The 55,417-nt window shown below is 63.2% G+C and carries 63 protein-coding genes (2 of these 63 running past the window's edge); 17 read left to right on the top strand and 46 right to left on the bottom strand.

The features are described 5' to 3' along the window. The 3 genes in view from P7228_RS11905 to P7228_RS11895 are tightly spaced (each overlapping or abutting the next) and all read right to left on the bottom strand, a layout consistent with a single transcriptional unit that may run on beyond the window. Positions 1–461, bottom strand: partial view of an ABC transporter ATP-binding protein gene (locus P7228_RS11905; protein ID WP_278015458.1) — the 5' portion only. It extends 280 nt beyond the left edge of the window; the window shows 461 of its 741 coding nt (coding positions 1–461); it begins with the start codon at positions 459–461; the stop codon falls past the left edge of the window. Then, a complete protein-coding gene (locus P7228_RS11900; RefSeq protein ID WP_278017760.1) occupies positions 458–1,411 on the bottom strand; it encodes a FecCD family ABC transporter permease in 954 nt (317 codons plus the stop codon). The genes P7228_RS11905 and P7228_RS11900 overlap by 4 nt, the downstream gene beginning before the upstream one ends. Beyond that, on the bottom strand, positions 1,408–2,202 hold the full coding sequence (locus P7228_RS11895; RefSeq protein ID WP_278015457.1) for an ABC transporter substrate-binding protein: 795 nt from the start codon (positions 2,200–2,202) through the stop codon (positions 1,408–1,410). The genes P7228_RS11900 and P7228_RS11895 overlap by 4 nt, the downstream gene beginning before the upstream one ends. A 229-nt stretch (positions 2,203–2,431) precedes the next feature. Here P7228_RS11895 and P7228_RS11890 point away from each other — a divergent pair, with 229 nt between their 5' ends. The 11 genes from P7228_RS11890 (at position 2,432) to P7228_RS11840 (ending at position 16,244) form a co-directional block, all read left to right on the top strand. After that, positions 2,432–3,496 (top strand): cell wall hydrolase, encoded by a 1,065-nt coding sequence (locus tag P7228_RS11890; RefSeq protein WP_278015456.1) that lies wholly within the window; start codon positions 2,432–2,434, stop codon positions 3,494–3,496. A 135-nt stretch (positions 3,497–3,631) separates the two neighbouring features. Then, on the top strand, positions 3,632–3,931 hold the full coding sequence (locus tag P7228_RS11885) for a hypothetical protein (RefSeq protein WP_278015455.1): 300 nt from the start codon (positions 3,632–3,634) through the stop codon (positions 3,929–3,931). A 115-nt stretch (positions 3,932–4,046) separates the two neighbouring features. Beyond that, entirely contained in the window at positions 4,047–6,011 is a 1,965-nt protein-coding gene (locus P7228_RS11880) for a putative bifunctional diguanylate cyclase/phosphodiesterase (RefSeq protein WP_278015454.1), read from the top strand. A gap of 365 nt (positions 6,012–6,376) precedes the next feature. Then, entirely contained in the window at positions 6,377–7,339 is a 963-nt protein-coding gene (gene mdh / locus P7228_RS11875) for a malate dehydrogenase (protein ID WP_278015453.1), read from the top strand. Continuing rightward, positions 7,332–7,979, top strand: coding sequence for a hypothetical protein (locus P7228_RS11870; protein ID WP_278015452.1), 648 nt, complete (start codon positions 7,332–7,334; stop codon positions 7,977–7,979). The genes mdh and P7228_RS11870 overlap by 8 nt, the downstream gene beginning before the upstream one ends. Beyond that, entirely contained in the window at positions 7,976–8,866 is an 891-nt protein-coding gene (gene sucD, locus P7228_RS11865) for a succinate--CoA ligase subunit alpha (RefSeq protein ID WP_278015451.1), read from the top strand. The genes P7228_RS11870 and sucD overlap by 4 nt, the downstream gene beginning before the upstream one ends. A 77-nt stretch (positions 8,867–8,943) precedes the next feature. Continuing rightward, positions 8,944–11,793: a 2-oxoglutarate dehydrogenase E1 component gene (locus P7228_RS11860; protein WP_278015450.1), complete on the top strand. Its 2,850-nt coding sequence runs from the start codon at positions 8,944–8,946 to the stop codon at positions 11,791–11,793. Positions 11,794–11,805: 12 nt separating this feature from the next. Continuing rightward, positions 11,806–13,026, top strand: coding sequence for a 2-oxoglutarate dehydrogenase complex dihydrolipoyllysine-residue succinyltransferase (gene odhB / locus P7228_RS11855; RefSeq protein ID WP_278015449.1), 1,221 nt, complete (start codon positions 11,806–11,808; stop codon positions 13,024–13,026). Positions 13,027–13,037: 11 nt separating this feature from the next. Next, positions 13,038–13,955, top strand: coding sequence for a class I SAM-dependent methyltransferase (locus P7228_RS11850; protein ID WP_278015448.1), 918 nt, complete (start codon positions 13,038–13,040; stop codon positions 13,953–13,955). A 5-nt stretch (positions 13,956–13,960) separates the two neighbouring features. Next, positions 13,961–15,370: a dihydrolipoyl dehydrogenase gene (gene lpdA, locus P7228_RS11845; protein WP_278015447.1), complete on the top strand. Its 1,410-nt coding sequence runs from the start codon at positions 13,961–13,963 to the stop codon at positions 15,368–15,370. 73 nt (positions 15,371–15,443) lie between these two features. Beyond that, positions 15,444–16,244, top strand: a complete 801-nt coding sequence (locus P7228_RS11840; protein ID WP_278015446.1) for a hypothetical protein — start codon at positions 15,444–15,446, stop codon at positions 16,242–16,244. On the opposite strand, the gene P7228_RS11835 is transcribed toward P7228_RS11840, so the two are convergent. Beyond that, positions 16,226–17,896 carry a dipeptidyl-peptidase 3 family protein gene (locus P7228_RS11835; RefSeq protein WP_278015445.1) on the bottom strand — a complete coding sequence of 557 codons (1,671 nt, stop codon included), beginning with the start codon at positions 17,894–17,896 and terminating at the stop codon, positions 16,226–16,228. The genes P7228_RS11840 and P7228_RS11835 overlap by 19 nt on opposite strands. A 134-nt stretch (positions 17,897–18,030) precedes the next feature. On the opposite strand from P7228_RS11835, the gene P7228_RS11830 reads away from it, so the two are divergent. From P7228_RS11830 to P7228_RS11820, 3 genes are read left to right on the top strand one after another with little or no spacing between them, the layout of a single operon-like run. After that, positions 18,031–19,374 (top strand): amidase family protein, encoded by a 1,344-nt coding sequence (locus tag P7228_RS11830; protein WP_278015444.1) that lies wholly within the window; start codon positions 18,031–18,033, stop codon positions 19,372–19,374. Positions 19,375–19,378: 4 nt separating this feature from the next. Continuing rightward, positions 19,379–20,080 carry a PepSY domain-containing protein gene (locus tag P7228_RS11825; protein WP_278015443.1) on the top strand — a complete coding sequence of 234 codons (702 nt, stop codon included), beginning with the start codon at positions 19,379–19,381 and terminating at the stop codon, positions 20,078–20,080. After that, positions 20,080–20,715, top strand: a complete 636-nt coding sequence (locus P7228_RS11820; RefSeq protein WP_278015442.1) for a trimeric intracellular cation channel family protein — start codon at positions 20,080–20,082, stop codon at positions 20,713–20,715. The genes P7228_RS11825 and P7228_RS11820 overlap by 1 nt, the downstream gene beginning before the upstream one ends. Here the strand turns inward: P7228_RS11820 and P7228_RS11815 are convergent, their stop codons facing one another. From P7228_RS11815 to P7228_RS11635, 37 genes are all read right to left on the bottom strand, one after another. Continuing rightward, positions 20,716–21,498 carry a hypothetical protein gene (locus P7228_RS11815; RefSeq protein WP_278015441.1) on the bottom strand — a complete coding sequence of 261 codons (783 nt, stop codon included), beginning with the start codon at positions 21,496–21,498 and terminating at the stop codon, positions 20,716–20,718. Between the two features lie 141 nt (positions 21,499–21,639). Continuing rightward, the gene (locus tag P7228_RS11810; protein WP_278015440.1) at positions 21,640–22,245 is read right to left on the bottom strand and encodes a hypothetical protein; all 606 of its coding nucleotides are present in this window, start codon (positions 22,243–22,245) and stop codon (positions 21,640–21,642) included. Positions 22,246–22,399: 154 nt separating this feature from the next. Continuing rightward, a complete protein-coding gene (locus P7228_RS11805; RefSeq protein ID WP_278015439.1) occupies positions 22,400–24,535 on the bottom strand; it encodes a penicillin acylase family protein in 2,136 nt (711 codons plus the stop codon). A 125-nt stretch (positions 24,536–24,660) separates the two neighbouring features. Continuing rightward, positions 24,661–25,086 (bottom strand): 50S ribosomal protein L17, encoded by a 426-nt coding sequence (rplQ, locus tag P7228_RS11800; protein WP_278015438.1) that lies wholly within the window; start codon positions 25,084–25,086, stop codon positions 24,661–24,663. Positions 25,087–25,176: 90 nt separating this feature from the next. Beyond that, entirely contained in the window at positions 25,177–26,232 is a 1,056-nt protein-coding gene (locus P7228_RS11795; RefSeq protein WP_278015437.1) for a DNA-directed RNA polymerase subunit alpha, read from the bottom strand. A 106-nt stretch (positions 26,233–26,338) separates the two neighbouring features. Continuing rightward, entirely contained in the window at positions 26,339–26,728 is a 390-nt protein-coding gene (rpsK, locus tag P7228_RS11790) for a 30S ribosomal protein S11 (protein WP_118054252.1), read from the bottom strand. A 59-nt stretch (positions 26,729–26,787) separates the two neighbouring features. Further along, positions 26,788–27,156, bottom strand: a complete 369-nt coding sequence (gene rpsM / locus P7228_RS11785) for a 30S ribosomal protein S13 (RefSeq protein ID WP_278015436.1) — start codon at positions 27,154–27,156, stop codon at positions 26,788–26,790. Positions 27,157–27,483: 327 nt separating this feature from the next. Next, positions 27,484–28,161: an SRPBCC family protein gene (locus P7228_RS11780; RefSeq protein WP_278015435.1), complete on the bottom strand. Its 678-nt coding sequence runs from the start codon at positions 28,159–28,161 to the stop codon at positions 27,484–27,486. 95 nt (positions 28,162–28,256) lie between these two features. After that, on the bottom strand, positions 28,257–28,901 hold the full coding sequence (locus P7228_RS11775; protein ID WP_278015434.1) for an adenylate kinase: 645 nt from the start codon (positions 28,899–28,901) through the stop codon (positions 28,257–28,259). Positions 28,902–28,934: 33 nt separating this feature from the next. Beyond that, positions 28,935–30,299 carry a preprotein translocase subunit SecY gene (gene secY, locus P7228_RS11770; protein WP_278015433.1) on the bottom strand — a complete coding sequence of 455 codons (1,365 nt, stop codon included), beginning with the start codon at positions 30,297–30,299 and terminating at the stop codon, positions 28,935–28,937. 104 nt (positions 30,300–30,403) lie between these two features. After that, the gene (gene rplO / locus P7228_RS11765) at positions 30,404–30,928 is read right to left on the bottom strand and encodes a 50S ribosomal protein L15 (protein WP_278015432.1); all 525 of its coding nucleotides are present in this window, start codon (positions 30,926–30,928) and stop codon (positions 30,404–30,406) included. Between the two features lie 36 nt (positions 30,929–30,964). Beyond that, complete coding sequence (locus tag P7228_RS11760) at positions 30,965–31,198, bottom strand: hypothetical protein (RefSeq protein WP_278015431.1); 234 nt, start codon at positions 31,196–31,198, stop codon at positions 30,965–30,967. After that, a complete protein-coding gene (gene rpmD / locus P7228_RS11755) occupies positions 31,199–31,384 on the bottom strand; it encodes a 50S ribosomal protein L30 (protein WP_278015430.1) in 186 nt (61 codons plus the stop codon). It lies immediately after the preceding gene. A 5-nt stretch (positions 31,385–31,389) separates the two neighbouring features. Then, a complete protein-coding gene (gene rpsE, locus P7228_RS11750; protein WP_278015429.1) occupies positions 31,390–32,262 on the bottom strand; it encodes a 30S ribosomal protein S5 in 873 nt (290 codons plus the stop codon). Beyond that, the gene (gene rplR / locus P7228_RS11745; RefSeq protein ID WP_278015428.1) at positions 32,262–32,606 is read right to left on the bottom strand and encodes a 50S ribosomal protein L18; all 345 of its coding nucleotides are present in this window, start codon (positions 32,604–32,606) and stop codon (positions 32,262–32,264) included. The genes rpsE and rplR overlap by 1 nt, the downstream gene beginning before the upstream one ends. A gap of 1 nt (position 32,607) precedes the next feature. After that, positions 32,608–33,141, bottom strand: a complete 534-nt coding sequence (rplF, locus tag P7228_RS11740; protein ID WP_278015427.1) for a 50S ribosomal protein L6 — start codon at positions 33,139–33,141, stop codon at positions 32,608–32,610. Then, a complete protein-coding gene (rpsH, locus tag P7228_RS11735; RefSeq protein ID WP_278015426.1) occupies positions 33,141–33,536 on the bottom strand; it encodes a 30S ribosomal protein S8 in 396 nt (131 codons plus the stop codon). Before rpsH ends, rplF begins: the two co-directional genes overlap by 1 nt. An 11-nt stretch (positions 33,537–33,547) precedes the next feature. Further along, positions 33,548–33,853, bottom strand: coding sequence for a 30S ribosomal protein S14 (gene rpsN / locus P7228_RS11730; RefSeq protein WP_278015425.1), 306 nt, complete (start codon positions 33,851–33,853; stop codon positions 33,548–33,550). A 26-nt stretch (positions 33,854–33,879) separates the two neighbouring features. Beyond that, complete coding sequence (gene rplE / locus P7228_RS11725) at positions 33,880–34,461, bottom strand: 50S ribosomal protein L5 (RefSeq protein WP_278015424.1); 582 nt, start codon at positions 34,459–34,461, stop codon at positions 33,880–33,882. Beyond that, positions 34,454–34,777 (bottom strand): 50S ribosomal protein L24, encoded by a 324-nt coding sequence (rplX, locus tag P7228_RS11720; protein WP_278015423.1) that lies wholly within the window; start codon positions 34,775–34,777, stop codon positions 34,454–34,456. The genes rplE and rplX overlap by 8 nt, the downstream gene beginning before the upstream one ends. Before the next feature lies 1 nt (position 34,778). Further along, complete coding sequence (gene rplN, locus P7228_RS11715) at positions 34,779–35,147, bottom strand: 50S ribosomal protein L14 (protein ID WP_061924894.1); 369 nt, start codon at positions 35,145–35,147, stop codon at positions 34,779–34,781. A gap of 59 nt (positions 35,148–35,206) precedes the next feature. Then, positions 35,207–35,497: a 30S ribosomal protein S17 gene (gene rpsQ, locus P7228_RS11710; protein ID WP_278015422.1), complete on the bottom strand. Its 291-nt coding sequence runs from the start codon at positions 35,495–35,497 to the stop codon at positions 35,207–35,209. A gap of 11 nt (positions 35,498–35,508) precedes the next feature. Then, on the bottom strand, positions 35,509–35,727 hold the full coding sequence (gene rpmC / locus P7228_RS11705) for a 50S ribosomal protein L29 (protein ID WP_278015421.1): 219 nt from the start codon (positions 35,725–35,727) through the stop codon (positions 35,509–35,511). Continuing rightward, positions 35,727–36,161: a 50S ribosomal protein L16 gene (gene rplP / locus P7228_RS11700; protein WP_278015420.1), complete on the bottom strand. Its 435-nt coding sequence runs from the start codon at positions 36,159–36,161 to the stop codon at positions 35,727–35,729. Before rplP ends, rpmC begins: the two co-directional genes overlap by 1 nt. A gap of 21 nt (positions 36,162–36,182) precedes the next feature. Then, on the bottom strand, positions 36,183–36,878 hold the full coding sequence (gene rpsC, locus P7228_RS11695; protein WP_278015419.1) for a 30S ribosomal protein S3: 696 nt from the start codon (positions 36,876–36,878) through the stop codon (positions 36,183–36,185). Position 36,879: 1 nt separating this feature from the next. After that, positions 36,880–37,257, bottom strand: coding sequence for a 50S ribosomal protein L22 (gene rplV, locus P7228_RS11690; protein WP_278015418.1), 378 nt, complete (start codon positions 37,255–37,257; stop codon positions 36,880–36,882). After that, the gene (rpsS, locus tag P7228_RS11685; RefSeq protein WP_278015417.1) at positions 37,257–37,532 is read right to left on the bottom strand and encodes a 30S ribosomal protein S19; all 276 of its coding nucleotides are present in this window, start codon (positions 37,530–37,532) and stop codon (positions 37,257–37,259) included. The genes rplV and rpsS overlap by 1 nt, the downstream gene beginning before the upstream one ends. A gap of 6 nt (positions 37,533–37,538) precedes the next feature. Then, complete coding sequence (gene rplB, locus P7228_RS11680; protein ID WP_278015416.1) at positions 37,539–38,375, bottom strand: 50S ribosomal protein L2; 837 nt, start codon at positions 38,373–38,375, stop codon at positions 37,539–37,541. Positions 38,376–38,399: 24 nt separating this feature from the next. After that, on the bottom strand, positions 38,400–38,708 hold the full coding sequence (locus P7228_RS11675) for a 50S ribosomal protein L23 (protein WP_278015415.1): 309 nt from the start codon (positions 38,706–38,708) through the stop codon (positions 38,400–38,402). Then, positions 38,701–39,324: a 50S ribosomal protein L4 gene (rplD, locus tag P7228_RS11670; RefSeq protein ID WP_278015414.1), complete on the bottom strand. Its 624-nt coding sequence runs from the start codon at positions 39,322–39,324 to the stop codon at positions 38,701–38,703. The genes P7228_RS11675 and rplD overlap by 8 nt, the downstream gene beginning before the upstream one ends. A gap of 2 nt (positions 39,325–39,326) precedes the next feature. Next, positions 39,327–40,202 (bottom strand): 50S ribosomal protein L3, encoded by an 876-nt coding sequence (gene rplC, locus P7228_RS11665; RefSeq protein ID WP_278015413.1) that lies wholly within the window; start codon positions 40,200–40,202, stop codon positions 39,327–39,329. A gap of 254 nt (positions 40,203–40,456) precedes the next feature. Further along, complete coding sequence (gene rpsJ / locus P7228_RS11660; RefSeq protein ID WP_006831877.1) at positions 40,457–40,768, bottom strand: 30S ribosomal protein S10; 312 nt, start codon at positions 40,766–40,768, stop codon at positions 40,457–40,459. Positions 40,769–41,098: 330 nt separating this feature from the next. Then, complete coding sequence (tuf, locus tag P7228_RS11655) at positions 41,099–42,289, bottom strand: elongation factor Tu (protein ID WP_278015412.1); 1,191 nt, start codon at positions 42,287–42,289, stop codon at positions 41,099–41,101. A 90-nt stretch (positions 42,290–42,379) separates the two neighbouring features. After that, positions 42,380–44,512 (bottom strand): elongation factor G, encoded by a 2,133-nt coding sequence (fusA, locus tag P7228_RS11650; RefSeq protein WP_278015411.1) that lies wholly within the window; start codon positions 44,510–44,512, stop codon positions 42,380–42,382. Between the two features lie 54 nt (positions 44,513–44,566). Continuing rightward, complete coding sequence (gene rpsG / locus P7228_RS11645) at positions 44,567–45,037, bottom strand: 30S ribosomal protein S7 (protein WP_278015410.1); 471 nt, start codon at positions 45,035–45,037, stop codon at positions 44,567–44,569. A 138-nt stretch (positions 45,038–45,175) separates the two neighbouring features. Continuing rightward, positions 45,176–45,547, bottom strand: a complete 372-nt coding sequence (gene rpsL, locus P7228_RS11640) for a 30S ribosomal protein S12 (RefSeq protein WP_010234651.1) — start codon at positions 45,545–45,547, stop codon at positions 45,176–45,178. A 429-nt stretch (positions 45,548–45,976) separates the two neighbouring features. Then, positions 45,977–46,252 (bottom strand): hypothetical protein, encoded by a 276-nt coding sequence (locus P7228_RS11635; protein ID WP_278015409.1) that lies wholly within the window; start codon positions 46,250–46,252, stop codon positions 45,977–45,979. Between the two features lie 340 nt (positions 46,253–46,592). Here P7228_RS11635 and P7228_RS11630 point away from each other — a divergent pair, with 340 nt between their 5' ends. Beyond that, the gene (locus P7228_RS11630) at positions 46,593–48,056 is read left to right on the top strand and encodes a tetratricopeptide repeat protein (protein ID WP_278015408.1); all 1,464 of its coding nucleotides are present in this window, start codon (positions 46,593–46,595) and stop codon (positions 48,054–48,056) included. A gap of 420 nt (positions 48,057–48,476) precedes the next feature. On the opposite strand, the gene P7228_RS11625 is transcribed toward P7228_RS11630, so the two are convergent. From P7228_RS11625 to P7228_RS11615, 3 genes are read right to left on the bottom strand one after another with little or no spacing between them, the layout of a single operon-like run. Beyond that, positions 48,477–49,121, bottom strand: a complete 645-nt coding sequence (locus tag P7228_RS11625; RefSeq protein WP_278015407.1) for a TadE/TadG family type IV pilus assembly protein — start codon at positions 49,119–49,121, stop codon at positions 48,477–48,479. Continuing rightward, entirely contained in the window at positions 49,118–49,750 is a 633-nt protein-coding gene (locus P7228_RS11620; RefSeq protein WP_278015406.1) for a TadE/TadG family type IV pilus assembly protein, read from the bottom strand. Before P7228_RS11620 ends, P7228_RS11625 begins: the two co-directional genes overlap by 4 nt. Continuing rightward, positions 49,747–51,231: a pilus assembly protein gene (locus P7228_RS11615; RefSeq protein ID WP_278015405.1), complete on the bottom strand. Its 1,485-nt coding sequence runs from the start codon at positions 51,229–51,231 to the stop codon at positions 49,747–49,749. The genes P7228_RS11620 and P7228_RS11615 overlap by 4 nt, the downstream gene beginning before the upstream one ends. A 331-nt stretch (positions 51,232–51,562) precedes the next feature. On the opposite strand from P7228_RS11615, the gene P7228_RS11610 reads away from it, so the two are divergent. Further along, on the top strand, positions 51,563–52,177 hold the full coding sequence (locus tag P7228_RS11610) for a GNAT family N-acetyltransferase (protein WP_278015404.1): 615 nt from the start codon (positions 51,563–51,565) through the stop codon (positions 52,175–52,177). A gap of 246 nt (positions 52,178–52,423) precedes the next feature. Next, positions 52,424–53,410, top strand: coding sequence for a transglutaminase-like cysteine peptidase (locus tag P7228_RS11605; RefSeq protein WP_278015403.1), 987 nt, complete (start codon positions 52,424–52,426; stop codon positions 53,408–53,410). Here the strand turns inward: P7228_RS11605 and P7228_RS11600 are convergent, their stop codons facing one another. Next, positions 53,411–54,691, bottom strand: a complete 1,281-nt coding sequence (locus P7228_RS11600) for an HlyD family type I secretion periplasmic adaptor subunit (protein ID WP_278015402.1) — start codon at positions 54,689–54,691, stop codon at positions 53,411–53,413. It abuts the gene before it with no gap. Further along, positions 54,688–55,417: the 3' portion of a cell wall hydrolase gene (locus P7228_RS11595; protein ID WP_278015401.1), read on the bottom strand. Its footprint extends 317 nt past the window's final position; 730 of the gene's 1,047 nt are visible here — the last part of the coding sequence; its start codon lies beyond the right edge, outside the window; its stop codon occupies positions 54,688–54,690. Before P7228_RS11595 ends, P7228_RS11600 begins: the two co-directional genes overlap by 4 nt.

The following is a 55,417-nucleotide window of genomic DNA, read 5'->3' as shown; positions in this document are numbered from 1 at the left end:
AGCACCCAATCGGGGTCTCCGGCGAACACCCGGGCCAGCAGCGCCCTCGCCCGCTCCCCGCCCGACAGCGTCGAAACCGGACGATCGGCGAGTTCGGTCATGTGCGTGGCTTCGAGCGCCGCCTCGATCTGGCGTTCGCCCCGGTCACGAAACGGCAGTCGGCCGAGCGCGACGAGATTGCCGACCGACAGGTCCCAGGCCACTTCGCCACTTTGCGGGAGATAGCCGACCTGCTGCGCGCGTTTCTGCGGATGGAGGGCACCAAGCGCGCTGCCGCCGAGCGTGACCGATCCCGATCCCGGCGCCAACAGGCCCGCGAGCGCCATCAGCAGGCTCGACTTGCCCGCACCGTTCGGCCCGCAGATGGCGGTGATCTGCCCGGTGGAGAGCGTTGCGCTGATGCCGTGCAGCACTTCCGCATCGGCGCGGGCAAGCGTGAGGTTTTCGCAGGCGAGCGTCATACGCGGCCCCTCCTCATCCGGACGAGCAGCCACAGGAAGAACGGCGCGCCGATCAGGCTGAGCGCAATGCCGAGCCGCAGCTCGGTCACCAGCGGCAGGACCCGGACGACGCTGTCGGCCACCAGCACCAGCAGCGCCCCGGCCAGCGCGCTCGGCAGGAGCAGGCTTGAGGGCAGGCGATCGGTCAGCGGGCGGACGAGATGCGGGACGATCAGCCCGACGAAACCGATGATCCCGGCGACCGCGACCCCCGCACCGACGGTCAGCCCCACCCCCGCGACCAGCAGCAAGAGCAGCCTGCCGGTGTCGACGCCCAGCGAACGCGCGGCATCAGCGCCCAGTGTGAGCGCGTCGAGCGGCCGCGCAGCCAGCGCCAGCAGGGCGATGCCGACGGCAACGAGCGGCGCCGCGATCGTCACTTCGCGCCAGCTACGGTCGGTCAGCGCGCCGTTGAGCCACAATACGATCTCGCTCATGGCAAAGGCGTTGGCGCTGGTGGTGATCGCCAGCGCGGTCAGCGCCCCGGCAAGGCTGGCGATCATCAATCCCGCCAGCGTGAACAGCGCGATCCCGCCGCTCCGTCCGGCGATCAAGGCGAGCAGGGCCATGCCGGCCCCGGCCCCGACCAGCGCGAAGGCAGGAAGCAGCCAGGCGCTCGCCGCATAGCCGAACCACAGGCTCGCGACTGCGCCGAGCGCCGCCATCGGGGCTATCCCGAACAGTCCAGGATCGGCCAGCGGGTTGCGCAGGAAGCCCTGCATCGCCGCGCCCGCGGCTCCCAGCCCGGCGCCCACGACGATCGCCAGGATCGCACGCGGCAGCCGCAATTCCATCAGGATAAGCGAAGCGTTGGGCGTCGTTGCCGGATCGAGCCACACGCGCCCCGCCAGCAGCGACAACGGCAGGGCCAGCGCCAGCAAGCCAGCGAAAATCAGCGCCGCGCGGTTCACGACATCGCTTGCCGGATTGCCGCGAGACGTTCCGCCGCGCGAATGATGGTCGGCCCGCCGCAATAGAGCAGCGTAGGGTCGAGCGCTGCCACCTTCGTTTCCTTCAGCCGCGCCAGCGCCGGGTGCCGCTGGCCGCGACTGGCCCCGGCGATCAGCAGCAGATCGGGCGGCATCGCCAGCAACTGCTCGAGCGAAAGATAGTCCGCCTGCCCCAGCCCCAGCGCGGCGCTATGGCTCGCAAAGCCCGCGTTGCGCATCAAATGGCTGATCAGCGCCTGTTCGCCCGGCACTATCTCGCCCGGTTGCCACAGCACGGTCGCAATCGAGCGCTCGCCCGCACCGGCGGCATTGGCGGCAAGCGCTTGCTCGATCCGCTCGATCAGCGCCTCGCCCCGTTCGGGATGCCCTGCGACAGCCGCGATCTGGCGGATTTGCTCGAAACTCGCATCGATTTCGCTCGCGATGCCGAAACGTTCGACAGAGAAGCCGAGGTCGGCCAGCGCCGCACTCGTGGCGGGAGAAATGAAGCTGCTGGCCAGGATCACGTCGGGATCGAGCGCGGAAACCTCCTCAACTGTTCCCGATATCGATCTGTATTGTTGCGCTTTCTCCAGCTCCATCGACGTCGAGTTCGGATCCTGGCTGTAATGCGAAAGCGCCAGGACCTGCTGCGGGTCAGCGACCTCGACCAGGATCGCGTCGGTGCAGGGGTTGAGGCTGACGATGCGCGGAAGCTCGCGCGACGCCTGCTCTGCCCGCGGAGCCGAGCATGCCGCGATGCCCAGCGCCAACGTCGCGACAATTGCCGCTCGCCTGCACCGCCATTTCGAAGACCTGCTTGCGTCCATCTCACCCCGTTTCGCCGCTTGCGATAGGCATGCCTCCCGAGGCCCGCAAGAGCCGCGTCGTTAACCTTTAGAAGTCCAGTGTTCGTAAACGGGACGCCGCCGAAGGGGCGCTCGCGCAAAAGACCGATCATGGCTACGCGCAGAGGCGCGATTTTTCGCACCGAAAACGACCATGAAACGAACGCTTGATCGCCTCCTTTTCGCCCTCTGGGGCAGCGCCGACAGCCAGGCCTACCGTCATCGCGGGCGCCGGGCACTGGTGCTGGCGGCGGCCATCGGCGTTCCGGCGTTCGCGGCACCGGCCGACTGGACGGCAAGCCCCGCCGATACCGAGGCGCACAGCGAACTCGTCAAGGCCGAGGCGCTCCCGTTCGACCAGCCGGGCATGAGCTTTCCGGGATCGGCCTTCTACTACCTCGAGGATTCGCCTGAAGTTGCCTTGGCACTACCTGCGCTCGACCCGAGCGAGGCCCCGGCCGCACCGGCCGAGCTGGGTAAACGGATCGAAACCGGCCCCTCGGCCCTGCCCTTCGCCAGCGCTGGCACGAGCCTCGACAAGGCGCGCGCACTCCGCTGCCTGACGCAGGCCATATACTACGAAGCGGCGAGCGAAAGTGACGCCGGCCAGCGCGCAGTGGCGCAAGTGGTGCTCAACCGCGTCGCCCATTCCGCCTGGCCGTCGAGTGTTTGCGGCGTCGTATTCGAAGGGTCGCAGCGCCGCACCGGTTGCCAGTTTACCTTTACCTGCGACGGATCGCTGCTGCGCCAGCCGAGCCGCAAGGGGTGGGACCGGGCCCAACTGGTCGCCGCACGCGCGCTCGCGGGTGATGTCTACCAGCCGATCGGGCTCGCCACCCACTATCACACCAATTGGGTCAATCCCTATTGGGCCAAGACGCTCGACCACATCGGCACGATCGGCGCGCACCGCTTCTATCGCTGGCGCGGGCGGGCGGGCCAGCCGGGCGCCTTCAACCTTGCATATCATGGCGGAGAGAGCCTGGCGCCAGCCTATTCCCCTTCGGCCCAACGCGAAGCACCTGCGATGACGCGGGCTTCGTTCGGTGGTGTCGCGCCAATTGAAATCGACTCTCCCGATCCGGTGCAGCCTGCCCCAGCGCCGGTCGCAGAAAGCGCGGCGCCCTTCGCCGGTGCCGGCCGGGTCAAGGACCGCTATGCCCGGACCGGGCAGTGGATTGCGCAGCCCGGCAAGCCGACCACCGCAGAAACGCAGTAATTTCAGCGCCTAACTGGAATGTGGACGGCGCCACGTCGTTAACGAGCGCGAAACCCTGTCGAGGAACCAAGCCTTAGCGGCAGGCGCGCTAAGTGCCTCGAACTCGCTGAAAAAAGACCTGCAAGGAACTCTGACATGCCCCTTCACTTTGCTCCCTCCAGGGCGGCAGGCCGCTCGGTGGTTGCTCGCATATTGAGCAGGTCGGCACCGGTCCGGGCGGCAAACGACAATGGCGAATTCGTGGTCGACGACCACCTGGTCGAAGCCGCACTGCGCCATTTCGCCAAGCACGGTTTGGGCGCGGCGCGCGAGGCACGCGAACAGGCCAAGATCGCTTTCTTCAACGGTGACAGGAAAGCCTACGAGTGGTGGCTTGGCGTGTGCCGCACGCTGGACCGGCGCGTGGCAGACCGGCTGGAGCAGAACGCGCGCTAGCCATCATAGGCGGGGGTCACGGCCCTCGGAACCGCCAATCCCAGCTACGACCTTGCTTTCCTTGGTAAGTGGATCGTTAACCTGACGGTGACCACTTGTGGTTATGGCGGGTTCAATGAACAGAAGCGGGACGCTCAAAGCCATGCGAGGGCTATTTTCCTCGCGTTCGCGCTCGGACAAATTGTCCGCGCGGGTTCAGCGCACGCTCGTCACCACGCTCTATACCCAGCCCGGCAGCCTTGCGATCGGTGCGATCAACGGGATCGCCTCGACCGCCATTGCCGCCTGGGTGTCCGGCCTCGATCTCCTTTATGTCGGTTGCATCATCCTGACGGTGATTGCCGTAGCGCGCGTCACCGCGGCGCTCGGCCTGTCGCCGGATCAGCAAGGCACCAGCACGCGCAAGCTCGAACTGATCTACGAGGTCGGTGCCTTCAGCTATGCCTTCGTGCTCGGCGGAATTGCCGCAGTCACGCTCTATGCGGAGGCAAGCGCCGAGGTCGAAGTGCTGATGGTGGCCAATGCAACCTGCTATGGCGTGGGCATTTGTGCGCGCAACGCGGGCCGCCCGTCCATCGCGATGGGACAACTGACGCTGGTCTGCCTGCCGATCATGGCGGTCGCGCTGTGGATCGGCACGCTCTCGTTCCTCGCGCTTTTCGCCACCATGCTGTTGCTTATTCCCGCCATGGCCTCGATCACGCTCAACGTGTTCAAGGTGCTGCGCGATTCCATCGCGGCGGCGGAGACCAGCGCCAAGCTGGCCGACAAGATGCAGATCCTCGCCCGGACCGACGTGGTGACCGGCCTCGCCAATCGCGCGGGCCTCAATCACGCGATGACCGAGATGATGATGGGGCTGGACGCGGATGCGCGCGTCGCCATGTTCTGGATCGACCTCGACCGGTTCAAGGAGGTCAACGACCTGCTTGGCCACACTATCGGCGACCGGGTGTTGACCGAGGTTGCCCGGCGGCTCCGCGAAGTGGCTCCGGAAGACGCCACCATCGCGCGCTTCGGCGGCGATGAGTTCGTGCTGTTCTGCCGCGTCACCGACCGCCGCGAGAGCGAGCGACTGGCCAGCGAGTTCCATGCCGAGATCATGCGCCCGATCCGCCTCGACGGGGATCGGCTCGAAGTGCGGGCCTCGCTAGGGGTGGCACTGCTGCCCGACGATGCCACCGATGTCGACACGCTGATGCAGAACGCCGACCAGGCGCTCTATCACGCCAAGATCGGCGGCCGCGCGCAGACCCGCTTCTTCGACGTGACCATGACGCGCGATCTCGTGCGCCGCCGTGAGATTGAAGACGAACTGCGCCAGGCGATCCAGCGCGACGAATTGTCGATCTTCTTCCAGCCGATCGTTGATCTCGAAACCGGGCGGATCCGCAGCTTCGAAGCGCTGGTGCGCTGGTTCCATCCTGAGAAGGGCGAACTGCGTCCCGACGAATTCATCCCGGTGGCCGAGGAATCGGGCGTGATCGTCACGCTCGGCAACTGGATCACCGCGCAGGCGGCGCGTACGGCGGCGCAATGGCCCGAGGACGTCACCGTCGCGGTCAACCTCTCGCCGCTCCAGATTCGCGCCCCGGGGGCAGCGCTCGGGATCCTCAACGCCTTGCGCGAAGCCGGCCTGCCCGCTTCGCGGCTCGAGCTCGAGGTGACCGAAAGCCTGTTCATCGAGGACAGCGACGCTACCGCCCTCTTCATCGAGGAACTGTCGGCCAAGGGCGTGCGCTTTGCGCTCGACGACTTCGGGACCGGCTATTCCTCGCTCGGCTATATCAACTCCTATCCGTTCAAGAAGATCAAGGTCGACCGCAGCTTCGTGTCCGGCCCCAATGTCGGCCTCAAGAGCGACGCGATCATCCGCGCTGTGGCGGAGATGGGCTCGACGCTCGAAATGGAAATCGTCGCGGAAGGCCTCGAGACCATCGAGCAGGTCCAGGCGGTGCGCGATGCCGGCTGTACGCTGGGCCAGGGGTATTACTTCAGTCGCGCCGTTCCCGACTATCTCGCGGCGATGCTGCTGTCGCGCGAGCGCGAAACCGGCATCCCTTCGCGCAAGACCGCCTGAACACCGGCCCGGGCGGTTCAAGCCCGTCGGTCGTCAGGCTTAAGACGTTCCCAAACCCAACCGATCTGCGCCCCTCGATACGGGCAGGTGGAACCTTGTCGCCAGCTGCCCGTAATTCCATCGGCGCATGACCCGATTTGCAGGCAGATTTGCCGTCGACAGCGGATTCCGACGTCATTTATTGCTATTGCGAATTGTTTGCAAATTTAACCGTCAATCTAGACTATTTGCTGGTTGCAATCCCCAGTTCCGGGGCCTAGGGCCACCGCGAGAGACCGGGTGCCTGCCCTCGCGGGACGTAGGGGCATGCGCCAATTGGTCAGGATTTTCGCGTCCCGAGCCTTAAGGGAAGGAAAAGACCGGTAATGGCCCGCAAGAAGATCGCGCTCATCGGCGCTGGAATGATCGGCGGTACGCTCGCCCACCTCGCTGCCAAGAAGGAAATGGGCGACATCGTCCTGTTCGACATTGCCGAGGGCATGCCGCAGGGCAAGGCGCTGGACCTCAGCCAGTGCGGCCCGATCGAGGGTTTCGACGCACGCATCACCGGCACCAATGACTATGCCGACATCGCGGGCGCCGACGTGGTGATCGTCACAGCCGGCGTGCCGCGCAAGCCCGGCATGAGCCGCGACGACCTGCTCGGCATCAACCTCTCGGTGATGAAGGCGGTCGGCGAAGGCATCAAGAACAACTGCCCCGACGCTTTCGTGATCTGCATTACCAACCCGCTCGACGCGATGGTCTGGGCGCTGCGCGAATTCTCAGGCCTGCCGCACAACAAGGTTGTCGGCATGGCCGGCGTGCTCGACAGCGCGCGCTTCGCCACCTTCCTCGCCTGGGAATTCGGCGTCTCGGTGAAGGACGTGAACGCCTTCGTCCTCGGCGGCCACGGCGACACCATGGTCCCGGTCACCAGCTACACCACGATCAGCGGCATCCCGGTCAACGACCTCGCCAAGATCAAGGGCATCGACGCCTCGCGCATCGACGAAATCGTGCAGCGCACCCGCTCGGGCGGCGGCGAGATCGTCGGCCTGCTCAAGACCGGCTCGGCCTATTACGCCCCCGCCACCAGCGCGATCGCGATGGCCGAAGCCTATCTCGGCGACCAGAAGCGCATCCTGCCCTGCGCTGCCTATGTCGAAGGCAAGTACGGCCTCGACGGCCTCTATGTCGGCGTGCCCGCAGTGATCGGCGCCAATGGCATCGAGGACGTGGTCGAGATCGAACTGTCAGACGAAGAACGCTCGAACCTCAAGGTCTCGACCGACGCGGTCGAGGAACTGCTGGTGGCCTGCAAGGGGCTGGATAGCAGCCTTGCGTAAGCAATCGGCAATCGTCGCCTTATGCGTTCTCTCGGCAGTGCCCTCGGTTGCGAGCGCGCAAGACGGTGCCTTGTGGCGCGACGACAAAGGGCGCCAGATGGAAGTCGGTTTTGCCGGTGGCGGTAGCCCGGCTCCCTTCTCCGCGGCATGGACCGCGCAGGAGATGGTCGCGCTGTTCGCGCAGGTCTGCGTCGAAACGGGCGGTGAAGGCGCTGCAGTGAAGGCTGCCAGCATGTCGCTGGACATGACCGACAAGTCCTACGACATGCCGGTCGGCAAGAACCAGCCGCCCTGGCCACTGGTAATCGCGCGTGGCGACGGTGTCGTCGTCTCTCAGGCTGAGCGATTCCTCAGCAACCCTCGGCGCCAGTGCAACATCACCTTCTACCTGTCGGATGCCGTCAATGCAGCCGATGTCGAAGGCGCGCTCGCGGCCAAGATGGGCCGCCCTGCCGATAACGACGCCAAGAGGTTGAAGAAGAATGGCAAGCCCAATCGCTATTTCAGCCCTGAATGGATTATCGCCGAGGGCGCGGGAAGCCCCGCGCAGGTCACGGCAAGTCCGATTTCCTCGCTCGGGCCTTCGGCCCGCAGCGGCATCCAATTGAGTTTCCTCGCAACAGCGGAAGAACGCCCATGAGCATCCTCGTAAACAAAGACACCAAGGTCATCACCCAGGGGATGACCGGCGACACCGGCACGTTCCACACCGAACAGGCGTTGGCCTATGGCACGCAGATGGTCGCGGGCGTGACCCCCGGCAAGGGCGGCACCGAGCACATCGGCCTGCCGGTCTATAACACGGTTGCCGAGGCCAAGGCTGCGACCGGCGCGACCGCATCGTGCATCTACGTGCCGCCGCCCTTCGCCGCGGATTCGATCCTCGAGGCGATCGATGCCGAAGTCGAACTGATCGTCGCAATCACCGAGGGAATCCCGGTGCTCGACATGGTCCGCGTCAAGCGCGCGCTGTCGGGCTCGAAATCGCGCCTGATCGGCCCGAACTGCCCCGGCGTCCTGACCCCGGGCGAGTGCAAGATTGGCATCATGCCCGGCTCGATCTTCCAGAAGGGCAGCGTCGGCGTGGTCTCGCGCTCGGGCACACTGACCTATGAAGCCGTCCACCAGACCACCATGGTCGGCCTCGGCCAGACCACCGCGGTCGGCATTGGCGGCGACCCGGTCAACGGCACCAATTTCATCGACGTGCTCGACCTGTTCCTCGACGACGACGCTACCAAGTCGATCATCATGATCGGCGAGATCGGCGGCAGCGCCGAGGAAGAAGCCGCCGAATTCATCGCCGAGCAGGCCAAGAAGGGCCGCAAGAAACCGATGGTCGGTTTCATTGCCGGCCGCACGGCGCCTCCGGGCCGCCGCATGGGCCACGCCGGTGCCATCGTTTCGGGCGGCCAGGGCGGCGCAGAAGACAAGATCGAGGCGATGGAAAAGGCCGGCATTCGCGTGTCGCCTTCGCCATCCGAGCTCGGCACGACGCTCGACGCGCTGTTGAAGGAGCTCGCCTGAACTGAGCCACCGCGTATCTCCTCCCCGGGAGCGCGATTGGACCTCGGTCGTTGGTGAGCCAAGAGGTGACCAGACCAATGGGTAACGAACAGCACGATTTCCTGCCCGAGCTTTCCGACCAGGAAGGCCCGCAACCCGGCCCGAGCTGGGGCAATCCGCGCTGGCTGGAATCGGCGGTCGATGCCGATGCCGACCTGACGCAGGCGATGGACCCGACCGCGATGAAGCTCGCGGTCAAGGATGCTGCGGCCAAGGCCGGCAAGCCGACCGATCCCAAGGCGATCGAGCAGGCGGCAGACAATTCGATCCGCGCGATGCTGATGGTGCGCCTCTATCGCGTGCGCGGCCACCTCGCGGCCAATCTCGACCCGCTCGGCCTGTCGCACCGCGACCAGCCCGAGGATCTCAGCCTCGAATGGCACGGATTTTCGGGGCAAGAGGATCTCGAAGTCTATGTCGGCGGCGTGTTCGGGTTCGAATGGGTCACGATCGGCCAGCTCTACCGCGTGCTGCGCGAGACCTATTGCGGCCATGTCGGCCTCGAATACATGCACATCTCGGACACCGAGGAACGGCGCTTCCTGCAGGACAAGTTCGAGAAGCCCGAGGACACGATCCAGTTCACCGCCGAAGGCAAGCATGCAATCCTGCAGGCGGTGATCCGCGGCGAGGAATACGAGAAGTTCCTCGGCAAGAAATACGTCGGCACCAAGCGGTTCGGCCTCGACGGCGGCGAATCTATGATCCCGGCGCTCGAAGCCGTGATCAAGTATGGCTCGCAGCTCGGCGTACGCGAGATCGTCTACGGCATGGCGCACCGCGGCCGGCTCAACGTGCTCGCCAATGTGATGGCCAAGCCCTACCGCGTGATCTTCCACGAATTCCAGGGCGGCTCGGCCAACCCCGAGGACGTGGGCGGTTCGGGCGACGTCAAATACCACCTCGGCACCAGCACCGACCGCGAGTTCGACGGTATCTCGGTCCACATGTCGCTGGTCCCCAACCCCTCGCACCTCGAAGCGGTCAACCCGGTCGTGCTCGGCAAGGTCCGCGCGCAGCAGGCCATGCGCGAAGACCTCGATGCACACGAGCAGGTGCTGCCGGTCCTGCTGCACGGCGACGCTGCCTTCGCCGGACAGGGCATCGTGTGGGAATGCCTCGGCTTCTCCGGGGTCAACGGCTACAACACCGGCGGCTGCATCCACTTCGTCATCAACAACCAGATCGGCTTCACGACGAGCCCGCGTTTCGCGCGCAGCTCGCCCTACCCGTCCGACGTCGCCAAGGGCGTCCAGGCACCGATCCTCCACGTCAATGGCGACGATCCGGAAGCAGTGACCTTCGCTTGCAAGCTGGCGATCGAATATCGCCAACGGTTCAAGCGCGATATCGTGATCGACATGTGGTGTTATCGCCGCTTCGGCCACAACGAGGGTGACGAGCCGAGCTTCACACAGCCGCTGATGTATGATGCGATCCGCAAGCATCCGCGCGTGAGCGAGCTCTACTCCGACAAGCTCATCGAACAGGGCGTGGTCGAGAAGGGACTGGCGCCGCAGATGCGCGAGGAGTTCAACGCGCTCCTGCAGGAAGAATTCGACGCGGCCGACAGCTACAAGGCCAATGAGGCCGACTGGTTCGGCGGTCGCTGGGCCGGCATGAACAAGCCCGCCGACCCCGAAACCGCGCGGCGCAACGTCGACAGCGCGATCGACAAGAAACTGTTCGACAGCCTCGGTCGCACGCTGACAACAGTTCCCGACGACCACACGATCCACAAGACGCTGCAGCGCGTGCTCGATGCCAAGCGCGCGATGTTCGACAACGGCGAAGGCTTCGACTGGGCAACCGCGGAGGCGCTCGCCTACGGTAGCCTCGTCACAGAGGGTTTCGGCGTCCGCTTGTCGGGCCAGGATTCGGGTCGCGGCACTTTCAGCCAGCGGCACGCGGTCTGGGTCGACCAGAACACCGAAGAGAAATACATCCCGCTGTGCCAGCTGCCGCATGGCAAGTTCGAGGTCTACGACAGCCCGCTCAGCGAATACGGCGTCCTTGGCTTCGAATACGGCTTTGCCCTCGCCGATCCCAAGACGCTGGTGATGTGGGAAGCCCAGTTCGGCGATTTCGTCAACGGTGCGCAGATCATGATCGACCAGTTCATCGCGGCTGGCGAAGTGAAGTGGCTGCGCGCCAATGGCCTCGTCCTGCTACTGCCGCACGGTTACGAAGGCCAGGGGCCGGAACACAGCTCGGCCCGGCTCGAGCGCTTCCTGCAGCTCTGCGCCAACGACAACATCCAAGTCTGCAACATCACCACCCCGGCGAACTACTTCCACGTACTGCGCCGCCAGATGCTGCGTCCGTTCCGCAAGCCGCTCGTCATCATGACTCCCAAGAGCCTGCTGCGCCATCCGCTCGCCAAGAGCAACGCGGAGGAGTTCCTCGGCAACCATCATTTCATGCGGATCAAGTCGGACCTGACCGAGATCGACGACAAGAAGATCAAGCGGCTCGTGCTCTGTTCGGGCAAGGTCGCCTACGACCTGATCCAGAAGCGCGACGAGGAAGAGGTGGACGATGTCTCGATCGTCCGGATCGAGCAGCTCTATCCCTTCCCCGGCGAACCGCTGGCGGTGCGCCTGAAGCGGATGACCAATCTCGAAGAAGTCATCTGGTGTCAGGAAGAGCCCAAGAACAACGGCGCCTGGTTCTTCGTCGAAAGCCAGATCGAGGAAGCGCTGACCGAGGCGGGGCACCAGGGCATGCGGCCGCAATATGCCGGCCGCGAGGTCGCAGCCTCGCCCGCCACCGGCTTCGCCAAGCGTCACCTGGCGCAGCAGGAAGGCCTGGTCAGCGTCGCGCTCGGCCTGTCGGAACGCGGCAAGAGCCACCGAAAAATGAATTCAACTCGCAAGAAAAAGGCTTGAGGGAACAACCACATGGCCACTGAAGTCAAAGTCCCTACCCTGGGCGAATCCGTCACCGAAGCCACTGTCGGCGAATGGCTCAAGAATCCCGGCGACGCGGTCGCCGTGGATGAACCGATCGCGAGCCTGGAGACCGACAAGGTTGCCGTGGACGTCCCCTCGCCCGTTGCAGGCGTGATGGGCGAGCACAAGGTGGCTGTGGGTGACACCGTCGAAGTCGGCGCCGTGCTGGCGACGGTCGAAGAAGGCGGCGCTCCCTCGGCCAAGCCTGCCGCGGCGAAGGAGGAAGCTCCGGCTCCGGCGGCAAAGGAGGAGGCTTCGGCTGGCACCGCGGATACCGTCACCATGTCGCCCGCAGTGCGCCGTGCAGTACTGGAGCATGGCGTCGATCCGACCACGATCAAGGGGACCGGCAAGGACGGTCGCCTGACCAAGGAAGACGTGCTCGCCGCGGCCAAGGCCAAGGACAGCACCCCCGCCGCTTCGCCAGCGCCCTCGCCTGCTCCCACTGCGTCCGCGGCCCCTGCTGGCGGCCGGAACGAAGAGCGCGTCAAGATGACGCGCATGCGCCAGACCATCGCCAAGCGGCTGAAGGGCGCGCAGGACAACGCAGCCCTGCTGACGACCTTCAACGATGTCGACATGTCGGCGGTGATCGAGGCGCGGACCAAGTACAAGGACCTGTTCGCCAAGAAGCACGACATCCGTCTTGGCTTCATGGGCTTCTTCGCCAAGGCTTCGTGCCTCGCGCTCAAGGACGTGCCCTCGGTCAACGCCTATATCGAGGGCGACGAGATCGTCTATCACGACTACGTCGACATCTCGGTCGCGGTTTCGGCCCCGAACGGCCTCGTCGTCCCGGTCGTGCGCGATGCCGACAAGAAGGGCTTTGCCCAGATCGAGAAGGACATTGCCGACTTCGGCGCGCGGGCTAAGGCCGGTACGTTGACCATGGAGGACATGAGCGGCGGCACCTTCACCATCTCCAACGGCGGGGTGTTCGGCAGCCTGATGTCGACCCCGATCATCAATCCGCCGCAGAGCGCCGTCCTCGGCCTCCACCGGATCGAGGATCGCCCGGTCGTCGTCGATGGCCAGATCGTGATCCGCCCGATGATGTACATCGCGCTGTCCTATGACCACCGCCTGATCGACGGTCGTGAAGCGGTGACCGCGCTCAAGATCATCAAGGAAGCGATCGAAGATCCGACCCGGATGCTGATCGACCTCTAGAGACTGGAGCCATGCTGACCTACCGGTTGACTGCCGCTGCCCTCAAGGCCTTCTCGCTCAACAGCGCGACGAAGCATGCCTATCGGCAGCTCGGCAATGCGATCGGCGGGCGCGGCAGAGCAGCGGGTATCAAGCCGGGCTATATCGAGCGGGCCGACGCCAATCTCGCGCTGATCGAACGGCACGGCGCCATCGCCGACGGAATGACGGTGCTCGAGCTCGGCACCGGCTGGGTCCACTGGGAAGCGCTTTTCACCCGCCTGTTCTACGACGTCGAGTTCGTGCTGTTCGACGTGTGGGACAACCGGCAGTTCGCGGCCTTCAGGACCTATGTAAACGCGCTGACCGAGGCGCTGCCCCGCCTTGCCCCGCGCGATCCGGCGCGGATTGAGCGCGCCGGGCGGCTCGCCCGGCAAGTGCTTGCATGCACGAGCTTCGAGGAGGTCTATGACCTGCTCTCGATGCGCTATCACGTCGATGAAGAGGGCTTGCTCGACGCGATTGCGGATCGCTCGATCGATCTCGCCATCAGCAGCGATGTGATGGAGCATGTCCCCGCCCATGCGCTGCCCACGCTTGCGGCCTCGCTCTCGCGGGTGCTGCGTTCGGGCGGGCATGTCGCACAGCAAATCGTCCCGGCGGATCACCTGTGCATCTATGCGCGCTCGGCGCATCCCAAGACCTATCTCCAGTTCGAGGACGCACAATGGTCGCGCTGGTTCGAGAATTCGGTCCAGTACCAGAACCGCTGGCAGCAGAGCGACTTTCGGGCACTGTTCGCTGAATATGGGTTCGAGATTGTGGCTGACGAAGTTGTCGCCACCACCGATACCGCCCGTCTGCGCATCGCATCGCGCTGGAAAGATTACGAAAAGTCCGATTTGGACGCGACAGTTACGCGCCTCCTCGCGCGCAAACCTAAGGATTGAAGATAGTGGCTGATTACGACTACGACGTTCTTGTGATTGGTGCCGGCCCCGGCGGCTATGTTGCCGCGATCCGCGCTGCGCAGCTCGGCCTCAAGACCGCCTGCGCCGAAAGCCGCGAGACGCTGGGCGGAACGTGCCTCAACGTCGGCTGCATCCCGTCGAAGGCGATGCTGCACGCATCGGAGTATTTCGACGCCGCAGCCAATGGCACCATGGCCGAGATGGGCATCGACGTCAGTCCCAAGCTCAACCTCGACAAGATGCATGCCCAGCGCCTCGACGCGGTCGGCGGTCTGACCAAGGGCATCGAATTCCTGTTCAAGAAGAACAAGGTCGACTGGAAGAAGGGCCACGCCACATTCCTGGATGCGCACACGGTCAAGGTTGGCGACGAAACGGTCACCGCCAAGAACGTTATCATTGCCACCGGCTCCTCGGTCACGCCCCTCCCCGGCGTCGAAGTCGACAATTCGAAGCATGTCGTGGTCGACAGCACCGGCGCGCTCGAATTGCCCAAGGTGCCGAAGAAGATGGTCGTCATCGGCGGCGGCGTGATCGGGCTCGAGCTTGGCAGCGTGTGGCGCCGCCTGGGTGCCGAAGTGATCGTGGTCGAATTCCTCGACCAGCTCCTGCCCGGCATGGACATGGACGTCCGCAAGGAAGCGGCCAAGATCTTCAAGAAACAGGGCATGGAATTGCGCCTTTCGACCAAGGTCACCGGCTGCTCGGTCAAGGGCAAGAAGGCCACGCTGACGCTGGAACCCAGCGCGGGCGGCGATGAGGAGAAGCTCGAGGCGGATTGCGTGCTCGTGTCGATCGGCCGCCGTCCCAATACCGATGGTCTCGGCCTCGAGAACATCGGGCTGGAACTCAACAAGCGCGGCCAGATCGAGATCAATCACGATTTCCGCACCAAGGTTGATGGCGTATGGGCGATCGGCGACGTCGTTCCCGGCCCCATGCTCGCCCACAAGGCCGAAGACGAAGGCATCGCCTGTGCCGAGAACATCGCCGGCCAGACCGGCATCGTGAACCACGACCTGATCCCCGGCGTCGTCTACACCTGGCCCGAAATCGCGGGCGTCGGCCTGACGCAGGAAGAAGCGATCGAGAAGCTGGGCGACAAGGCCAAGGTGAAGGTCGGCAAGTTCCCGATGATGGCCAACAGCCGCGCCAAGACCAATCACGAGCCCGAAGGTTTCGTGAAGGTCATCGCCGAGGCCGAAAGCGACCGCGTCTTGGGCGTGTGGTGCATTGCCAGCGTCGCCGGCACGATGATCGCGCAGGCGACGCAGGCGATGGAATTCGGCGCGACGTCGGAAGATATCGCCTACACCTGCCACGCTCACCCGACGCATTCCGAAGCGATCAAGGAAGCCGCGATGGCGGTCCAGGGCAAGCCGATCCACATGTGATCGTGGTGCCCGCGTTGATGCTGCTTCTTGAAACAGGTCAGGCGCGGGCGAACTTGCATTATCGGTCGGCAGGATGAGCCCGCGCATCACCGCGGTGGCCGCGCTTGCCGTGCCCGTGCTCGCCGGCATTGCCTATCTCTGGTTCTATGGGGCGCCCGCCAGCTATCCCGTCATCAATGCGGTTGCACTCGCGATCGGAATGGCGGCGATCCTGCTGCCGCCGCTGGCCATTGGCTCCCGCGCGCGTCGCACCATCATCGTCGTCCTGCTGCTGTTGTTGTTCGTGCCGCTCGCGACCGGTCCGCACCTCAACGGCATCGCGCGCTGGCTCCCGCTCGGCCCTTTCCAACTGCATGCCGGAACGCTGGTGCTACCCTCGCTTGCCGTCCTTGCAGCGCGCGAAACCGATTACGCTCCACCAATCCTGCTGGCGGCCCTCCTTGCAGCCTTCGCGCAACCCGATGCTGCCACCGGTTTTGCCGTCATGTTCACCGCCGTCGGCCTCTACAACGCGACGCGCGACTGGCGCCTCGTCCCGGTGGCTGGCGTGGCGTTTCTCGCCACCCTCATTGCGGGTTTTCGCGGCGAATTGCCCGCGCAACCTTTCGTAGAGCGCCTGCTGATGCGGTTAGCGCTCGAGGCACCTCTGATCGCACTCGCACTTCTCGCCGCCCTGCTCGCAGGTTTTTTCATGACGGCTCATTCATTAAGTGCGCCAAAGGCCGAACGGCACGCGCTCGCGGGTGCGCTGTTCGGCTTCTCTTTGGCGGCATTGCTGTCGAATTACCCCAGCGTCCTCATCGGCTACGGTGCCGCACCGATCATCGGTTTCGGCGCTGCTCTGGCTCTCGCGCGTCAAACCCCCTCAGGATAGACCGGTAGGATATCGACCGGGATCGCATCCATTCCAGCGATTGCAGCCTCGGCATGCTCGTCAAGGTGGCCGTACTGGGCGAAGAACGCCTTCACCCCGTCATAATCCCCGGTCGCCTGGAGCATCAGCTGCTTGGTGAGCAGGCTCTTCAGCCCCGCCTCCATCTTGACCGGATCGATCACATAGTGGCCGCCCGCCGCGTCCCAGCGAAACGCGCCCAGTTCCTTGAGGTAGCCATATTGCAGCGCTGCCCCGTTTCCGTGCGCGCTTTCGGTGCCGAAGCGCACGGCGCGGAAGATGCCGGCGAAATAGGTCGCGAAAAGCTGGTTCTTCTCGGCCGCGGGCAGTTCGCCCTTCTCCATCATGAAGAGGATGTTCCAGACGCCCATGACGTCGGCCTTGGATTCCTCCAGCCGCGAATACATGTCCTTGAGCTCGTCATTGACCGTCGTCTGGCGACCATCGACCGTGATCGTGCCCGGGCCAAGGCTGTGAGCCAGCTCGTGAAACAGCGTTTCCATCTGCATGTATTTCTTGACCACCAGCGGCGCCTGGTCGGCGCTCAGCACGACATCGCCGATCGGATCGAGGATGCGATCGTATTTCGCGCCCAGCACGTTCGAGAGGATCACCTTCTTCGCGCCCTTGGCCTCGCGCACGCGCTCGTCATTGGGCAGGTTGAAGGCGATGGTCTGGCTTCCCGGCACATTGTCGCCGCCGCCCTGGATTTGGTCCGCGACCGCGATCGGGCTGGCAAAGCCGCGCTGGAAGTTCTTGTGTTCTTCGGGGATCGGCAGGTTCGCCTCCATGTCGCGGAGGTAGCCCTTGTACTTGTCGAGCGCAGCGGAAGCTTCCGGATCCTTGAGCGTCACGAAGCTCTCGAACGCGGTCTTCTTGCCATAAAGCCGGTCGGTATAGACCTCGTAGGGGCCAATCGCGACTTCGATCGGTGTGCCTTCAAGGTCCATCCACGCGAGCTCGCTCTCGAAATAATCGTCGCTCAGGAACGACTTGGCGCGCAGCGAGAGGAACTTCTTGAGGCTGGGGTTGCTGGTGATCTGAGAAGCCTGCTCGAGCAGCATGGCGGCGGGCACCAGCCATTCCTTGTACGCCTCGGAATAAGGTACGGCGACGAGCCGGTCGCCATCCCTGCGCACCACGGTGTAATCGCTGGTCAGCGCGTCGGCCTCGTCGGGATTTGCCGCAAGATAGGCGTCGAACTCCTCGCGCGTCAGGTCGGCGGGGTAGAAGCCTGCGCCAAGCGGCATCTCCTGGGTGCCCCAGAACGGGTGCAGTTCGGCCATTTCGTCCCACGGGCCGAAGTTTCGGTCGAACATGGTGAGCAGCAAGTCGCGGTCGGCACGGCGATTGTTGGCAACTGCGGCGCGGGCGCGCCCGTAATCGACCAGCCGCTGGCGCTTGTAGATCTCGCTCATGTAGCCGGAGGCTTCGATCAGCAGGTTCACCACCTGCCGCTCTTCCGCCGTGAGATAGCTGGTGTCAGGCGACATTTCGACCACCGCCAGCTTGTCCATCTGTGCCCGCAGGTCATAGGCGGGCCCGGCTGGGGCGACCGTTTCCGGCGGCGCCTCGGCAACCCCCGTAGCGCAGGCGGCGGTGACCAGGAGAAGCGGGAGGACGGCAATACGCATCGGAAACCTCTAGAAACTTTGTGCTCTTGCGGCACTAATCGCCCAGACCGACAATGTCACCCGCTCAGCGCATTTCGACGTTTGCTTGGGCAAAGCGCTGGACCTATGAGGACAGCAGAAGGGGGAAGCATCGATTGGCCTATCCGAAACTGACTACCAAGCCGGGCGCGCTTGATACCGCGGCGGCAATTCGCGCCGGTGAGTTGAAACCGACCGAGGCAGTCGATGCCGCGATCGTGCGCATCGAGGAACTCGACGTCCATGTAAATGCGCTCGCAGTCGGAGATTTCGAGCGCGCCATCGCAACGGCGCACCAGATGGACAAACAGACCCCGCGCGCCGATCAGCCGCTGTTCGGCGTGCCGATGACGGTCAAGGAAAGCTTCGATGTGGCCGGCCTGCCGACAACATATGGCTATGCGGACTGCGCCGATCACGTCGCCACCGAGGATTCGGAAGTCGTCTCCCGGCTGAAGGCCGCAGGTGCGATCATCGTCGGCAAGACCAACGTCCCCGAGGACCTGACCGACTGGCAGAGCTTCAACCCGGTCTATGGCCGGACCAACAACCCGCATGACCACGCACGCTCGGCTGGCGGATCATCGGGCGGTTCGGCTGCCGCGGTCGCGAGCGGCATGGTGGCGTGCGAATTCGGCACCGATATCGGTAGCTCGATCCGCGTCCCGGCGCATTTCTGCGGGGTGTGGGGCCATCGCACGACCTGGGGCGTAGTAAGCAAGCGCGGCCATCAATCTCCGCGTTCCGAAGTGCTTCAGCACGACGGGGCACTATCAGTTGCCGGACCGTTCGCCCGTAATGCCGACGATCTGGCAGCGCTGCTCCGGATCACCGCCAGCCATCCTCTCGCCGAAACCGGCAAGCCGCTTTCGCAGTGCCGCGTGCTGGCGATACTTGAACATCCGATCAGCCGCCCCGACAGCAGTGTGCGAGAGCCGATGGAGGCGGCGATTGCCGCGCTCGAAAGTGCCGGTGTCGCAGTGGCTTGCACGAGCGATCTCGTTCCCGACCTGGCAGAGCAGCACGCGAACTACCTGCGGTTGATGAACACTTCGATGGCGCGCGGCGCGCCCAATCGCGAGGGCAAGCGCGCCAGCGCGACCGACTGGTTTGAAATGCTCGACCGGCAGGCGCAGAACCAGCGCGCCTGGGCAGCGCTGTTCGCCGAATTCGATTTCGTGCTTGCCCCGCCCGCGCCGGTACTCGCCATCCCGCATCTGGAGGGCTCGCTGTTCAAGGGCACATTCGAAATCGATGGCGAGCAGGTCAATGGCGCGACCGGGCTCGCCTGGTCGGGCCTCGCCACCTATCCCGATCTCCCGGCGACCGTGGTGCCGATCGGGGCAAGCGAGGTCGGCGGTTCCACCCTGCCCTGCGGCATGCAGGTGATCGGGCCGCGTTACGCCGATCTCGATTGCATCGCGGCCGCCAAGGCCATCGACGAAATCGTGAACGGCTGACCCAATGGCACAGAAACCCCTGATGCTCCGCTTCGCCAAATGGCACATCTGGCTCGGCTGGCTGGTCGGCTTCCCGATCCTGATGTGGATGGTGACCGGCCTGTTCATGGCCTCCAAACCGATCGAGGAAGTGCGCGGCAATCACTTGCGGATCGAGGCTGAGCCGCAGGCCCTGCCGCCGGGCAACCCGGTGCCGATCCCGATCCAGCTCAGCGATGCCCCGCCCATCCGCGAGTTCCGCACGGCGATGCAGCGCGGACGCGCCGTCACCTTCGTCACCTACCTCGATGGCCGGGTCAAGCGTTTCGACGCGACCGAGGGGACGTCGATCAACGCACTCGACGCGCTCGAGGCGCGCGAAGTGGCAGAGCAGGCGATCGTGGGCGGCCAGGAGGTCGAGCGCGTCACGTTCTTCGATGCCAAGGAGACGCCGTTCGATTTCCGCCGCGAAATCCCGGTGTGGCAGGTGGCGCTCAAGGATGGTGCGCGCGTCTATGTGGGCCGTGACACGGGCGAGATCGAGGCAGTCCGCACCCGCTGGTGGCGCTGGTTCGACTTCATGTGGGGCCTGCACATCATGGATCTTCAGACCCGCGAGAAAACCAGCCATCCGATCCTGATAATCTTCGCCCTGCTCGGCGTGATCGGGGCGCTGCTCGGCTGCATCCTGATGTTCCGCAGGCGCAAGGCCCGGATCGCCGGATAATGCCCGAGGTTCCGCTTACTCCGCTGCTTGATGCGCTCGACATTCTCGGGCTGGCGATTTTCGCGCTGACCGGTGCGCTGCTCGCCGCGAAGGAGCGGCAGACCTTCGTCACCATGGCATTCTTCGCTCTGGTGACGGGCGTGGGCGGAGGGACGGTTCGCGACCTGTTGATCGGTGCGCCGGTGTTCTGGATGCACGACCCGTGGGTCGCCGCGATCTGCTTCTTCGTGGCCCTGATCGCGTGGTTCACACCCACGCGGATGTGGGAGGGCAAGCTGCTCGACTATGCCGATGGCGCCGGCCTCACCGCCTATGCGGTGCTCGGCAGTGCCAAGGCGATGTCCTATGGCATCCCGCCTGTCCCGGCGGCGCTGATGGGAGTTATCACCGGCTGCGTCGGCGGGATCATCCGCGACGTGGTCGCCGGACGCCCATCGATCATCATGCGGCCCGAACTCTACGTGACCGCGGCCGCCGTGTCGGCGACCTTGGCGGTTGCAGCGAGCCTCGCTGGCCTGGGTGGATCGTTAGCCTGGGGAATCGCCTGGCTGGCAGGCTTTATGCTGCGGGGCGCCGCGATCCGCTGGCAGCTTGCACTACCGGCCTATCGCGACGCCGCTGCACGTCAGAAGTAATCAGGCCCCGAAGTCGGGAGCGTTGGCGGTGTCATAGCGACCATCGTCGCCAGTCTCGCCCTCGATCGGCCCGCCCGGATAGGCCGGTGCAGGCTGTGCCTCGTCCGCCTGTTGCGGCTCTGCGATCCGGCCATTGTTGCGGTCGTTCCACGCCGCGCGATAGCGATCATCGTCCCACTGCTTGTCCTCGCGAGCGGCAAAGCCGCCGAAATCGACGTCCTCGATCCGGCCCCGGCTATCGATTTCGCATTTGAAGCGCTCGCCATTGTAGAGCGTGCCCGAAACCCGCCAGCCCTCGCCATCGCGTTCAACTTCATCGACCGTGTCGACGCGGGCGTCGCGCTCGATGCGGGAAACGCACATTTCAACGGCGTTGTCGATGCCCCGGCCCGCGTTGTAGCGCGAGTCGCCGCGGCGTTCGCGATAGTCATAGGGACGGTCGCGATAGCGATAGTCACTGTCGCGATAATCGCGATAGCGATAGTCCCGGTCCCGATACCGCCGGTCGCGGCTGTTCTTGGATGCTGCGCTGGCGACCGCAGCGATCCCGCCGATGATCAGCACGCCGGCAAGCACATCGCCAGCGTCGACCCGATTGTGGCGACGGTGGCGGTACCAGCGATGATTGTCGGCATTGACGCCGTCGGCATCGAACACGCCGATGGCGGTACTGGTCGAACTTGGTGTCGCTTGGGGAATGTCGGCAGCCAAGGCAGGCGTGGCAGCCATCGAAATCGCAGCGGCCATGCCGGACCATGCGGCGAAGGTGTTTACTCGAGCCATCGGGCTCCCTCCTGTTCAAAAGGCGTCGACAGTAAAGGGGCGACCACCAAACCGCTCCACGACCCTTATAGCACTAGGCGGCCCAGGCTTTCCATCGCCTGAACCGCCCACGCTGTGAACTATGCCGAAGAGCTGTCCGGATCAGTGAAGACCGCGGATGCCCTTGTAGTCGATGTCCACTACCCGGCCGCGCGAGATATCGCAGCGGAACTTGCCCGAGTCGGAGCTGTACCGGCGATCGTAGCGACCATCGCGGTCGTAACGATCGTAGCGGTTGTAGCGGCTGTTGTAGCGGCCGTAGCCGCGGTTGCCATCGACCACCAGGCGGCCGCTGACACGGAAGCCGTAGCGCTTGCGGTCAACATCGCGGATCTCGGTCACGTCGGCAAAACGATAGCCTGCGCGGCGCGCATCGCGCTCGACGGCCCGGACGCAGCGCTCGACTGCCGAACGGGCGTTGCCATAGCGGCGGTTGTAGCGATCACCGTAGCGATAGTCGCGGTCACGATACCTGTCGCGATAGCGGTCGTCGTAACGATAGTCGCCGTAGCGGTCGCGATTCTTCCCAACAGCGCTGGCAACGGCGGCAATGCCACCCAGAATCACTGCACCGGCGATCACGTCGCCGGCATCGATACCGTCATTGTCATGACGGGCTTGGGCCGGAGTTGCGCCTGCCAGCGCCATTGCGCCCACGGCAGCCGTTGCGATCCCACCCTTCGCAAAAAGCTTGTTCTTGGTGCTCATCAGAGGTTCTCCTCGTCTGGCCGTGGCGGGATTGCCTCGGCGTTGAGGAACCTTCTAGATGAACGGGGCTGTGGCGAGGCTGAATTGCGGTTACAGCCGACGTTCAGAAAAATACCCCTTTTTCTGAATGCGCTATTGTGCGCCCTCGGGGATATCAGTCTCCCGAGTAGGACACCCTGTAGGTGGATTGCGCCGCCGCCGCGATCTCGCCCTCGGTCAATGGCACCTTCTGCAGGACGCCGAGCACATGATTGCCCGCCTGGTCGGAGAAATGCGGCGATTGCGGATCGCCCGAGACGCCGCCTGCGGTGACCATCCAGGCCTCCGGCCCTTGCGGGGAGAAGGCGACGACCGCGACGATGCTGTTCCCGCGGCTGTTGTAACGGCGCCGTTGCCCTGCAACCTCATCCGCATTGCTGGTTGCTAGGCTTCCGGTCCAACCGGGGGTAAACGGCACGGGCAGGCTCGGCTTGAGATCGTCGAACGCCTGCCGGACGGCGCCGTCATTGCGCTGGTATCGGTGGACCTCGCCCCATGGCACGCGCCAATCGCCCCACTGTCTCTCCAGCTTGGTCACGGCCGCCTCCAGCGCCGCGAGGAGCTGTTCGTCACTGGCCGCGCGATAGCCGGCAAAATCGGCCGCGTAGGTATAGCGTTCCGCCGATCCGTCCTTGTTGGTCTCGTGCAGCGCCTCGATCCATTCGATCGCCAGCGCCTGCACCTGGTCGGTCGCCGACCAGCGCTGGTCCCATCGGGCAAGCGCCTCGGCAGGCGCCGCCAGCCGCGTCTTGCGCTCGCCTGCGCCCATCCTTCGCTGGGCCTGCGCCAGCTTGTCGAGCAGGCCGTCAAACGCCGGCTGGTAGGTATCGTAGGCGGCATCGCGCAACCGGGCCACGGTCCAGCCATCAGCCCCGATGAGCAGCTTGAGCGCATGATCCGAGCGAGGATTCCAGCCGAACCGATCGATATCGTCGGGGTATTCTGCCGGGTCGAACGTGCCCGGCCCTGCGGCGGACCAGGGATCGTTGTTCACATTGTAGACGTAGCCCGAGGCCGGATCGATCGCGCTGGGCAGTTCATCGATGCCGCGCAGCGCGCCCCAGGCCGCCGCCGGATTATTTCCATCAACGATCGAATGATGGTCGAAACTGTCGTCTTTCGTGGGGAGGAACTGAGGCAGCAACAGCGCGATCCGTCCGTCGGCATCGGCATAGACAGTGTTGTTCGAGCTGTTCGCCCGCCGCTTGGCGACCTCAAGGTAGTCGTTCAAGCTGGTCGCCTTGGTGCGCAGGAAGCTTTGCTCGAGCGCTTCCACCGGGCGATGCATCAGCGCCGTCGAAACGAGCTTGCCGCCTTCGAGCCGGGTCACCGGGCCGTGATGTGTCGCCAGGGTCCGGAAGCTGCGGGTTTCGAAGGATCCGTCGGCCATACGGACCTTGATGTCGACCTGCCGCGGGGTGATCTCGCGAAGCTCCTCACCGAAGCGATAGGTCATCCGGCCAGTGTCGTCAGTCTCGAAGGCGACTGCAAAATGATCGACATTGTCGAGCCCGCTGGTGGTGTGCATCCAGCCCAGCCGCCGATTGAAGCCCTGGTAGACGAAGAACTGCCCCCATGTGACCGCGCCGTAAGCGTCAAGCCCCTCGCCCGAACGCATGTGCACCACGTCGCGGAAGAACAGGGTCGTGTGCGGATTGATCAGCAGGAGTGTGCGTCCATCCGCGCTCAGCTTGGGCGCGATGGCGATGCCGTTGGAACCGGCGTGTTCGGCCGGCATGGCGCGGCTGGCGACCTTGGGTGCCTCCTGCCCGTCGCCGTAGAAGGCCTTGAGCGCTGACAATGGCACCTGGGTGAAATCGGCCCCGATGCTCCCTTCCGAGAACCCTAGCGGCATCCAGGGTTCAAACTTTGTGAAGGCCTTGGGCCGGACCTCCGGATGATCGGCCAGGTACTGGTTGAGACCCGCCGCCCAGGCCCGGCACAGTTCCTGCAACCATGCTGGCGAACCGGCATAGCGGGCCCGCAAGTCGGCCTCGTCGATCCACAGGCGCTGGCGCAGGTCGGACCACAAGGCCCCTTCGCCTTCCGCTTCGGCAAGGCGCCCGAGGTTTTCGAGGTAGTTGCGTTCGATGCGGGGAAAATCGTCCTCGGCCTGGGCGTAGATCATGCCGAACACGGCATCGGCATCGGACTCGCCTTCGACATGTGCCACACCGATGGTGTCGCGCCGGATGGTCGCCTCATAGGCTGGCGTTCCGATCGCGGCTCCGGCCAGTAACGACAAGAACATAAGGCATTTCCCCTCTCACAGCGAAAACTCGTCCGGGCCCGAGGTTCTGTCAAGCAGCCATGGAAAAAGGGCGGCCGCACCGCAGTGCAACCGCCCTTCAGGAATTCCTTCGGAACTCGGTGCGCTTACGCGTCTTCGAATTCTTCCTCGTCGTCGTTCATGACCGGGCCCGAATCCTGGCCCTTGGCGTCCATGTCGCGGTCGACGAATTCGATGATCGCCATCTGCGCAGCGTCGCTCTCGCGATAGCCGGCCTTGATGATGCGGGTGTAGCCGCCGTCGCGATCACCGAAACGCTCGGCCAGAACGTCGAACAGCTTCTTGAGCTGCGTCTCGTCACCGAGGCGGCTCATGGCCAGGCGACGGTTCGAAAGGCCGCCACGCTTGGCCAGCGTGATCAGCTTCTCGACATAGGGGCGCAGTTCCTTCGCCTTGGGCAGCGTTGTCTGGATCTGCTCGTGCTTGATCAGCGCGGCAGCCATGTTGCGGAACAGGGCCTTGCGGTGGCCCGACTTGCGGCCCAGCTTGCGCTGCGAAATACCGTGACGCATTTTACTTCATCCTTCGTTCGTAGGGGGCCCGTGTGAGGTAGCCCGATCCGGGCCGGATTAAGGGGTCCGGCCCATGCCCCGTGCGAGGTGTTAGCCCAGCAGCTCCTGTTCGAGCTTCTTGGCCATTTCCTCGATGTTCTCAGGCGGCCAGCCGGGGATGTCCATGCCGAGGCGCAGACCCATGCTGGAGAGCACTTCCTTGATCTCGTTGAGCGACTTGCGGCCGAAATTCGGCGTGCGCAGCATCTCGGCCTCGGTCTTCTGGACCAGATCGCCGATGTAGATGATGTTGTCGTTCTTGAGGCAGTTGGCCGAACGGACCGACAGCTCAAGCTCGTCGACCTTCTTGAGCAGGTAACGGTTGAGCTGGTTGGCGTCGTCTTCCTGCGGGGCAGCAGCCTGACCGATCATAGCCGACTGTGGCTGCGGGATGCCGTCTTCGAAGTGGACGAACAGCGTCAGCTGGTCCTGCAGGATGCGCGCGGCATAGGCGATCGCATCTTCCGGGGTGACGGTGCCGTCGGTTTCGATGGTCAGCGAGAGCTTGTCGTAGTCGAGCTCCTGCCCGACGCGGGCGTTCTCTACCTTGTAGCTCACCTGGCGAACCGGCGAATAGAGCGAGTCGACCGGGATCAGGCCGATCGGCGCATCCACCGGACGGTTCTGCACGGCGGGAACATAGCCCTTACCGGTGTCGGCAGTGAGCTCCATGTTGAGCGTCGCGCCTTCGTCGAGGTGGCAGATCACGAGATCCTTGTTCATGACCTCGATATCGCCCGAAACGGCGATGTCGCCAGCCTTCACCTCGCCCGGGCCGGTGGCCGAGAGCTGCAGGCGCTTGGGGCCTTCGCCTTCCATCTTGAGGGCGATCTGCTTCACGTTGAGGACGATATCGGTCACGTCTTCGCGCACGCCAGCAAGCGAGGAGAATTCGTGCAGCACGTTCTCGATCTTGATCGAGGTGATGGCCCCGCCCTGAAGCGAGCTGAGGAGGACGCGGCGCAGCGCGTTGCCCAGCGTAAGGCCAAAGCCACGCTCGAGCGGCTCGGCCACGAAAGTCGCCTTGCGACCCTTGTCGCCGCCTTCCTTGATGTCGAGCGTGTTGGGTTTCTTAAGTTCCTGCCAGTTCTTCATATTGACGGACATGGATTTCCCCTAGGGTTCTAAAAACGGACGGGACCGGCGGCGCTGGAGAGCACGTCCGGTCCGAGAAACAGGCGGCAACCCGAAGGTGCCGCCCGGCAGGTTCGGATCAGACGCGACGGCGCTTGGACGGCCTCACCCCGTTATGCGGGATCGGCGTCACGTCGCGGATCGACGTGATGTTGAAGCCGACAGCGGCGAGACCGCGCAGCGCGCTCTCACGACCCGAACCCGGGCCCTTCACTTCGACTTCGAGAGTGCGCACACCGTGTTCGGCGGCCTTCTTGCCGGCGTCGTCAGCAGCAACCTGTGCTGCATACGGCGTCGACTTGCGGCTGCCCTTGAACCCCATCATGCCGGCGCTGGACCAGCTGATCGCATTGCCCTGCGCATCGGTGATGGTGATCATGGTGTTGTTGAAGCTGGCGTTGATATGCGCAACGCCGCTGCTGATGTTCTTCTTGTCACGGCGCCGTACTTTGGCGGGTTCGCGTGCCATGGTTCGTATTCCTCTTTACTATCGAGAGAAGGGAAAAGCTTTGGGGCAGGCCCCGCGGCTTACTTCTTCTTCCCGGCGATGGGCTTCGCCTTACCCTTGCGGGTACGGGCATTGGTGTGCGTGCGCTGTCCGCGAACGGGCAGGCCGTTACGATGACGCAGGCCGCGATAGGAACGAAGGTCCATCAGGCGCTTGATGTTCATCGCGGTGTTGCGACGCAGGTCACCTTCCACCGTGTAATCGGCGTCGATCGTTTCACGGATGCGCAGGACTTCCTCGTCCGACAGATCCTGAACGCGACGGCTGTGATCGATGCCCAGCTTGTTGGCGATTTCCACGGCGGTGGTACGACCGATTCCGTGAATGTAGGTCAGCGCGATGATAACGCGCTTGTTGGTGGGGATATTTACCCCGGCAATACGAGCCACTTACTTCTCCATGCTCCACAGGGGACCGACAGCGGGGCCGCCCCTATCTCATAGCGGTTTGCTCAACCCGCTCGACCGCCGACGCTTTACGCTTCAACGGCAAAAAGCCCGGTTGGCGCGCACATTGGCTGCCGCCTGCCGGACTTTGTTCGAACGTGTCGAATGAAGGCGCGCTTAGTGCGATTCTCCCCCTGCGTCAACAGGGGAAGCGCGCGTTCGACCGCGTGCGGCCGATATGGGTCGCATACGGTGGATTTCAACCTATCCTACCGCCAAGTCGCGGCGCGGTCAAAACCATGTGCATTGTCGCGCATCGGCGCGGTGCAATCAATCGTCCACGAGGGCGTCGATCGCCTCTTCCAGCGTTGGCTCCGGGCCATCGGCGGGGGCTTCCCCGGCATCGCTCTCTTCGCCCGTCGCGCCCTCTTGTTCCTCTGCAGCCACGGACGGCTTGTCGAGCCGCCCCAAGAGGGCGGCCAGCCCGTCGAGCTGCTGGGTCATAACGCCATCGACCGCCTTGGAGATCACTGCCTTCTCGTAGCGCATGGCGCCGCCGACCACATATTCCCACACGATCCGGGTGCCCTCCTCCGCTTCGGAAAGGACAATCGTGAGCACGCCGTCTGCCGGTTCGCTCTGCAGAGGGCCAAGCCCGCCACGCATGCGCAGGACCTTTTCGGGGAAGGCCTGGATTACCCGCATGTGTTCGACACTCCCTTCGAGCGTCACACGGTCGGCAGTGGGGTCTTCGGGGATCTTCTCGCAGAAGCAGCCTCCTGCCTGTGGCCTGAGCGTCATATTGGCTGCATCACCCGACCAGGTGTGCGCCGAGTTCCACCACTTGCCAGGGGAAATGAGCGCCAGCCATGTCGCCTTGGGATCGGTTGCAACAACGGCCGTGTCGCGCGTGACGAAGCTGTCATCGTCCTGCGCGACGACCTCTGCGCGTGCGTTAGAAGCGGCAAGAAGCAGCGGCACGACCAGGCCGGCAACGTAGTTTTTCATGGCGAAGATCCCTCCTTGGAAGGGAGGTCTAGGACAAAGAACCGGCGGTTGAAAGCCACCGCAACGCGCAACCCACTGCCAGCGAAATGCCGTTGCTAGCCGAGGATCTCGTCGATCGCGGCGGTTACTTCCTCGATGCTCGCCATGCCATCCACCCGGCGGACGATCCCGCGCGCTTCGTAGCCCGGGAGGATCGGCGCGGTTTTGGCGCGATACTCGACCATACGCGTGCGCACGGTCTCTTCGTTGTCATCGGGACGGCGTTTGAATTCGGTCGAGCCACACTCGTCGCACACCCCATCCTTCGCCGGCGGGTTGGCTGTATCGTGGTACAAGGCCCCGCAATCGCCGCAGGAAAAACGGCCGGTAATGCGCTCGACCAGTGCGTCGATGTCGACCTCGAGTTCGATCACGTGATCGAGCGTGCGGCCATGCTTGTTCAGCAAGCCGTCGAGCATTTCGGCCTGGACTTCGGTGCGCGGATAGCCGTCGAAGATTGCGCCAACATCAGGGCCCATCGCGGTCAGTTCGGCGTCGATCAGCTCGGACACGATTTCGTCGGAAACCAGCTCGCCGCGATCCATCACCGCCTTGGCCTTGATTCCAACCGGCGTGCCGGCCTTCACTGCGGCCCGCAGCATGTCACCGGTCGAAAGCTGGCGCATGCCATGGTGCTCGACGAGCCGCGCGCTTTGCGTTCCCTTGCCTGCGCCCGGAGGTCCGAGAAGAATGATGTTCACAGCAAACTACCCCCAACCAATTTGCGATGCCGCCTAGCGCATCCGACCCTTCAGTTTCGCCTTCTTGATCAGGTCGCCATACTGGTGCGCCAGCAGGTGCGACTGGATCTGGCTGATCGTATCGACAGTCACGTTGACCACGATCAGCAGGCTGGTTCCGCCGAGGAACAGCGGAATGCCGGTTTGGGCGATCATGTACTCCGGCACAACACAGACGATAGTCAGATAGATCGCGCCGACCACGGTGATGCGGGTCAGGACATAATCGAGATAATCCGAGGTACGCTTGCCCGGCCGGATGCCGGGAATGAAGCCGCCGTTCTTCTTCAGGTTCTCTGCGGTCTCTTCGGGGTTGAAGACGACGGCGGTGTAGAAGAAGCAGAAGAAGATGATGCCGATGGCATAGAGCGTCATGTAGAGCGGCTGACCGTGCGCGAGGTACTGGTTCAGCGTCACGATTATCGAACCGGTCGTGCTGTCCGTGTTCACCGAATTCCCGGCGAACTGCGAAATCGTCAGCGGCAACAGCAGCAAGGAGCTCGCGAAGATCGGCGGAATAACGCCGGCCGTGTTGAGCTTCAGCGGAAGGTGCGAACGATCGGCCTGCATCATGCCGCGCTGTGTGGCGCGCTTGGGATACTGGATAAGCAACCGGCGCTGGGCCCGCTCGAAGAACGAGATCAGCAGGATCAGGACAACGATCATCACGATGAAACCGATGATAATGCCGGGCGCGATCGAGCCCGTGCGACCACCCTCGAACAAGTTCGCGGTGAAGGTCGGGAACTGGGCGACGATGCCCGCCATGATGATCAGCGAAACGCCGTTGCCGATGCCGCGGCTGGTGATCTGCTCACCCAGCCAGAGGAGGAACATGGTGCCGCCGACGAGGCTGATGACCGCGCCGACGCGGAACATGTAGCCCGGCTGCACGACCGCCTGGATGCCCTGCGAATTGGCGAAGCTTTCAAGGCCCGAAGCCAGGAACCAGCCCTGGATCACGCACAGGAACACGGTGCCATAGCGGGTGTACTGGTTGAGCTTCTGCCGCCCCGAGGCGCCCTCTTTCTTGAGCGCGGCGAGCGTGGGATGCAGCGCGGCGGCCATCTGCACCACGATCGAGGCGGTGATGTAGGGCATCACGCCGAGGGCGATGAGGCTCATGCGCTCGAGGCTGCCGCCGGTGAACATGTTGAACATGTCGACGATACCGCCGCTCGTCACGTCCGCGAGATCACGCAGCGCGATCGGGTTGATGCCCGGCAGCGGAACGAAGCTCAGGAAGCGGAAGACGATCAGCGCACCGATGGTGAACCAGATGCGGTTCTTCAGCTCGGTGGCCTTGGAGAAATTGGCGAGACTGAGATTGCTCGCGATGCTGTCGGCGCGTGATGCCATGGAACTTCTAATGCCCTAACTCGTCGCCGGACCCTCCCGGCTCGGAAAGGTTAAATAGGGAGCGGGTAGCCCGATGTCGAACCCCCACTCCCCGATTTCTTCGATTACTTGGCTTTCGCGGCCTTGTTGGCTTCCGCGCGAGCAGCCTTCTTTTCGTGCTCGGGCGTGGCCGGAGCGGCTACTTCGACGCTGCCGCCGGCCTTTTCGACCACTGCAATCGCACCCTTGGTGGCGCCGGTCACGACGAACTTGGCCTTGGCCTTGAGCTCGCCCTTGCCGAGAAGACGCACGCCGTCCTTGCCGCCACGAACCAGGCCTGCTTCGCGCAGGGCTTCTTCGGTGATGTCCTTCTTGGCATCAAGCTTCTTGGCGTCGATGAACTTCTGGACCATGCCCACGTTCACTTCGGCGTAGTCCTTGCCGAACGGGTTGTTGAAGCCGCGCTTCGGCAGGCGCATGTGCAGCGGCATCTGGCCGCCTTCGAAGCCCTTGATGGCAACGCCCGAACGGCTCTTCTGGCCCTTCTGGCCGCGACCAGCGGTCTTGCCCTTGCCCGAGCCGATGCCACGGCCGACGCGGATGCGACCCTTGCGGGCGCCTTCGTTGTCACGAATATCGTTAAGTTTCATAGTTTTGCACTCGCTTTCGCTTTGTTCGCGCTTCAATTATTGCAGACCCAAGAATTTTCGAAGGTCCGCACGTTGCATGTCTCCGTAGCGATCGTCTTCTTGCCGAATATCGAAATCATCAATGTAACGATAAATTTCGGCTGGCGGATCTTCGCACTCGCCTGTTGCAACTGCCTTCGCGAGCTCAAGAGACTTACTTTCAACCGCTCCCCAATCACCCTGCTCCTCCAGACGGAGAATTTCGCGCAGGGCAATCCGAGTGCTTTGCATTTAGTCGATCACTTCAACCAGATGCGGGATCTTGGCGATCGCACCGCGCACCTCGGGGGTGTCCTGGCGTTCGACGATCTTGTGCATCTTGTTGAGCCCGAGACCAATGAGGATCTTCTTCTGGCTCTCGGGACGGCGGATCGGCGAACCGATCTGCTTGATCTTGATGGTTTTCTTGTCAGCCATCTAACTTACTCCACGATAGCAGCGGCTTCGGCTTCCGCCTCGGCTTCGCTGGCACCGCCACGACCGAGAAGGTCGGCGACCTTCTTGCCACGACGCTGGGCAACCGACTTCGGCGAAGACTGGTTGGCGAGCGCGTCAAAGGTGGCGCGGATCATGTTGTAGGGGTTCGAGGTTCCGACCGACTTGGTCACAACGTCGGCCACGCCGAGGCTCTCGAACACGGCACGCATCGGACCACCGGCGATGATGCCGGTACCCGGAGGCGCGGTGCGAACGGTGACCTTGCCGGCCCCGAAGCGGCCGCGGCCGTCGTGATGCAGCGTGCGGCCTTCCTTGAGCGGGACGCGGATCATCTTCTTGCGCGCAGCAGCGGTCGCCTTGGTGATGGCTTCCGGCACTTCGCGTGCCTTGCCATGACCAAAGCCGACGCGGCCCGAGCCGTCACCCACGACGACCAGCGCAGCGAAACCGAAGCGCTTACCGCCCTTCACCGTCTTCGAGACGCGGTTGATGTGGACGAGCTTCTCGATGATGCCGTCATCTTCTTCCTCGCGGCGACCACGACGATCGTCACGACCACGGCCACGGCCACGGCCACCGTCACGGTTGCCACCACGGCCGCCCCGGCCCTGGCGTTCCTGCGGCTGACCTTCGGCGCCCTGGGCCGGCGACTGGTTGTCGGCAGCTTCGGACGGCGTATCGGCGACCGCCGGTTCTTCCTTGGTCACGGCATGCTCGGTCTCGGCTTCAGCGACGACTTCTTCGGTCTTCGCTTCTTCGGCCGGAGCAGCTTCAGCCTGGGCTTCCTCAGCGGGAGCTTCGGTGGCTGCGGACTCTTCGACCTGAGCTTCTTCGTTTTTCTTTTCGTCTGCCATCATCAGAACTCCAGCCCGCCTTCGCGAGCGGCATCGGCCAGCGCCTTGACGCGACCATGGAACAGGAACCCGCCGCGATCGAACACGACAGTCGTCACGCCAGCCTTCTTGGCGGCTGCAGCGATGTCCTTGCCCACCTGGGCAGCGGCATCGACATTGGCGCCCGACTTCTTCCCGCCGAGGGTCGAAGCTGCAGCAAGGGTCTTGCCTGCGGCATCGTCGATGATCTGCGCGTAGATGTGACGGCCGGTGCGGTGCACCGACAGACGCGGACGGTCGCCCGCACGGCTGCGAAGAGCGGTGCGCACACGGCGGCGGCGGCGTTCAAAGAGAGAAAGCTTTGCCATCTTACTTCTTCTTCCCTTCCTTGCGGAAGACATATTCGCCGCGGTACTTGATGCCCTTGCCCTTGTACGGCTCGGGCTTGCGCCAGCGGCGGACTTCGGCGGCAAACTGGCCAACGGCCTGCTTGTCGATGCCGGAAATCTCCACGGTGGTCTGGTCCGGGGTCTTCACCTCGAGGCCTTCCGGAACGTCGAGATCGACGTCGTGCGAATAGCCGAGCTGAAGCTTGAGCTTCTTGCCCTGCGCCTGCGCACGGTAGCCGACACCCGAGATCTCGAGCACCTTGGTGAACCCGTCGGTCACGCCTTCAACCAGGTTCGACACGAGTGTGCGCTGCATGCCCCAATAGGCGCGTGCTTGCTTGGTGTCGTTAGCCGGATTGACCTGGATTTCCTCGCCCTCGACCTTGTAGTCGATGAGGTCGGAAAGACCCATCGCGAGGGTACCCTTGGGGCCCTTCACGGTCAGCGTGCCTTCTTCGATATTGGCAGTGACCCCGCTGGGGATCGCCACCGGCTTCTTGCCAATGCGGCTCATCAGAACACCTCCGCCAGCACTTCGCCGCCGACGTTCTGCGAGCGGGCTTCCGTATCGGAAAGCACGCCCTTCGGCGTCGAGACGATGGTGATGCCAAGGCCGTTGCGGACAGTCGGAAGTTCCTTCGAACCCGAATAGATCCGGCGACCCGGCTTGGAGACGCGAGCGACGTGCTTGATTGCAGGTTCGCCCTCGAAATACTTCAGTTCGATCCGCAGCGCCTTGTGCTTGCCGCTCTCGTCCTCGCTGTAGCCACGGATGTAGCCTTCGCGGGTGAGAACCTCGAGCACGTTTGCACGAAGCTTCGAAGCGGGCGACAGGACGGAGTCCTTCTTCGCCTGCTGGCCGTTGCGGATGCGGGTGAGCATATCACCCAGGGGATCGGTCATAGCCATCTTCTAGATCCTCACCAGCTCGACTTGGTCAGGCCCGGAATCAGGCCCTTGTTGCCAAGGTCGCGCAGTTCGATGCGGTTGATGCCGAACTTGCGGTAGTAGCCGCGCGGGCGGCCGGTGGTGGCGCAACGGTTGCGGACCCGGGTCGGGTTCGCGTTGCGCGGGATTTCCGCCATCTTCAGGCGCGCGATCAGACGCTCGCTCTCATCGAGCGAGTTATCGTCCGCAATCGCCTTCAGCTTGGCGTACTTGTTTGCGTACTTCTGAACGAGCTTCTTGCGACGCTCATTCTTGTTAATGGAACTCAGTTTCGCCATGGACTTAAGCTCTCCTGGTCAGCGGCTCACGCCGCTTCCTTTTCTTCGGCTGCTTCTTCAGCCGGGAACGGGAAACCGAACAGCTTGAGCAGTTCGCGTGCTTCCTCGTCGGTTTTAGCGGTAGTGGTGACGATGATATCCATGCCACGCACCTTCTCGATCTTGTCGTAGCTGATCTCGGGGAACACGATCTGTTCCTTGAGACCCATCGCGTAGTTGCCTCGGCCGTCGAACGACTTCGGGTTGAGCCCGCGGAAGTCGCGGATACGCGGCATTGCGATGGTCACGAGGCGGTCGAGAAACTCGAACATGCGGTCGCGGCGCAGGGTTACCTTGCAACCGATCGGCATGCCTTCACGCAGCTTGAACTGCGCGATCGACTTCTTGGCCTTGGTAATGACCGGCTTCTGGCCGGCGATCAGCGCCATTTCCTCGGCAGCGGTCTGGACCTTCTTCTTGTCCTGGCTCGCTTCGCCCACGCCCATGTTGAGCGTGATCTTTTCGAGCTTGGGGACTTCAAGGCGGTTCTTGTAACCGAACTTCTCGGTCATCGCCTTGACGATCTGGTCCTCGTACTTCTGCTTCATGCGGGGGGTATAATCAGCCATCGATGGTCTCCCCGGACTTGACGGCAACGCGCACCTTCTTGCCGTCCTTCTTCGTTTCGAAGCGGACGCGGGTGGGCTTGCCTGATTTCGGATCGGCCAGGGCGACCTTGCTGATGTGCATCGGCGCTTCGAAGCGGTCGATGCCACCCTGCGGGTTGGCCTGGCTCGGCTTGCGGTGACGGGTCGCGACGTTCACGCCTTCGACGACGATCTTGCCTTCCTTCGGCATGACCTTCGCGACGGTTCCGGTCTGGCCCTTGTCCTTGCCGGACAGGACGACGACGCTGTCACCCTTCTTGATCTTAGCGGATGCCATCTTAGAGCACCTCCGGAGCGAGCGAGATGATCTTCATGAACCCGCGGCCGCGCAGTTCGCGCACCACCGGGCCGAAGATACGAGTGCCGATCGGCTCTTCGTTCTTGTTGACGAGAACCGCGGCATTGCTGTCGAAGCGGATCACGCTGCCATCGGGACGACGAACGTCCTTCTTGGTGCGCACGATAACCGCACGGTGCACATCGCCCTTCTTAACGCGGGCGCGCGGCTGGGCTTCCTTGACGGAAACCACGATCACATCGCCGACCGACGCGGTGCGACGCTTCGAGCCGCCCAGTACCTTGATGCACTGGACGCGCTTGGCGCCGCTGTTGTCCGCGACGTCGAGATTGGATTGCATCTGGATCATCGATCCGGTTCCTTCTCACTGGCTTGCCGGAACACGTCCGGCAGTTCCTTACGTCTAACTCAGTTACCTGCGGCTTCGACTTCGAGGTCGGCTTCCACCGCCTGCGTGCCGCCGGCCGTGACCCGGTCCTTGACGGCCCAGGTCTTGGTTTTCGAAATCGGCTTGGTCTCTTCGATACGAACGACGTCGCCGATGGTGTATTCGTTGTTCTCGTCGTGCGCGTGATACTTCTTCGAACGACGGATGATCTTCCCGTAGAGCGGGTGTTTCACCTTGCGTTCGACCTTCACGGTCACGGTCTTGTCGGTCTTGTCGGAGGTGACAGTCCCGATCAGGATGCGCTTAGGCATTGTCTAGCTCCTCAAGCCTTGGCTGCCGCGGTGGCGGCGCGTTCGTTCTGCAGCGTCTTGATCTTGGCGATCGAGCGGCGGACTTCGCGAACCCGGGCCGGAGCCTCGAGCTGGTTGGTCGCAGCCTGGAAACGCAGGTTGAATTGCTCGCGCTTCAGTTCGACGAGGTCAGCAGCAAGCTGGTCGTCGCTCTTGGCGCGCAGGTCTTCGATCTGGTTCTTGTTGGCCATTATTCGCCTCCCAGGTGCGAGGTGTCGCCGAGACGGGCCACGACCTTGGTCTTGATCGGCAGCTTCATCGCGGCGCGGCTGAACGCTTCCGCAGCGAGCGGGCCGGCAACACCGTCGAGTTCGAACAGGATGCGGCCCGGCTTCACGCGAGCAGCCCAGTATTCGACCGAACCCTTGCCCTTACCCTGACGGACCTCGGCAGGCTTCTTCGACACCGGAACGTCGGGGAACACGCGGATCCACAGGCGTCCCTGACGCTTGATGTGGCGGGTGATCGCACGACGCGCAGCTTCGATCTGGCGCGCGGTGATACGCTCGGGCTCGAGCGCCTTCAGGCCATAGGACCCGAAGTTCAGCGTGGTGCCGCCCTTGGCGTTGCCATGGATCTTGCCCTTGAACGCCTTGCGGTACTTGGTTTTCTTCGGTTGCAGCATGGTTCTTTCCTAATCCTGCAATCAGCGCGCCGGACGGACGCCCGAGGTCTGGGCTTCCATCATGAGGCGGTCCTGCGCGGTCGGATCGTGAGCGAGGATCTCGCCCTTGAAGATCCAGACCTTGATGCCGATGATGCCGTAGGCGGTCAGCGCTTCGGCTTCGGCATAGTCGACGTTGGCGCGCAGGGTGTGCAGCGGCACACGACCTTCGCGATACCATTCGACGCGCGCGATTTCTGCGCCGCCCAGACGGCCGCCGCAGGTGATCTTGATGCCTTCCGCACCCAGACGCAGCGCCGACTGAACGGCACGCTTCATGGCACGACGGAAAGCGACGCGGCGGACGAGCTGGTCGGCAACGCCCTGGGCGACGAGCTTGGCATCGATTTCCGGCTTGCGGATTTCAACGATGTTCAGCTTCACTTCGCTTTCGGTCATCTGCGACAGCTTGGTGCGCAGCTTTTCGATGTCCGCGCCCTTCTTGCCGATGATGACACCGGGGCGGGCAGCGTAGATCGAAACGCGGCACAGCTTGGCCGGACGCTCAATCACCACCTTCGAGATTGCCGCCTGCGGCAGGCTCTCGATGATGAACTTGCGCATCTCGATGTCTTCCTTGAGCAGCTTGGCATAGTCACGCCCTTCGGCGTACCAGCGGCTGTCCCAGGTACGGTTGATCTGCAGGCGCAGACCGATCGGATTGCTCTTCTGACCCATCTTACGCCTCTTCCATTTCGCGCACGACGATCCGCAGCCGGCTGAACGGCTTGAGGATCCGGGTGGACTTGCCACGGCCGCGGGTGTGGAACCGCTTCATGGTGATCGACTTGCCGACCGAGGCTTCCGCCACGACAAGCGCATCGACGTCCAGATTGTGGTTGTTTTCCGCATTGGCGATCGCCGAAGCGAGCACCTTGCTGGCGTCACGCGCCATCGCCTTCTTCGAGAAGGCGAGGATGTTCATGGCCTCTTCGGCCTTCTTGCCGCGGATCAGCTCGGCAACGAGGTTCAACTTCTGCGCGGAACCACGGATCGTGGTACCGACAGCCAGCGCCTCATTGTCGGCGACGCGACGGGGTGCCTTTGCCTTGCTCATTAGCGCTTGCCCTTCTTGTCGGCAGCGTGGCCGGGGAAGTTGCGCGTCGGAGCGAACTCACCAAGCTTGTGGCCGACCATTTCTTCCGAAACGGAGACGGGGATGAACTTCTGCCCGTTGTAGACGTTGAACGTCAGGCCAACGAACTGCGGGAGGATGGTCGAACGGCGCGACCAGGTCTTGATCGGCTTGTTGCTGTTCGCATCCTGTGCGTCCTCCGCCTTCTTGAGAAGGCTGAGTTCGACGAACGGTCCTTTCCAGACGGAACGTGCCATCTTGTCTTACCTCTTCTTCTTGGCGTGGCGCGAACGGATGATCATCTTGTCCGTCTGCTTGTTGTTGCGAGTGCGAGCGCCCTTGGTCGGCTTGCCCCACGGCGTAACCGGATGACGGCCACCCGAGGTGCGGCCTTCACCACCACCGTGCGGGTGATCGACCGGGTTCTTGGCGACACCGCGGGTCAGCGGCTTCACGCCCATCCAGCGCTTGCGGCCGGCCTTGGCGAAGTTCTGGTTCTGGTTGTCGGGGTTCGACACCGCGCCAACCGTACCCATGCAGTCCGCCCGCAGGTAACGCTGCTCGCCCGAGTTGAGGCGCGCAATGACCATGCCGCGGTCACGACCGACGATCTGGACATAGGTGCCTGCGCTGCGAGCGATCTGGCCGCCCTTGCCCGGCTTCATCTCCACGTTGTGGCAGATGGTGCCGACCGGCATCTGGCCCAGCAGCATGGCGTTGCCCGGCTTCGTATCGCACTTCTCGGCCGCGATCACCTTGTCGCCGACAGCGAGACGCTGCGGGCAGATGATGTAGGCCAGTTCACCGTCGTCATACTTGATGAGCGCGATGAAGGCGGTGCGGTTGGGATCGTACTCGATCCGCTCGACGGTGCCTTCGACGTCCCACTTGCGACGCTTGAAGTCGATGTAGCGGTACTTCTGCTTGTGACCGCCAGCCATGCCGCGCGAGGTGACATGACCCTTGTTGTTCCGGCCACCGGTCTTGCGCTTGCCTTCCGTGAGCGACTTGACCGGCTTGCCCTTCCACAGGCCGGACTTGTCGACAAGGATGAGGCCGCGGCGTGCGGGGCTCGTCGGTTTGTAGTTCTTGAGTGCCATCTTTAGTTCCTACGTCCCTTGGCCTCAGATACCGCTCGTGATGTCGATCATTTCACCCTCGGCGAGGGTGACGATCGCCTTCTTCACGTCGGAGCGCTTGTAGGGCTTGCCCTTCCAGCGCTTGGTCTTGCCCTTCACGACGATCGTGTTCACGCCCACGACCTTCTTGTCGTAGATCGCTTCCACCGCTTCCTTGATCTGCGGTTTCGTCGCGTCGCCTGCCACCTTGAACACAACAGCGTTCTGTTCCGAAGCCAGGGTCGACTTCTCGGTGATGTGCGGGGCGAGGATCACGTCGTAGTGACGCGCATCGATTTCCTGCTTCTTAGCCATTGAAGCGCGCCTCCAGCTTTTCGACCGCGTCCTTGGTCAGGACCAGCGTGTCGTGGTTGAGGATGTCGTAGACATTGGCGCCCATCGCCGGGAGAACGTTGACACCCTTGAGGTTGCCAGCGGCCTTCTTGAAGCCGTCGTTCACGCTTTCGCCGTCGATCACCAGGACCTTGCCGTTCCAGCCGGCCTTGTCGAAGTGAACCTTGAGAGCCTTGGTCTTGGCGTCCTTGAGCTCGAGGCTGTCGACAACCACGAGGCCGTCCTTCGCCTTGCTCGAAAGCGCCATCTTGAGGCCGAGCGCACGGATCTTCTTGTTGAGCGAAGGCTCGAAGTCGCGCTTGCGCGCACCGTGGGCCTTGCCGCCGCCGATGAAGATCGGAGCTGCACGGTCGCCGTGACGGGCGGTACCGCCACCCTTCTGGCGGCCGAACTTCTTGCCGGTGCGGGCAACATCCGAACGCTCGCGCGTCGGACGGGCGGTGCCACGGCGGTTTTCCAGCTGCCAGGTGACGACGCGGTGCAGGATGTCGGCACGCGGCTCGACCCCGAACACGGCATCGTTGAGCTCAATATCGCCCGACGCCTTACCGTCGATTTTCTGGACCTTGACCTTCACGATCAGGACTCCTTGTTCTCATCCGAGGCCGCATCGGCTTCGGGGGCGTTGTTCTCGGCTGCGTCGGCTGCCGGAGCTTCCTTTTCAGCTTCAGCGGCCAGCGCTTCCTGCTGCTCGACCGAAACCTGCTCGACCACTTCGTGCTCGGCAGCGGATTCAACCAGACCGGCAGGTGCGTCGTCGGTCTTGGTTTCGTCGGCATTGCGGCGCATCGCACCCGGGAACGGCAGGTTCTCAGGGAGCGGAAGCTTCACAGCGTCACGAACCAGCAGCCAGCCGTTCTTCGAGCCAGGGACCGAACCCTTGACGAAGATCAGGCCGCGGTCGGCGTCGGTACGCACGACTTCGAGGTTCTGCTGGGTGCGCTGACGGTCGCCCATGTGGCCGGCCATCTTCTTGTTCTTGAACACGCGGCCCGGATCCTGGCGGTTACCCGTCGAACCGTGGGCACGGTGGCTGATCGAGACACCGTGGGTGGCGCGCATACCGCCGAAACCCCAACGCTTCATCGCGCCGGCGAAACCCTTACCCTGGGTGTGGCCGGTGATGTCGACCTTCTGGCCGGCAATGAAGTGGTCTGCAGTGATCGTCGCGCCGACGGGGAGGAGGCCTTCCTCGTCGTTCACGCGGAACTCCGCGACCTTCATCTTGAGGCCAACTTCAGCCTTGGCGAACTGTTCGCGCTGCGGCTTGTTGACATTCTTCTGCTTGGCTTCGCCAGCACCCAGCTGGACGGCGAAATAGCCGTCACGGTCAGCCGTGCGCTGCGAAACGACCTGGCAGTTTTCCAGCGACAGAACGGTCACGGGAACGTGACGTCCATCCTCCTGGAACAGGCGGGTCATCCCGACTTTCTTTGCGATAACGCCAGTGCGCATCGTCGTAACTCCTACACAGAGGCATACGAGGCCCATCCCCGCATGCTTGCCAGCCCAAATTGTATGCATCGCCCCGTCCGGGCTGAGTGCCTGCCGTGCCGGTTGGCTTGGCGGGCTAGACGGGGGACGCAGCCCGGATCAGATCCGGCGGTATCCCAATGTCTTGCCGATCCTGCTGGATCAGCGGGGCCGTTGGAGCCCCTGAACTCTCGGCCGGTTTAAGGTCAGGGCCGACTGACCGGAGACAAGGTGGCTTAGGCCAGCTTGATCTCGACGTTCACGCCAGCAGCAAGGTCGAGCTTCATCAGCGCGTCGACGGTCTGGGCGTTGGGCTGCACGATGTCGAGCAGCCGCTTGTAGGTGCGCACCTCGAACTGCTCGCGCGACTTCTTGTCGATATGCGGGCCGCGGTTCACGGTGAACTTCTCGATGCGCGTCGGCATGGGAATGGGGCCACGAATAAGAGCGCCCGTGCGACGCGCGGTGTCTGCGATTTCGCCAGTTGCCTGGTCGAGAACGCGATGGTCGAACGCCTTGAGGCGAATGCGGATATTCTGAGCTTCCATTACCTACACCGATGCGAAAGAGCCAATGGACCGTTTCCGATCCACAAAAAAGAAAGGCCTGCCCTAATTGGCCCGGTTTCCCGGATCGGGCGACCTTCCAAAAAATTCCTTATCGAAGGGGACGAATCCCCGTCTGTGGGCGCGCATATACGGGTGACACCCGTGTCTGGCAACCCCCGATTTCCGCCATTTTTCCGGATGGCGGATTTGGGTGCGACAGACCGTGCCGATTGGCCGATCACGCACCCTCGAAAGTCGGCCGTGAAAGCGAGAGCCCGCCCCCTTTTGCAAGGGAGCGGGCCCCTAACTTTCAGCAGTCTGAGACGAAGATTACTTGGTGATCTTCGAAACGACGCCCGAACCGACGGTGCGGCCGCCTTCGCGGATAGCGAAGCGCAGACCTTCGTCCATGGCGATCGGAGCGATCAGCTTGACCGAGATGGTCACGTTGTCGCCCGGCATCACCATTTCCGTGCCTTCGGGAAGGATCACTTCGCCGGTGACGTCGGTGGTGCGGAAGTAGAACTGCGGACGGTAGTTGGCGAAGAACGGCGTGTGACGGCCACCTTCGTCCTTCGACAGAACGTAGACTTCGGCGCTGAACTCGGTGTGCGGGTTGACCGAACCGGGCTTCGCAAGCACCTGACCACGCTCGACGTCTTCACGGCCGATGCCGCGGATGAGCGCACCGATGTTGTCGCCGGCTTCACCGCGATCAAGCAGCTTGCGGAACATTTCGACGCCGGTGACGGTGGTCTTCTGCGTGTCGCGGATACCAACGATTTCGACTTCGTCGCCGACGTTCACAACGCCGGTTTCGACGCGGCCGGTAACAACCGTACCACGGCCCGAGATCGAGAACACGTCTTCGATCGGCATCAGGAATGCCTGGTCGACCGGACGTTCCGGCTGCGGGATGTGCTCGTCGACAGCGTTCATCAGCTCGATGATCGAGTTCTTGCCGATTTCGTCGTCGCGACCTTCGAGAGCGGCCAGAGCCGAACCCTTGACGATCGGAATGTTGTCGCCGTCGAAGTCGTAGCTCGAAAGCAGTTCGCGAACTTCCAGTTCGACGAGCTCGAGGATTTCCTCGTCATCGACCTGGTCGACCTTGTTCATGTACACGACCAGAGCCGGAACGCCGACCTGACGGGCAAGCAGGATGTGCTCGCGGGTCTGCGGCATGGGGCCGTCAGCAGCGTTCACAACCAGGATAGCGCCGTCCATCTGCGCCGCACCGGTGATCATGTTCTTCACGTAGTCGGCGTGACCCGGGCAGTCGACGTGCGCATAGTGACGCGCAGAGGTTTCATACTCGACGTGTGCAGTCGAGATGGTGATGCCGCGCTCGCGCTCTTCGGGAGCCTTGTCGATGTTGGCGAAGTCGACAGCCGAACCGCCGTGGGTTTCAGCCATTACCTTCGTGATTGCCGCCGTCAGCGTGGTCTTGCCGTGGTCGACGTGACCGATGGTGCCGATGTTGCAGTGCGGCTTGTTCCGCTCAAATTTTTCCTTAGCCATTTCTCAAATAACCTCTGAGTTGAAATTGAATCCTTGCGGGAAGGACGGCACCCGCTGAATCAGGCGCCGCCCCTAGACCCTGTCGCCTGCTTACGCAAGCTTCTCCTTGACTTCCTGCGCGACATTCGCCGGCACTTCATCGTAGTGGCTGAACTGCATCGTGTACTGGGCGCGGCCCTGGGTGAACGAGCGCAGTTCGTTGACGTAACCGAACATGTTGGCGAGCGGCACATTGGCTTCGACAACCTGGGCATTGCCGCGGCTGTCGGTGCCTTGGATCTGGCCGCGACGCGAGTTGAGGTCGCCGATGACGTCGCCGAGGTAATCCTCGGGAGTCACGACTTCAACCTTCATGATCGGCTCGAGCAGCTTGATGCCTGCCTTGCTGGCAACTTCGCGCATCGCGCCGCGTCCGCAGATTTCGAACGCGATCGCCGACGAGTCGACGTCATGGTAGGCACCGTCGATCAGGCGGATGGTGAAGTCGATGATCGGGAAGCCGACGAGGTGGCCGCTTTCGGCCTGCTCGCGAAGACCCTTTTCGAGAGCCGGGATGTATTCGCGCGGAATGTTACCGCCCTTGATCTCGTCTTCGAAAATGATGCCCTGGCCACGTTCACCCGGAGTGACGACAACCTTGGCGCGACCGAACTGGCCCGAACCACCCGACTGCTTCTTGTGGGTGTAGTCGACCTCGACTTCGCGGGCGAGCGATTCACGGTAAGCCACCTGCGGCGCACCGACGTTCGCTTCGACCTTGAATTCGCGCTTCATGCGATCGACGAGAATGTCGAGGTGAAGCTCGCCCATACCCTTGATGATCGTCTGGCCCGATTCGTGATCGGTCGAAACGCGGAACGAGGGATCCTCGGCAGCCAGGCGGTTGAGCGCGACGCCCATCTTTTCCTGGTCGGCCTTGGTCTTGGGCTCCACCGACAGCTCGATCACCGGCTCGGGGAATTCCATCCGCTCGAGAATGATCGGCTTGGCTGGATCACACAGGGTGTCACCCGTGGTGGTGTCCTTCATCCCCGCCAGAGCGACGATGTCGCCGGCGAATGCTTCTTCGATGTCCTCGCGGTTGTTCGAGTGCATCAGCAGCATGCGGCCGATCTTTTCCTTCTTGTCCTTCACCGAGTTCAGGACCGAACCCTTCGAGAGCTTGCCCGAATAGATGCGCGTGAAGGTGAGCGAGCCGACGAACGGGTCGTTCATGATCTTGAACGCCAACGCGGCAAAGGGCTCATCATCGCTCGAAGGACGCGTTTCTTCGACTTCGCTGTCCGGCAGAACGCCCTTGATGGCAGGAACGTCGAGCGGCGAAGGCATGTAGTCGACCACGGCGTCGAGCAGCGGCTGAACGCCCTTGTTCTTGAAGGCCGAACCACACAGCACCGGAACGAACGCGCGCTCCATCGTGCCCTTGCGAATCAGGCGCTTAAGCGTCGCTGCGTCGGGTTCTTCGCCTTCGAGGTAGGCTTCCATCACGTCGTCGTCCTGCTCGACGGCAGTCTCGACCAGCTTTTCGCGATATTCGGCAGCCTTGTCGGCGAGGTCATCGGGGATGGCGACGAATTCGTACTTCGCGCCGAGATCCTCGGCCTGCCACACGATGCCGCGCATGTTGACGAGGTCGACGACGCCCTTGAGGTTGCTTTCCGCGCCGATCGGCAGATACAGCACCAGTGGGGTCGCGCCGAGACGATCTACAATCGACTGAACGCAGTAGTAGAAGTCTGCGCCGGTACGGTCGAGCTTGTTGATGAAGCACATCCGGGGAACGCCATACTTGTCGGCCTGGCGCCACACGGTTTCGGATTGCGGTTCAACACCGGCAACGCCGTCGAACACTGCAACCGCACCGTCGAGCACGCGCAGCGAACGTTCGACTTCAATGGTGAAGTCGACGTGGCCGGGGGTGTCGATGATGTTGATGCGGTGCTTGGGCTGGGTCGCGCGCAGCGCTTCCGGATCGGACATCGGGTCCATCGTGGAATCTTCGCCGGTCCAGAACGTAGTCGTCGCGGCCGAGGTGATGGTGATCCCGCGCTCCTGCTCCTGCTCCATCCAGTCCATGGTCGCGGCGCCGTCATGGACTTCGCCGATCTTGTAGGACTTGCCGGTGTAGTAGAGGATACGCTCGGTCGTGGTGGTCTTGCCGGCATCGATGTGAGCCATGATGCCGATGTTGCGGTACCGCTCGAGCGGATATTCGCGTGCCATGTTAAGTCTCCATGAGAGGGCCTTCCCCCCTCGAAAAAATTGCCAGCGCCAGGGTTACCAGCGGTAGTGCGAGAAGGCGCGGTTGGCGTCAGCCATGCGGTGCGTATCCTCGCGCTTCTTGACGGCGTTGCCGCGGTTGTTCGCCGCATCCATCAGCTCGCCCGAGAGACGGGCGGACATGGTGGTTTCGGGGCGACCGCGAGCGGCGCTGATCAGCCAGCGGATGGCGAGTGCCTGGGCGCGCTCGGGGCGAACCTCGACCGGCACCTGGTAGGTGGCACCACCGACGCGGCGCGAACGCACCTCGACCTGCGGCTTCACATTGTCGAGCGCTGCATGGAACAGCTCGACCGGGTTCGCCTTGGCCTTGGCTTCGACGGTGTCGAGCGCGCCATAGACGATACGCTCGGCAGTGGATTTCTTTCCGTCGAGCATGAGGTTGTTCATGAACTTCGACAGGACCTGATCACCAAACTTGGGATCGGGCAGGATGACCCGCTTCTCGGGACGACGACGACGTGACATCTTCTATAACTCCTTTGGAGTTCGGATCGGTTCCGGCCCATCTCCCCCGCCCAGTCACCCGATGATCCAACCGGTCCCGTATCGGGTGGTTGGCCAGGTGAGAGGACGCGGAGCGGGCTGGTGCCGCACCCGACCTGATTACTTCGGCCGCTTGGCGCCGTACTTCGAACGGCTCTGCTTGCGGTCCTTAACACCCTGCGTGTCGAGCACGCCGCGCAGCACGTGGTAGCGCACGCCCGGAAGGTCGCGCACACGGCCGCCGCGGATCAGCACGACGCTGTGTTCCTGCAGGTTGTGGCCTTCGCCCGGGATGTAGGAGATGACTTCGCGCTGGTTGGTCAGGCGCACCTTGGCGACCTTGCGCAGAGCGGAGTTCGGCTTCTTCGGCGTCGTGGTATAGACGCGGGTGCAAACGCCGCGCTTCTGCGGGTTCTGCTCCATCGCAGGGACCTTGGACTTGGTCTTCTGCGGGGTGCGGCCCTTGCGGACCAGCTGGTTGATAGTCGGCATAAGTACTCTTCACCGTATGATCTGGTGACACGATGCTGGATGCCGAGTGAAATGTGTGGGTTCGCGCGTCCCGCAAGCGTTGCCGTGGCACCGCATGGGGCATTGTCGCACGAGCCTGAAGCACTCCACCCACGGCCAGCACGGCCACCGGGTTACTTTGACGGCTGCCCCGAAAGCGTTTCCCGTAGGAACCGCCCCAATAGAAAAGAGCCATGCCGCAACGCGACTGGCCCCCGGGACTGACCGGCAATGTTCAGCTCTATTGACCTGAGGACGATGGCGCCACGAGTGGAATCACCTGCCTCGGTTGGGCGCGCATCTATGTCGGAATGTTGGAAAGGTCAAGGGCGGCGGAGACTTGATCCTGACCCACCTCGCAGATCAGCAAAACGGTTGCTGGATGGAATGCCGAGCGGCGTACCTACTGTTTCAGCGGAATTCGGCCATGATGGTTGTTTGGCCGTCAGGTCGACGGGATTCCCGGATTTCGTAGGCAATTGCGTCGATCGTTCCATCTGCTGCCAGTTCGAGCCCCCCAGGCTTGGTCTTAGACCACTTGACCTGCACGCCTGGGAGGACACGAACCTTGGACGTGACCAGAACCGTCTGCGGCTGGGCCCCGTCGCTGCGTTCGCTTGCTGCCGCCGCTTGTGGAAGGAAAAGCGCGAAGGCAAGAAAAACGCAAGAAAACTGGTGAGTTCTCATTCTGCGAGTTTGCGTCCAACCCGCTCAAAACGTGAGTTATTTACGGTGATTGTAACGTTACAAGTTACCAACCTACAGGAAAGCTTCAGCTTGCGGAGCCGTCCGGTTGGAATAATCCTGAAAATGTAAATTCGCTTTAATACGTTACATTCATTGGGGTGGGCCTATGTCGGCAATAGAAGGTCCGGACATTATATTTGAGCATCAGCTCCGGATCGAAGTCTCAAAGATTCTCGCCGATCCTCTTTTCAAGCGGTCGCCTACGCAATGCCGCCTCCTTCAGTTCCTGCTGGCCCGCACAATTGGAGGCAACCGAGCGCCGACCCAGCATGAGATTGCGGTGGATGCGCTTGGAAGGCCCGAGAACTTCGATCCGGCGATAGATAGCTATCCGCGCGTGCAGGTCTCACGCCTGCGCAAGAATCTCGAAAGCTATTATGCCCGAAACCTGCCCACAAATCGGTTGAAGGTGTCGATCGAGGAGGGAAGCTATCGCCTCACGTTAATCCGCGCGAAGCAAGATCAGTCCGAAAGCCGTACGCCATCGGGCCAAAGGCCGATTGCCAGTGACGCAGATCCGCCTGCACGCAGCATCACTTCGACCATTCCAATCCTTCTGTCGATTGCCGTCGTGGTTGCTTCGTTCATCGTCGGCTACTTCGCCTTGAAGGACCTTACAGGAATGGGCCAGGGGCCGTCCGGTCCACCGGCGGTTGAACTTAAGGTGATCGAGGCTCCGGGATGGGCGACCTCAGGAGGAAGCACTATTGGGCACGAGCTGGAGCGGATTGCGCGTATCCAGCTCTCCAATTCCTTTGTCTCCAAGCCCTATCAGGATCGCTTTGTCGACGATCCCGCCGACTATGTCGTCACAATCGACATGGGGGTCGGTGATAGTCGCGAACCCGAAATCCATCTATCGATGATGAACGCAAATTCTGAAGTTCTGTTCGCCGACCGGATTGCGGTCGACTTCTCCGATCTGGAAAACGCGCGCGACGATCTTGAGGCGGCCCTGATCTACCTGACTTCTCCCAATGGCGTGATTGCGCTCGATCAGCTGAAGAAGATCGGCTCACGGCCAGCGAATGGATATCAATGCTTCGTCCGTGTGGAAAATATGCGGACAGACGGCGCCACGGCGGCCCGACTGGTCGAGGAATGTCTCAAGAAATTTCCCGATAGCGACTATCGCTCGTTCTGGCTGGCCCGGAAATCCTACGGTTTTTACCAAGCAAAGGCAGCCTCGGGCCAAAGCCTGGAGCGAGAGGGAGAGGGATGGTCGTACTTGCGGCAGGCCATAAAGATTGATGAATACAACCCTTTCGCCAACTTCGTGGCGGCGAAGCTCGAACTCGCCAATGACAATTGCGACGCGGCGATCGGCTTCATCCGGCGGGCGGTAGAACGGGGCAGCTCCTACCCCACGCTTGTCGCTGCGCTCGAGGCGGATGCTTCGTCATGCCTGGCACCATCGGAAGTACGCGAGTTGCAAGCGAGGCTGCGCCCAATGGTGGAACGCAACCCGTCTCCCGACGCGCTCCTCCAACTCTACCTCATGGTTGCCGCGATAGCTGCTGATGACCTTCCTACCGCCCAGGTCGTTGCGAGCAGGGCGAGCAAGAACGACGCAAGCACTCAGATCGAAGCGACCAATGCGTTGCTTAGCGAGGCGATTGAAGACCCAGCGTTTGCCGCGTCAAACGAGGAGAGTATCAGGAATGCTCTCCGCCCTTTCGTCTGGAGCGACCGGGGACTCGACGCAATCATCGAAGTGCTGCTTGAGCGCGGCGCAAACGCGTAAGCATGGCAGATCGCTTCGCGGGGTGAACAAGGTACAGACCAGCTGACCGGATTGGTCGATCGGTTTTCCTACTCGCCTGAATTCTGCAATTTGGGCGCGACATGCCCGGCTGCCCTCCTCCAGCGAACAAGCGCGAGTCTTTGCTTGAATCTCTTGCCCACGACCCGTTGCTCCAGTTCGACCCCGTCCCGCACAAGCAGCCGCGCCGGAACTCGATCACTACGGAGCAACGGCGCGAATTCATTACCAAGCTTGCCGTCAGAAGAGACCGACGACCCGTCACACTTCGCCGCCCCTTTGGTCACGCTTTGTCCGGCAAGGGTCACAGTTTGCACGCGCAAGGTCATTCTCTTGCACCCTACGTTCACACAATCACGGTTTAGGCCCTGGACCGTGTTCCATGTGTTCCATCGAGTAGGATTAGCACTCCATCTCGGCGAGACCCTGGGTGTTGCTGAGCACATTGTTCTGCCGCGCGCGCACGTTGAAGGCACTTTCGTAACGGATCGTCTGCGGCTCGAAAAAGTCGGTCGCGACCAGCGGCTGGTATTCGTAGGTCGCCTCGACGAACATCATCGCCACATTGGCGCTGGCGGTGACCTTGTTGCCATCTGCGCCGAGCCCGTCCTCGAGCGAATCGTCGTCCTCCCCGTCGCCCTCGACGCCATAGGCCGGGTCGACCTCAAGCGCGCCCCAGCAGCGCTGCCAGCGGATCATCTGCCCGCGATTGCCACCGGTGCGGCCGTTCTGTTCCAGCGAGGACAGGACCACGCGGCCGTGGTCCTCGAAATCGAGCGACTTGCCGACGATCTGGGCTCCGGCGAAGACCTCGTGGATATTGGCCTCGTCGATCCCGGCGTCGACGCGCCCGGCGTTGTCGGCCACGGTCATCGCGATCTGGCTGACGCGCAGGTGTGCAATGGCGAGGTTGGAAATCTCCAACCCCGCCAGCACCAGCACCAGGAAGATCGGCGCGATGAAGGCGAATTCGATGAAGGCAAGCCCGCTGTCGTCGCGGACGAGGCGGCGCAGCGTGTCGCGCAGCTGGCGGGGATGCAGGCTCATGTCGTCGGCACCGCACAGATGACCGGCGGGGTCGGCTGGTTGCCATACGGCTGGTTGCGGACCGCGGATTCGAGCGTCATCTCGATGGTCGAGGGGACGTCAATCAGGCTGTCGAGCGGGAGCAGCCGCGGCATGGCGATCTCGGCACTGTAGAACACCACGTCGTTGGAGCCGCCGCGCCCCTCGGTTCCGGCGTCGGTGTCGTACTCGCCATTGTCGTTGGCGTCTTCCCAGCAATCGCCGTCCTCCTCGTCGAACTGGCCGTTGCGGTTGACGTCGGTCATCAGCTTTTCGGGATTACCGATGTCGGAGAACTCGAAGAAGCTTTTCTGCGTGACCTTGATCTCGGCATCGAGCGCAACCGTACCGACGAGGTCGCGGATCTCGTTCTCGACCTGCTCCTCGATCGTGTCACCCTCGGAATCGAACTCGGGGTTCTGGACCGAGGCCTTGCGCGCCGCATCGTTGAGCGCGCCCTGCATGACCGAGCGGGCATAGCTCTGGTAGCCGAGGTCGAGCCCGCCCACGAGCAGCAGGATCATCGGCAGCGCGACCAATGCGAACTCGACCACCGTCGCGCCGCCCTCGTCGCGCCGCAGCCGGGCGAGGAAAGGGACCAGCCGCCTCACCGCGTCAGCCTCAAGTTGCCGATGCCCTGCCCGATCGCCTCGAAGATCTCCTCGAGGTCCGAACCGTCGCTGGTGTAGAAATGCGCCTCGCTGGTAGCGCAGGGTTCGACATCGCCGGTATCCTCGACATCGAGCGCGATCACCCAGATGGTGATGCCCATCGACTTGGCCACGTCGCAGGTCGAGTCGAACCGCGAGAGGTGGCGCGCATCCTGCGAACCGAAGCCCTGCGTGCGACCCTGGTAACGCTCCACCCCGTGCGCCGAATAGAGCCGGTCGCCGGTGTCGAGCATGCCGTCGGTCATGAACACGATGTGCTGATTGACCGGGATGTCGTTGATCTCTTCGGGATTGTCGGAGGCGAAGAAGCCGGTGCGCGAGAGGAACCGCGTTCCCCACAGCATGCCGACGTCGTGATAGGTGCCGCCGGTGACCCGCGCGGTCGCCGCGTTGACTGCCGCCTGAAAGTCGAACTCGTCGTCATATTCCTGCAGGCGCGTGGCCTCGGAAGGACAGCCGTCCTGCGAATGGCCTTCCTGCACACCCGGATCGTAGCGACCGAACTGGCGCAACTCGTCATTGCCGTTGGTGGCGCGATCGTCGATGTCGGCGCGGCGCACCACTTCGTCGATCTCGAACGGATTATCGTCATTGCCGATGCTGGGCCGTTCCTCGATACAGGCGCTGCCGCTCTCGCGGAAATACTGCCGGTTGCCGGGCCCGCCGCCGCCGCGGCCGCGATTCCAGCTCGACTGACTGATGTGGACGATCTTGGAGCCGGTCACCCAGTTGCAGCCCCACCAGTTGCAGACGCGTTCGCGATCGACATATTGCTGGTCGACCAGGATATCGCGGTTGTCGAGCGAACGCCCGACGTTGACCGTGTGCGAATAGGGCATCAGGCCGAAACGCGTGATCGAGCCGCCTTCCTGGTCATCGAGCGCGCGGTAGAGTCCGATGGCGCCTTCGCGCAACCGCTCGATCTTGGTCCCCAAGCCGTTCGAAGGGGCATCGTTCATCGAGCCGGTGACGTCGAGCACCACCATCACATCGTTGTGGCCCAGATCACGCTTGGCATCGCAGGCGGCGGAGATCTTCATCTCGTCATAGCCGAAGATGTTCATCAGCGAGGTCGGCACGGTTCCCCTGGCCCGGCCCACGATCTGCGAGGGATCGTCTTCATCCTGGTCGAGCTCGAACACGGCATCCTGGACGCCGTGGGTTCCCGCGGGGAAGTTGAAGTTGAACAGTTTGCGCGCCTCGCCCTCCGCCGAATTGTTCCAATTGTTCCCCTGCATCGCCTGGCGACCGGCCAGCACGGCTGAGTCGCATGCGTTCTGCAGCTTTGCCCGCGCCATATAGGTAATGCTGATGTCCAGACCGCTCCCGATCATGATGGTCAGCGGGATCAGGGCAGCTGCAAATATCGCAAGCGTGTTACCCGCGGTATCCTGCGCCAGACGCGTCATGAATGTAGACATTGGGGCCTCCGGAGTTACCCCTAGGAGCTACCCCCGTCTCGTTTAAAATGTCTTAACGGAAAAGTAGAGTCTGGTTCCATTCAATAGCGTTTTCTATTTTCTCAAAGTAAAAAGCCCTACCGTGCCATTAACTGTGGAATCGTAGTTTCAATTGCGGATTCCATGTTACAAATTTCATTTGAACGCTCACAATTTTCCGAGAAATTTCAATCACTGCAGCGAATTTCGCTAGCCAGGGACCAATTCGCAGTAATCGCGCGTGCCCCCTCCCCTCACGACTTGTGATCGACTATAAGAACGGATGTCGGGTCGCATCCGTCCGGGAATCCCGATGAACAAGGCGAAGCGTGCCAACACCATTATTCACACGTCGCTGGAAGACGGCAGGCCCGTCTGTATCCGCACCATTCGCAGCGAAGATATCGAGCTGATGAAGCTGGGCATCGGCCGAATGTCCGACCGGTCGCGTTACCTGCGGTTCTTCTCGGGTGCCAAGGAACCGCCCCCTTGGGTTTTGCAACGCTTGCTCGATGCCGACGGCGAGCATCACCTGGCCTGGGGGGCGATCGATTCCGGCGATCCGGCAAAACCGGCGATCGGCGCGGTGCATGCCTTTCGCGATGACGAGCACGAGGAATGCGCCGAATTCTCGATCGCAGTGCTCGACGAATACCATGGCCGGGGCCTGGGCAAGCTCATGACCGCGACCCTGCTGCTCGCCGCCCGCGAAGAAGGCATAGAAGAATTCGTGGTCCATATGCTGGGGGACAATACCGAGGCGCGCGAGTTCACTCGCTCTCTCGGCGGCAAGTTCGAACGGCAGGACGCCGGTGTGCTCGAATATCACCTCGCGGTCGATGGCGCGATCGACCGGCTGCGCGCGGAATGCGACCCTGCCGGGATAGTCGAAGTGTTTGCCGTGTTCGATGAAACCCAAGCGGATTGAGGCCGTTGATCCCTACGTCCGCTCCAGATTGGAGCGAACATCGATCCGTCCCGGTGCAAATACCTAGCCAGCCCATTCGTTCACTTAGAACGGTCATTTATTTTCATTAACCTTCGGGGGGCGCGCAGCCGCGCTATTTGGCGCTTTGCGCGTCCGGCCGGGGCGGCGTTCCGTCAACCTCCCTTAGGATCAAAGTAACCCTTTGTTCAAACCCGGGCTTAGGGGCTCGCGCGGCAAAGACGGGGCATGTTCAGGAAGCCCCTCCTTCTTGCTGCTGCGGGAGTTGCCCTCGGTGCCATTCCGGCGAGCGCGCAGGCGAGCCCGCTGATGGTCAGCGTGCCAACCGCCATGCCCCTCGCTGCGGTCGGCGCTGCACAGGTGCAGTGCCCGGTGGCGCGCCCTGCGGCATCGCCCATTGCCCCGGTCAACCTGGGCGCGCGGGCAAGCAAGGCCAGTGCGATCCTCGGCGGGCAGCCTTCGGCGCTCGAACGGCTCAAGCTGCAACAGAATGCCGGTGGTGCGCCCGCATCCACCGCAGGGGCCGCTGCGCTCGCTCCCGCCCTTCCCGCGGCGAGTGCGGCGGTCCCCCTTACGGCCATGGGCTTCACCTGCGTGTCGCGCGAGGAGACCCGCCCGGTGGCGGCGCGCGTAGCGTTCCCCCAGGTGAAGCCTGCGGCGGTAGGCACAGGCACGACGGGTGGGCGGTTCCTCGGCACCGAACGCGTGCGGATCGGCAAGACCCGCTTCGATGCGCAGTGGAACCGGGTGGCGGCACGCGGCCTTGCCAAGTCCGACCTGATCGCGGCGCTCGGCACAGTGCCGCAGGAGCGCACGGCGCTGCTGGGCGAGGTCAATCGCTGGGTCAACCGCGCGATCCGCTACGAAAGCGACCGCAAGGACGATTGGGCCGATGCCAAGACCACGCTGTCCCGGCGCGCAGGTGACTGCGAGGACTATGCGATCCTCAAGATGCAGCTCCTCGCTACGGCGGGCGTAGCCCAGGACGACATGATGCTGACACTGGCGCGCGACACCTTGCGCCGCCTCGACCACGCCGTACTGCTGGTCAGGAACGGCGAGGAATGGGTCATGCTCGACATGCAGGGCGATCGCGTCGTCCCGGCCGACATGAACTATGGCTACCGTCCGGTCATGAGCTTCGCCGGGAACCAGCGTTACCTGCATGGCCAGCGCTACGAAGCGCCTGCACCGAAACTTGCTCTAGCGAATTGATCAGCGCTCTGTGAGCGCCTGGTTGAGGCCGCGAGTGATCGGCTTCATCAGATAGCTCAGCACGGTTTTCGAGCCGGTGATGATCTCGACATCGCAAATCATGCCCGGAACGATCGGCAGCCTGCGCCCGCTCTTGCTGAGGTAGGCTCGGTCGGTTTCGACCAGCACGATGTAATAGGTTTCGCGCTCGGCCTCGTCATAGACACTGTCCGCGCTGACCTGCTGAACCCGGCCCGACAACCCGCCGTAGGTGGCGAAATCATAGGCGGTGACCTTCACATTGGCGCGGTCGCCGACCTTGATGAAGGCGATGTCCTTGGGCGAGACGCGCGCCTCGACCAGCAGCTTGTCGCCCACCGGCACGATCTGCATGATCTTCTCGCCCGCCCCGACGAAGCCGCCCACCGTAGTGATCTGGACGTCGTTGACGATGCCATCGGCGGGCGAACGCAACTCGTTACGGTTCTGACGCGCTTCAGCGCCGCGAATGGTCTGCTGGTTGACCGCGATCCGGGTGTTGATCTCCGACCGCTCGTTGAGCGCCTGCTGGCGGAATTCGAGCCGGGCGGCGTTGAGGTCGGACTGCGCCTGGCTGATCCCCGCGCTCGCGCGTGCTGCCGCCTGGCGGGCCGCCGACAGGCGCCCTTGCGTATCGACGAGGTCGCGTTGTGCGGTGAGCAATTCGGTCTTGGGCACGATGCCTTGGCGTGCCAGCGGCTCGAGCATGTTGACCTGGTCCCGGGCGAGCCGGACGCTGTTCTCCAGTGTCGAGACGGTCGCCTGCGCCTCGCTCAAGTCACGGCGACGCTGCTCGACCGCCGAGGCGAGCGAATTCTCGCGGCTCTGCGCAGCTGCGAGACGGACCTGCTGCAGCCGGCGTTCTTCGGCGCAGACCGACCCCTCGGCGCAATCGGTGGTGTTGCCCGACACCTCGCCTTCGAGCCGCTGGGCGCGGGCCTGCAGGCGCTCGGTCTCGGTCCGCAACTGGCCCAGTTCGGACGAGGCCTGCGCGTCGTCGAGCCGCACTAGTAGCTGCCCTTTCTTCACGCTTTGCCCTCCGCGCACGAGGATCTCGGCCACGGTGGCAGGTTCGGCGGGTTGCACCAGCTGCGCTTTGGACGAAGGGATCACCTTGCCCATGCCGCGCGTGACCTCCTCGGTCTGCGCCACGCTGGCCCAGGCGAGCAGCAGGAACACCGTTGCGGCACAGGCCGCAATCAGCTTGCGATTGGCATCCCAGTCGGAAATGCGCTCGAGCCATTCGCTCACGAATTCTTTCACCGGGTTTCTCCAGCCTCCGCGGGAGTTTCAGGCGCGGCGACAACCTCGCCCTGCTGTTCGCGCAGGCTCTTGTACGAGCCGCTGGCGGTCACCGGGTCGGGGATCGACAGGCGCCAGGTCTTGGTCGTGTCGAGCCGCCCTCCGACGTCGGTCGGAGCATGGCGATCGGTCACATGCGGCACCACGGTGGTGCCGGGCGTGAATTCGGGCACTTCGGGCTCGATCTGCGCCGCGAGCAAGGCGCGCAGCCGCGCCTCGTTGAGGTCGGGAATGAACTCGCGGCCGTTCCAGCGCCGGGTAAAGGCGCGCTCGGTCCCGGCGCTGCCGGGGAAGCGGTAGAAAATGTGAGCGCCGATCTTTTCGATCTTGGAAAGCGTGTAGGCCCAGCGCGGCAGGACGTAATCGGCATGGTAATGTGTCGCCGATCCGACCGATTGCTCGACCTGGCCCGCCAGCGCGGCCATCGCCACTTCGCGCGATTGCGCCCATTGGCGGGCCATCGGCGCACGCAACAGCGAACCGTCGCAGGTGAAGCTGAACTGGCACACTGGGCGATTGACGCCTTCATAGACAACGCCGCAGACCGAATTGGGATAGGCGGGATGCTTGAGGCGGTTGAGTACCACCTGCGCCACCGCTCGCTTGCCCTGCAGCGGCTCGTTCGCGGCCTCGTAATAGATCGCCTGCGTCAGGCACTTGAGCGCCGTGCCGTAATTCGCATTCTTG

Origin of the sequence: Altererythrobacter sp. CAU 1644, from assembly GCF_029623755.1 — a bacterium.
Taxonomy (GTDB): Bacteria; Pseudomonadota; Alphaproteobacteria; order Sphingomonadales; family Sphingomonadaceae; genus Erythrobacter; species Erythrobacter arenosus.
Note: the sequence above shows the minus strand (reverse complement) of the source record. Positions and strands in the feature narration are given on the sequence as shown.

Excerpts from the sequence above, each read along its gene's own strand:
- P7228_RS11890 (WP_278015456.1), top strand. The coding sequence starts at position 2,432 with ATGAAACGAACGCTTGATCGCCTCCTTTTCGCCCTCTGGGGCAGCGCC.
- P7228_RS11885 (WP_278015455.1), top strand. The coding sequence starts at position 3,632 with ATGCCCCTTCACTTTGCTCCCTCCAGGGCGGCAGGCCGCTCGGTGGTT.
- P7228_RS11880 (WP_278015454.1), top strand. The coding sequence starts at position 4,047 with ATGAACAGAAGCGGGACGCTCAAAGCCATGCGAGGGCTATTTTCCTCG.
- mdh (WP_278015453.1), top strand. The coding sequence starts at position 6,377 with ATGGCCCGCAAGAAGATCGCGCTCATCGGCGCTGGAATGATCGGCGGT.
- sucD (WP_278015451.1), top strand. The coding sequence starts at position 7,976 with ATGAGCATCCTCGTAAACAAAGACACCAAGGTCATCACCCAGGGGATG.
- P7228_RS11860 (WP_278015450.1), top strand. The coding sequence starts at position 8,944 with ATGGGTAACGAACAGCACGATTTCCTGCCCGAGCTTTCCGACCAGGAA.
- odhB (WP_278015449.1), top strand. The coding sequence starts at position 11,806 with ATGGCCACTGAAGTCAAAGTCCCTACCCTGGGCGAATCCGTCACCGAA.
- P7228_RS11850 (WP_278015448.1), top strand. The coding sequence starts at position 13,038 with ATGCTGACCTACCGGTTGACTGCCGCTGCCCTCAAGGCCTTCTCGCTC.
- P7228_RS11840 (WP_278015446.1), top strand. The coding sequence starts at position 15,444 with ATGAGCCCGCGCATCACCGCGGTGGCCGCGCTTGCCGTGCCCGTGCTC.
- P7228_RS11835 (WP_278015445.1), bottom strand. The coding sequence starts at position 17,896 with ATGCGTATTGCCGTCCTCCCGCTTCTCCTGGTCACCGCCGCCTGCGCT.
- P7228_RS11825 (WP_278015443.1), top strand. The coding sequence starts at position 19,379 with ATGGCACAGAAACCCCTGATGCTCCGCTTCGCCAAATGGCACATCTGG.
- P7228_RS11820 (WP_278015442.1), top strand. The coding sequence starts at position 20,080 with ATGCCCGAGGTTCCGCTTACTCCGCTGCTTGATGCGCTCGACATTCTC.
- P7228_RS11815 (WP_278015441.1), bottom strand. The coding sequence starts at position 21,498 with ATGGCTCGAGTAAACACCTTCGCCGCATGGTCCGGCATGGCCGCTGCG.
- P7228_RS11810 (WP_278015440.1), bottom strand. The coding sequence starts at position 22,245 with ATGAGCACCAAGAACAAGCTTTTTGCGAAGGGTGGGATCGCAACGGCT.
- P7228_RS11805 (WP_278015439.1), bottom strand. The coding sequence starts at position 24,535 with ATGTTCTTGTCGTTACTGGCCGGAGCCGCGATCGGAACGCCAGCCTAT.
- rplQ (WP_278015438.1), bottom strand. The coding sequence starts at position 25,086 with ATGCGTCACGGTATTTCGCAGCGCAAGCTGGGCCGCAAGTCGGGCCAC.
- P7228_RS11795 (WP_278015437.1), bottom strand. The coding sequence starts at position 26,232 with ATGTCCGTCAATATGAAGAACTGGCAGGAACTTAAGAAACCCAACACG.
- rpsK (WP_118054252.1), bottom strand. The coding sequence starts at position 26,728 with ATGGCACGCGAACCCGCCAAAGTACGGCGCCGTGACAAGAAGAACATC.
- P7228_RS11780 (WP_278015435.1), bottom strand. The coding sequence starts at position 28,161 with ATGAAAAACTACGTTGCCGGCCTGGTCGTGCCGCTGCTTCTTGCCGCT.
- secY (WP_278015433.1), bottom strand. The coding sequence starts at position 30,299 with ATGGCATCACGCGCCGACAGCATCGCGAGCAATCTCAGTCTCGCCAAT.
- rplO (WP_278015432.1), bottom strand. The coding sequence starts at position 30,928 with ATGAAACTTAACGATATTCGTGACAACGAAGGCGCCCGCAAGGGTCGC.
- P7228_RS11760 (WP_278015431.1), bottom strand. The coding sequence starts at position 31,198 with ATGCAAAGCACTCGGATTGCCCTGCGCGAAATTCTCCGTCTGGAGGAG.
- rpmD (WP_278015430.1), bottom strand. The coding sequence starts at position 31,384 with ATGGCTGACAAGAAAACCATCAAGATCAAGCAGATCGGTTCGCCGATC.
- rpsE (WP_278015429.1), bottom strand. The coding sequence starts at position 32,262 with ATGATGGCAGACGAAAAGAAAAACGAAGAAGCTCAGGTCGAAGAGTCC.
- rplR (WP_278015428.1), bottom strand. The coding sequence starts at position 32,606 with ATGGCAAAGCTTTCTCTCTTTGAACGCCGCCGCCGCCGTGTGCGCACC.
- rplF (WP_278015427.1), bottom strand. The coding sequence starts at position 33,141 with ATGAGCCGCATTGGCAAGAAGCCGGTGGCGATCCCCAGCGGGGTCACT.
- rpsH (WP_278015426.1), bottom strand. The coding sequence starts at position 33,536 with ATGGCTATGACCGATCCCCTGGGTGATATGCTCACCCGCATCCGCAAC.
- rpsN (WP_278015425.1), bottom strand. The coding sequence starts at position 33,853 with ATGGCGAAACTGAGTTCCATTAACAAGAATGAGCGTCGCAAGAAGCTC.
- rplE (WP_278015424.1), bottom strand. The coding sequence starts at position 34,461 with ATGGCTGATTATACCCCCCGCATGAAGCAGAAGTACGAGGACCAGATC.
- rplX (WP_278015423.1), bottom strand. The coding sequence starts at position 34,777 with ATGGCATCCGCTAAGATCAAGAAGGGTGACAGCGTCGTCGTCCTGTCC.
- rplN (WP_061924894.1), bottom strand. The coding sequence starts at position 35,147 with ATGATCCAGATGCAATCCAATCTCGACGTCGCGGACAACAGCGGCGCC.
- rpsQ (WP_278015422.1), bottom strand. The coding sequence starts at position 35,497 with ATGCCTAAGCGCATCCTGATCGGGACTGTCACCTCCGACAAGACCGAC.
- rpmC (WP_278015421.1), bottom strand. The coding sequence starts at position 35,727 with ATGGCCAACAAGAACCAGATCGAAGACCTGCGCGCCAAGAGCGACGAC.
- rplP (WP_278015420.1), bottom strand. The coding sequence starts at position 36,161 with ATGCTGCAACCGAAGAAAACCAAGTACCGCAAGGCGTTCAAGGGCAAG.
- rpsC (WP_278015419.1), bottom strand. The coding sequence starts at position 36,878 with ATGGGTCAGAAGAGCAATCCGATCGGTCTGCGCCTGCAGATCAACCGT.
- rplV (WP_278015418.1), bottom strand. The coding sequence starts at position 37,257 with ATGAGCAAGGCAAAGGCACCCCGTCGCGTCGCCGACAATGAGGCGCTG.
- rpsS (WP_278015417.1), bottom strand. The coding sequence starts at position 37,532 with ATGGCACGTTCCGTCTGGAAAGGACCGTTCGTCGAACTCAGCCTTCTC.
- rplB (WP_278015416.1), bottom strand. The coding sequence starts at position 38,375 with ATGGCACTCAAGAACTACAAACCGACGAGCCCCGCACGCCGCGGCCTC.
- P7228_RS11675 (WP_278015415.1), bottom strand. The coding sequence starts at position 38,708 with ATGGCTAAGAAGCAGGAAATCGATGCGCGTCACTACGACGTGATCCTC.
- rplC (WP_278015413.1), bottom strand. The coding sequence starts at position 40,202 with ATGCGCACTGGCGTTATCGCAAAGAAAGTCGGGATGACCCGCCTGTTC.
- rpsJ (WP_006831877.1), bottom strand. The coding sequence starts at position 40,768 with ATGGAAGCTCAGAATATCCGCATTCGCCTCAAGGCGTTCGACCATCGC.
- tuf (WP_278015412.1), bottom strand. The coding sequence starts at position 42,289 with ATGGCTAAGGAAAAATTTGAGCGGAACAAGCCGCACTGCAACATCGGC.
- fusA (WP_278015411.1), bottom strand. The coding sequence starts at position 44,512 with ATGGCACGCGAATATCCGCTCGAGCGGTACCGCAACATCGGCATCATG.
- rpsG (WP_278015410.1), bottom strand. The coding sequence starts at position 45,037 with ATGTCACGTCGTCGTCGTCCCGAGAAGCGGGTCATCCTGCCCGATCCC.
- rpsL (WP_010234651.1), bottom strand. The coding sequence starts at position 45,547 with ATGCCGACTATCAACCAGCTGGTCCGCAAGGGCCGCACCCCGCAGAAG.
- P7228_RS11635 (WP_278015409.1), bottom strand. The coding sequence starts at position 46,252 with ATGAGAACTCACCAGTTTTCTTGCGTTTTTCTTGCCTTCGCGCTTTTC.
- P7228_RS11625 (WP_278015407.1), bottom strand. The coding sequence starts at position 49,121 with ATGAGCCTGCATCCCCGCCAGCTGCGCGACACGCTGCGCCGCCTCGTC.
- P7228_RS11615 (WP_278015405.1), bottom strand. The coding sequence starts at position 51,231 with ATGTCTACATTCATGACGCGTCTGGCGCAGGATACCGCGGGTAACACG.
- P7228_RS11610 (WP_278015404.1), top strand. The coding sequence starts at position 51,563 with ATGAACAAGGCGAAGCGTGCCAACACCATTATTCACACGTCGCTGGAA.
- P7228_RS11605 (WP_278015403.1), top strand. The coding sequence starts at position 52,424 with ATGTTCAGGAAGCCCCTCCTTCTTGCTGCTGCGGGAGTTGCCCTCGGT.